Annotated in this window: 61 protein-coding genes and 1 pseudogene (1 of these 62 only partly in view); 46 read left to right on the top strand and 16 right to left on the bottom strand. The window is 39.2% G+C overall.

Going from position 1 to position 57671, the window contains the following annotated elements:
• The first annotated feature begins 79 nt into the window (after positions 1-79).
• Complete coding sequence (locus BPOF4_RS21665) at positions 80-205, top strand: GapA-binding peptide SR1P (RefSeq protein WP_012959555.1); 126 nt, start codon at positions 80-82, stop codon at positions 203-205.
• A gap of 44 nt (positions 206-249) precedes the next feature.
• Here the strand turns inward: BPOF4_RS21665 and BPOF4_RS12520 are convergent, their stop codons facing one another.
• Positions 250-1722, bottom strand: a complete 1473-nt coding sequence (locus BPOF4_RS12520) for an aminotransferase class I/II-fold pyridoxal phosphate-dependent enzyme (RefSeq protein WP_012959554.1) — start codon at positions 1720-1722, stop codon at positions 250-252.
• Positions 1723-1973: 251 nt separating this feature from the next.
• On the opposite strand from BPOF4_RS12520, the gene BPOF4_RS12515 reads away from it, so the two are divergent.
• Complete coding sequence (locus tag BPOF4_RS12515) at positions 1974-2924, top strand: NAD(P)H-dependent flavin oxidoreductase (RefSeq protein WP_012959553.1); 951 nt, start codon at positions 1974-1976, stop codon at positions 2922-2924.
• A 29-nt stretch (positions 2925-2953) separates the two neighbouring features.
• The gene (locus BPOF4_RS12510) at positions 2954-3226 is read left to right on the top strand and encodes a UPF0223 family protein (protein WP_012959552.1); all 273 of its coding nucleotides are present in this window, start codon (positions 2954-2956) and stop codon (positions 3224-3226) included.
• 44 nt (positions 3227-3270) lie between these two features.
• Here BPOF4_RS12510 and BPOF4_RS12505 read toward each other — a convergent pair whose 3' ends face one another.
• Positions 3271-3912: a DUF1054 domain-containing protein gene (locus tag BPOF4_RS12505; protein WP_012959551.1), complete on the bottom strand. Its 642-nt coding sequence runs from the start codon at positions 3910-3912 to the stop codon at positions 3271-3273.
• Positions 3913-4155: 243 nt separating this feature from the next.
• Between BPOF4_RS12505 and BPOF4_RS12500 the strand changes: the two genes are divergently transcribed.
• Positions 4156-4353: a hypothetical protein gene (locus BPOF4_RS12500; protein ID WP_012959550.1), complete on the top strand. Its 198-nt coding sequence runs from the start codon at positions 4156-4158 to the stop codon at positions 4351-4353.
• A 161-nt stretch (positions 4354-4514) separates the two neighbouring features.
• Positions 4515-5315 carry an inositol monophosphatase family protein gene (locus BPOF4_RS12495; RefSeq protein WP_012959549.1) on the top strand — a complete coding sequence of 267 codons (801 nt, stop codon included), beginning with the start codon at positions 4515-4517 and terminating at the stop codon, positions 5313-5315.
• A gap of 38 nt (positions 5316-5353) precedes the next feature.
• On the opposite strand, the gene BPOF4_RS12490 is transcribed toward BPOF4_RS12495, so the two are convergent.
• Complete coding sequence (locus BPOF4_RS12490; RefSeq protein ID WP_012959548.1) at positions 5354-5536, bottom strand: DUF5325 family protein; 183 nt, start codon at positions 5534-5536, stop codon at positions 5354-5356.
• Positions 5537-5732: 196 nt separating this feature from the next.
• On the opposite strand from BPOF4_RS12490, the gene typA reads away from it, so the two are divergent.
• Both typA and BPOF4_RS12480 read left to right on the top strand, forming a co-directional pair.
• Complete coding sequence (typA, locus tag BPOF4_RS12485; protein ID WP_012959547.1) at positions 5733-7568, top strand: translational GTPase TypA; 1836 nt, start codon at positions 5733-5735, stop codon at positions 7566-7568.
• 29 nt (positions 7569-7597) lie between these two features.
• Complete coding sequence (locus BPOF4_RS12480) at positions 7598-7927, top strand: YlaH-like family protein (protein ID WP_012959546.1); 330 nt, start codon at positions 7598-7600, stop codon at positions 7925-7927.
• 34 nt (positions 7928-7961) lie between these two features.
• On the opposite strand, the gene BPOF4_RS12475 is transcribed toward BPOF4_RS12480, so the two are convergent.
• Entirely contained in the window at positions 7962-8165 is a 204-nt protein-coding gene (locus BPOF4_RS12475) for a YlaI family protein (RefSeq protein ID WP_012959545.1), read from the bottom strand.
• 197 nt (positions 8166-8362) lie between these two features.
• Between BPOF4_RS12475 and BPOF4_RS12470 the strand changes: the two genes are divergently transcribed.
• A complete protein-coding gene (locus BPOF4_RS12470; RefSeq protein WP_012959544.1) occupies positions 8363-8827 on the top strand; it encodes a pyridoxamine 5'-phosphate oxidase family protein in 465 nt (154 codons plus the stop codon).
• Between the two features lie 238 nt (positions 8828-9065).
• Positions 9066-10394, top strand: a complete 1329-nt coding sequence (locus tag BPOF4_RS12465; protein WP_012959543.1) for a PhoH family protein — start codon at positions 9066-9068, stop codon at positions 10392-10394.
• A 246-nt stretch (positions 10395-10640) separates the two neighbouring features.
• Here BPOF4_RS12465 and BPOF4_RS12460 read toward each other — a convergent pair whose 3' ends face one another.
• Positions 10641-11150 carry a hypothetical protein gene (locus BPOF4_RS12460; RefSeq protein WP_012959542.1) on the bottom strand — a complete coding sequence of 170 codons (510 nt, stop codon included), beginning with the start codon at positions 11148-11150 and terminating at the stop codon, positions 10641-10643.
• Between the two features lie 139 nt (positions 11151-11289).
• Here BPOF4_RS12460 and glsA point away from each other — a divergent pair, with 139 nt between their 5' ends.
• From glsA to BPOF4_RS12435, 4 genes are all read left to right on the top strand, one after another.
• Positions 11290-12213, top strand: a complete 924-nt coding sequence (gene glsA / locus BPOF4_RS12455; RefSeq protein WP_012959541.1) for a glutaminase A — start codon at positions 11290-11292, stop codon at positions 12211-12213.
• A gap of 127 nt (positions 12214-12340) precedes the next feature.
• Positions 12341-12610: an Fpa/YlaN family protein gene (locus tag BPOF4_RS12450; protein WP_411810022.1), complete on the top strand. Its 270-nt coding sequence runs from the start codon at positions 12341-12343 to the stop codon at positions 12608-12610.
• 215 nt (positions 12611-12825) lie between these two features.
• Positions 12826-16272, top strand: coding sequence for a pyruvate carboxylase (gene pyc, locus BPOF4_RS12440; RefSeq protein ID WP_012959538.1), 3447 nt, complete (start codon positions 12826-12828; stop codon positions 16270-16272).
• Positions 16273-16395: 123 nt separating this feature from the next.
• Positions 16396-17838, top strand: coding sequence for a cryptochrome/photolyase family protein (locus BPOF4_RS12435; RefSeq protein ID WP_041822481.1), 1443 nt, complete (start codon positions 16396-16398; stop codon positions 17836-17838).
• A gap of 105 nt (positions 17839-17943) precedes the next feature.
• On the opposite strand, the gene BPOF4_RS12430 is transcribed toward BPOF4_RS12435, so the two are convergent.
• The gene (locus BPOF4_RS12430; RefSeq protein ID WP_012959536.1) at positions 17944-18837 is read right to left on the bottom strand and encodes a COX15/CtaA family protein; all 894 of its coding nucleotides are present in this window, start codon (positions 18835-18837) and stop codon (positions 17944-17946) included.
• A 305-nt stretch (positions 18838-19142) separates the two neighbouring features.
• Here BPOF4_RS12430 and cyoE point away from each other — a divergent pair, with 305 nt between their 5' ends.
• The 6 genes from cyoE to BPOF4_RS12400 all read left to right on the top strand — a co-directional run bounded on the left by cyoE (position 19143) and on the right by BPOF4_RS12400 (position 24835).
• Positions 19143-20081, top strand: coding sequence for a heme o synthase (gene cyoE, locus BPOF4_RS12425; protein ID WP_012959535.1), 939 nt, complete (start codon positions 19143-19145; stop codon positions 20079-20081).
• A 115-nt stretch (positions 20082-20196) separates the two neighbouring features.
• Complete coding sequence (gene coxB / locus BPOF4_RS12420) at positions 20197-21225, top strand: cytochrome c oxidase subunit II (RefSeq protein WP_012959534.1); 1029 nt, start codon at positions 20197-20199, stop codon at positions 21223-21225.
• Between the two features lie 35 nt (positions 21226-21260).
• Entirely contained in the window at positions 21261-23138 is a 1878-nt protein-coding gene (ctaD, locus tag BPOF4_RS12415; protein ID WP_012959533.1) for a cytochrome c oxidase subunit I, read from the top strand.
• A gap of 3 nt (positions 23139-23141) precedes the next feature.
• Positions 23142-23762, top strand: a complete 621-nt coding sequence (locus tag BPOF4_RS12410; protein WP_012959532.1) for a cytochrome (ubi)quinol oxidase subunit III — start codon at positions 23142-23144, stop codon at positions 23760-23762.
• A 4-nt stretch (positions 23763-23766) separates the two neighbouring features.
• Positions 23767-24111, top strand: coding sequence for a cytochrome C oxidase subunit IV family protein (locus tag BPOF4_RS12405; protein WP_012959531.1), 345 nt, complete (start codon positions 23767-23769; stop codon positions 24109-24111).
• 166 nt (positions 24112-24277) lie between these two features.
• The gene (locus tag BPOF4_RS12400) at positions 24278-24835 is read left to right on the top strand and encodes a DUF420 domain-containing protein (protein ID WP_012959530.1); all 558 of its coding nucleotides are present in this window, start codon (positions 24278-24280) and stop codon (positions 24833-24835) included.
• Positions 24836-24900: 65 nt separating this feature from the next.
• Here BPOF4_RS12400 and ytvI read toward each other — a convergent pair whose 3' ends face one another.
• Positions 24901-25959, bottom strand: coding sequence for a sporulation integral membrane protein YtvI (gene ytvI, locus BPOF4_RS12395; protein WP_012959529.1), 1059 nt, complete (start codon positions 25957-25959; stop codon positions 24901-24903).
• Positions 25960-26198: 239 nt separating this feature from the next.
• Here ytvI and BPOF4_RS12390 point away from each other — a divergent pair, with 239 nt between their 5' ends.
• Positions 26199-26660, top strand: coding sequence for a TcaA NTF2-like domain-containing protein (locus BPOF4_RS12390; RefSeq protein ID WP_012959528.1), 462 nt, complete (start codon positions 26199-26201; stop codon positions 26658-26660).
• Positions 26661-26736: 76 nt separating this feature from the next.
• Here the strand turns inward: BPOF4_RS12390 and BPOF4_RS12385 are convergent.
• Together BPOF4_RS12385 and BPOF4_RS12375 are read right to left on the bottom strand one after the other, a co-directional pair.
• Positions 26737-27898: pseudogene (locus BPOF4_RS12385) on the bottom strand (IS3 family transposase).
• Between the two features lie 103 nt (positions 27899-28001).
• Complete coding sequence (locus tag BPOF4_RS12375; RefSeq protein WP_012959526.1) at positions 28002-28352, bottom strand: YugN family protein; 351 nt, start codon at positions 28350-28352, stop codon at positions 28002-28004.
• A 254-nt stretch (positions 28353-28606) separates the two neighbouring features.
• Here BPOF4_RS12375 and BPOF4_RS12370 point away from each other — a divergent pair, with 254 nt between their 5' ends.
• Positions 28607-29719: a CAP domain-containing protein gene (locus BPOF4_RS12370; RefSeq protein WP_012959525.1), complete on the top strand. Its 1113-nt coding sequence runs from the start codon at positions 28607-28609 to the stop codon at positions 29717-29719.
• Between the two features lie 43 nt (positions 29720-29762).
• Here BPOF4_RS12370 and BPOF4_RS12365 read toward each other — a convergent pair whose 3' ends face one another.
• Positions 29763-30272 carry a PaaI family thioesterase gene (locus tag BPOF4_RS12365; RefSeq protein ID WP_041822480.1) on the bottom strand — a complete coding sequence of 170 codons (510 nt, stop codon included), beginning with the start codon at positions 30270-30272 and terminating at the stop codon, positions 29763-29765.
• A 181-nt stretch (positions 30273-30453) separates the two neighbouring features.
• Here BPOF4_RS12365 and BPOF4_RS12360 point away from each other — a divergent pair, with 181 nt between their 5' ends.
• The 3 genes from BPOF4_RS12360 (at position 30454) to BPOF4_RS12350 (ending at position 31731) form a co-directional block, all read left to right on the top strand.
• Positions 30454-30918, top strand: coding sequence for a YlbD family protein (locus BPOF4_RS12360; RefSeq protein ID WP_012959523.1), 465 nt, complete (start codon positions 30454-30456; stop codon positions 30916-30918).
• Between the two features lie 18 nt (positions 30919-30936).
• Complete coding sequence (locus BPOF4_RS12355) at positions 30937-31203, top strand: YlbE-like family protein (RefSeq protein ID WP_012959522.1); 267 nt, start codon at positions 30937-30939, stop codon at positions 31201-31203.
• Positions 31204-31299: 96 nt separating this feature from the next.
• Positions 31300-31731 carry a hypothetical protein gene (locus BPOF4_RS12350; protein ID WP_012959521.1) on the top strand — a complete coding sequence of 144 codons (432 nt, stop codon included), beginning with the start codon at positions 31300-31302 and terminating at the stop codon, positions 31729-31731.
• Here BPOF4_RS12350 and BPOF4_RS12345 read toward each other — a convergent pair.
• The gene (locus tag BPOF4_RS12345) at positions 31721-32494 is read right to left on the bottom strand and encodes an ATP-grasp domain-containing protein (protein ID WP_012959520.1); all 774 of its coding nucleotides are present in this window, start codon (positions 32492-32494) and stop codon (positions 31721-31723) included. The two genes, BPOF4_RS12350 and BPOF4_RS12345, sit on opposite strands and share 11 nt — an antisense overlap.
• Before the next feature lie 95 nt (positions 32495-32589).
• Here BPOF4_RS12345 and uvsE point away from each other — a divergent pair, with 95 nt between their 5' ends.
• Together uvsE and BPOF4_RS12335 are read left to right on the top strand one after the other, a co-directional pair.
• On the top strand, positions 32590-33558 hold the full coding sequence (gene uvsE / locus BPOF4_RS12340; protein WP_041822903.1) for a UV DNA damage repair endonuclease UvsE: 969 nt from the start codon (positions 32590-32592) through the stop codon (positions 33556-33558).
• Between the two features lie 66 nt (positions 33559-33624).
• Positions 33625-34065 (top strand): YlbF/YmcA family competence regulator, encoded by a 441-nt coding sequence (locus tag BPOF4_RS12335; RefSeq protein ID WP_012959518.1) that lies wholly within the window; start codon positions 33625-33627, stop codon positions 34063-34065.
• Between the two features lie 27 nt (positions 34066-34092).
• On the opposite strand, the gene BPOF4_RS12330 is transcribed toward BPOF4_RS12335, so the two are convergent.
• Positions 34093-34413 carry a hypothetical protein gene (locus tag BPOF4_RS12330; RefSeq protein ID WP_012959516.1) on the bottom strand — a complete coding sequence of 107 codons (321 nt, stop codon included), beginning with the start codon at positions 34411-34413 and terminating at the stop codon, positions 34093-34095.
• 160 nt (positions 34414-34573) lie between these two features.
• Here BPOF4_RS12330 and BPOF4_RS12325 point away from each other — a divergent pair, with 160 nt between their 5' ends.
• Positions 34574-34846 (top strand): YlbG family protein, encoded by a 273-nt coding sequence (locus BPOF4_RS12325; RefSeq protein WP_012959515.1) that lies wholly within the window; start codon positions 34574-34576, stop codon positions 34844-34846.
• A 173-nt stretch (positions 34847-35019) separates the two neighbouring features.
• Positions 35020-36252: an MFS transporter gene (locus tag BPOF4_RS12320; protein WP_012959514.1), complete on the top strand. Its 1233-nt coding sequence runs from the start codon at positions 35020-35022 to the stop codon at positions 36250-36252.
• A 46-nt stretch (positions 36253-36298) separates the two neighbouring features.
• Here the strand turns inward: BPOF4_RS12320 and BPOF4_RS12315 are convergent, their stop codons facing one another.
• Positions 36299-36688, bottom strand: coding sequence for a DUF7147 family protein (locus BPOF4_RS12315; protein ID WP_012959513.1), 390 nt, complete (start codon positions 36686-36688; stop codon positions 36299-36301).
• 439 nt (positions 36689-37127) lie between these two features.
• Between BPOF4_RS12315 and rsmD the strand changes: the two genes are divergently transcribed.
• Positions 37128-37685 (top strand): 16S rRNA (guanine(966)-N(2))-methyltransferase RsmD, encoded by a 558-nt coding sequence (gene rsmD, locus BPOF4_RS12310; RefSeq protein WP_012959512.1) that lies wholly within the window; start codon positions 37128-37130, stop codon positions 37683-37685.
• A 53-nt stretch (positions 37686-37738) separates the two neighbouring features.
• On the top strand, positions 37739-38224 hold the full coding sequence (coaD, locus tag BPOF4_RS12305; protein WP_012959511.1) for a pantetheine-phosphate adenylyltransferase: 486 nt from the start codon (positions 37739-37741) through the stop codon (positions 38222-38224).
• Positions 38225-38266: 42 nt separating this feature from the next.
• On the opposite strand, the gene ylbJ is transcribed toward coaD, so the two are convergent.
• Positions 38267-39481 carry a sporulation integral membrane protein YlbJ gene (gene ylbJ, locus BPOF4_RS12300; protein ID WP_012959510.1) on the bottom strand — a complete coding sequence of 405 codons (1215 nt, stop codon included), beginning with the start codon at positions 39479-39481 and terminating at the stop codon, positions 38267-38269.
• A 166-nt stretch (positions 39482-39647) separates the two neighbouring features.
• On the opposite strand from ylbJ, the gene BPOF4_RS12295 reads away from it, so the two are divergent.
• Together BPOF4_RS12295 and BPOF4_RS12290 are read left to right on the top strand one after the other, a co-directional pair.
• Complete coding sequence (locus BPOF4_RS12295) at positions 39648-40460, top strand: patatin-like phospholipase family protein (protein ID WP_012959509.1); 813 nt, start codon at positions 39648-39650, stop codon at positions 40458-40460.
• Positions 40438-41478 (top strand): SepM family pheromone-processing serine protease, encoded by a 1041-nt coding sequence (locus tag BPOF4_RS12290; RefSeq protein ID WP_012959508.1) that lies wholly within the window; start codon positions 40438-40440, stop codon positions 41476-41478. The genes BPOF4_RS12295 and BPOF4_RS12290 overlap by 23 nt, the downstream gene beginning before the upstream one ends.
• Positions 41479-41519: 41 nt before the next feature.
• On the opposite strand, the gene BPOF4_RS12285 is transcribed toward BPOF4_RS12290, so the two are convergent.
• A complete protein-coding gene (locus BPOF4_RS12285) occupies positions 41520-42737 on the bottom strand; it encodes a nucleotidyltransferase (RefSeq protein ID WP_012959507.1) in 1218 nt (405 codons plus the stop codon).
• A 240-nt stretch (positions 42738-42977) separates the two neighbouring features.
• Between BPOF4_RS12285 and BPOF4_RS12280 the strand changes: the two genes are divergently transcribed.
• The 4 genes from BPOF4_RS12280 to BPOF4_RS22795 all read left to right on the top strand — a co-directional run bounded on the left by BPOF4_RS12280 (position 42978) and on the right by BPOF4_RS22795 (position 45472).
• Positions 42978-43496, top strand: coding sequence for a YceD family protein (locus BPOF4_RS12280; protein ID WP_012959506.1), 519 nt, complete (start codon positions 42978-42980; stop codon positions 43494-43496).
• 104 nt (positions 43497-43600) lie between these two features.
• Positions 43601-43774, top strand: a complete 174-nt coding sequence (gene rpmF, locus BPOF4_RS12275) for a 50S ribosomal protein L32 (RefSeq protein WP_012959505.1) — start codon at positions 43601-43603, stop codon at positions 43772-43774.
• Positions 43775-43888: 114 nt separating this feature from the next.
• Positions 43889-44647 carry an enoyl-CoA hydratase/isomerase family protein gene (locus tag BPOF4_RS12270; RefSeq protein WP_012959504.1) on the top strand — a complete coding sequence of 253 codons (759 nt, stop codon included), beginning with the start codon at positions 43889-43891 and terminating at the stop codon, positions 44645-44647.
• A 243-nt stretch (positions 44648-44890) separates the two neighbouring features.
• Positions 44891-45472, top strand: a complete 582-nt coding sequence (locus tag BPOF4_RS22795) for an RsfA family transcriptional regulator (protein WP_012959503.1) — start codon at positions 44891-44893, stop codon at positions 45470-45472.
• 106 nt (positions 45473-45578) lie between these two features.
• Here the strand turns inward: BPOF4_RS22795 and BPOF4_RS12260 are convergent, their stop codons facing one another.
• Positions 45579-46097: an N-acetyltransferase gene (locus BPOF4_RS12260; protein WP_012959502.1), complete on the bottom strand. Its 519-nt coding sequence runs from the start codon at positions 46095-46097 to the stop codon at positions 45579-45581.
• Between the two features lie 245 nt (positions 46098-46342).
• Between BPOF4_RS12260 and BPOF4_RS12255 the strand changes: the two genes are divergently transcribed.
• The 10 genes from BPOF4_RS12255 to BPOF4_RS12210 all read left to right on the top strand — a co-directional run.
• Positions 46343-47257 (top strand): 2-dehydropantoate 2-reductase, encoded by a 915-nt coding sequence (locus tag BPOF4_RS12255; RefSeq protein WP_148229525.1) that lies wholly within the window; start codon positions 46343-46345, stop codon positions 47255-47257.
• Positions 47258-47274: 17 nt separating this feature from the next.
• Positions 47275-47661, top strand: coding sequence for a DUF3397 domain-containing protein (locus tag BPOF4_RS12250; protein ID WP_012959499.1), 387 nt, complete (start codon positions 47275-47277; stop codon positions 47659-47661).
• Between the two features lie 104 nt (positions 47662-47765).
• Positions 47766-49385 (top strand): bacillithiol biosynthesis cysteine-adding enzyme BshC, encoded by a 1620-nt coding sequence (gene bshC / locus BPOF4_RS12245; RefSeq protein WP_012959498.1) that lies wholly within the window; start codon positions 47766-47768, stop codon positions 49383-49385.
• Positions 49386-49538: 153 nt separating this feature from the next.
• Positions 49539-49970 carry a division/cell wall cluster transcriptional repressor MraZ gene (gene mraZ, locus BPOF4_RS12240; RefSeq protein ID WP_012959497.1) on the top strand — a complete coding sequence of 144 codons (432 nt, stop codon included), beginning with the start codon at positions 49539-49541 and terminating at the stop codon, positions 49968-49970.
• A 78-nt stretch (positions 49971-50048) separates the two neighbouring features.
• Positions 50049-50984 (top strand): 16S rRNA (cytosine(1402)-N(4))-methyltransferase RsmH, encoded by a 936-nt coding sequence (rsmH, locus tag BPOF4_RS12235; RefSeq protein ID WP_012959496.1) that lies wholly within the window; start codon positions 50049-50051, stop codon positions 50982-50984.
• 12 nt (positions 50985-50996) lie between these two features.
• Positions 50997-51350, top strand: coding sequence for a cell division protein FtsL (ftsL, locus tag BPOF4_RS12230; RefSeq protein WP_012959495.1), 354 nt, complete (start codon positions 50997-50999; stop codon positions 51348-51350).
• Positions 51351-51421: 71 nt separating this feature from the next.
• The gene (locus tag BPOF4_RS12225; protein ID WP_337999202.1) at positions 51422-53635 is read left to right on the top strand and encodes a penicillin-binding protein; all 2214 of its coding nucleotides are present in this window, start codon (positions 51422-51424) and stop codon (positions 53633-53635) included.
• A gap of 158 nt (positions 53636-53793) precedes the next feature.
• On the top strand, positions 53794-55713 hold the full coding sequence (locus BPOF4_RS12220) for a stage V sporulation protein D (protein ID WP_012959493.1): 1920 nt from the start codon (positions 53794-53796) through the stop codon (positions 55711-55713).
• Positions 55714-55874: 161 nt separating this feature from the next.
• Positions 55875-57335, top strand: a complete 1461-nt coding sequence (locus tag BPOF4_RS12215; protein ID WP_041822902.1) for a UDP-N-acetylmuramoyl-L-alanyl-D-glutamate--2,6-diaminopimelate ligase — start codon at positions 55875-55877, stop codon at positions 57333-57335.
• Positions 57336-57337: 2 nt separating this feature from the next.
• Positions 57338-57671, top strand: the 5' portion of a protein-coding gene (locus BPOF4_RS12210; protein WP_012959491.1) for a UDP-N-acetylmuramoyl-tripeptide--D-alanyl-D-alanine ligase. It continues 1034 nt past the right edge of the window; 334 of the gene's 1368 nt are visible here — the first part of the coding sequence; the start codon lies at positions 57338-57340; the stop codon falls past the right edge of the window.

Genomic DNA, 57671 nt, shown 5'->3' with positions numbered 1-57671 from the left:
GACGAATTTAATGTGACATATTATTATAGATTTATAGAAAATAAACCGCTTACAAAAAACGCATAAAGGGGATGCTCTCATGGGTACAATCATTTGCCAAAACTGCAACAAGACGATCGAACATTTTGAAGGTGAAAAGGTTACAAAACTTTATGCTCAAGGACATAACTGTATTGATTGCAAATCAGCTAAGAAGCAAAAATAATTATAAAAGAAGCATGCCCCTCATAACGGGGGCATGCTTCTTTGTTATTTGATCGCCTGATGTTCTTTAATGACTCTTAATGTATTAAATGTAGCATCTTCAGGCCCTTGTACTGGTAAGCCTGCTTGTAAATTTTCTTTTATATAAGCTAAGTTTTCTTGTGAGATGATTTCACCAGGAATAAGAATAGGTATGCCTGGCGGATAGACCATAATGAATTCGGCAATGATTCGGCCTGCAGATTCATCAAATCGAATCACTTCCGTTTCTGCATAAAACGCATCACGCGGTGATAAGGCTAATGTCGGGATGTTTGGTACATACACAGCTTTTGGTTCTAGGCTCTCTGAACGTTGATGAGCTTTTGCTAATTCACTGAGAGCTTGTACAAGGATCTCCATTTTTTCTTCGGTATCCCCCAAAGATACGATGCACAATATATTGTAAAGGTCAGAAAGTTCAACTTCGATTTTATAATGCTCTCTTAACCAATTCTCAACCTCATACCCATTCATACTTAATTCTTTAATAGATATGATTAATTTGGTAGGGTCCATATCGTAAGTTGCCTTTGTGCCAAGAATTTCACTGCCGACACATATAATTCCCGGAATTTCATTTAAGCGAGCTCTTGTTTGTTGAGCTAGTTTTATCGTATGGTCGATTAAAGCTTCACCATCTGTCGCTAACCGTTTTCTAGCCACATCTAAAGATGATAATAGCAGATAAGAGGTAGACGTGGTTGTCAGCATACTAATAATGGACTGCACTCTCTTAGGTGAAACTAACCCTTCTTTAACATTAAGGACTGAACTTTGAGTCATCGATCCCCCGAGTTTGTGAACACTTGTAGCTGCCATATCAGCACCAGCCTGCATCGCTGATAGCGGAAGTTTATTATGAAAATGAATATGGACACCGTGTGCTTCGTCTACTAGAACAGGAATGCAATAAGAATGGGCAACTTCAACAATTGCCTCCAAATTAGCTGAGATTCCAAAGTATGTTGGGTTAATAACGAGCAGCCCTTTTGCATCGGGATGTGATTCTAAAGCTCTCTCCACAGAATCTAATGTAATTCCGTGAGAGATCCCGAGGTCCGGGTCAATCTCGGGATGAATAAATATAGGTGTTGCACCAGAGAAGATAATCGCTGACATAATAGACTTATGAACATTCCTCGGTACAATAATTTTATCTCCTGGTCCGCAAACGGACATGATCATCGTCATGATAGCCCCGCTTGTCCCTTGTACAGAAAAAAAGGTATAATCTGCGCCGAATGCCTCTGCTGCAAGTTCCTGTGCTTCCTTAATGATTCCATGTGGATGATGGAGGTCATCTAATGGGGCAATATTTATTAAATCAATTGATAATGCATTCTCTCCAATAAAATGTCTGAATTCAGGATCCATGCCTGTTCCTTTTTTATGTCCCGGGATATGAAATTGGATCGGGTTTTGTTCTGCATGCTCTTTTACCCCTGTAAATAAAGGAGTTATATCTTGTCGTGACAACACGTTCACCTCATTTATAGTCATCGAATAATAATCTTTACTAAAGTTGATTTCAATTGTGTTCTTTCATATTTTATAAAACAAATTAGAGTATACCAAATCATAGAGCACTCTGCATAGATTCAAATTTAGTACTTATATGCGACTCATAAAAAGCTGTGTTAAACTATAAGTAATGAAGTCTAATTATTCATTCTATTTTGATTACGCTTACAATTTAAAATGTGCAATTACACTTGGAGGGATGGACGATGTGGGAAACGAGAGTGACGAAACTATTAGGTATTGAATATCCAATTATTCAAGGGGGGCTTGCTTATTTAGCATATTCTGACTTGGCTGCTGCCGTATCAGAAGCAGGGGGGCTTGGACAAATTACAGCTATGTCGCTAGAGTCTCCTGAAGCTTTAAGAGATGAAATTCATGCAGTTAGGAAAAAAACATCTAAACCATTTGGAGTAAACTTTGCGATCGGCCAGCATGGACGCCCATTTGAACATATGCTTCAAGTTGCGATTGATGAAAAGGTGCCTGTTGTATCAATGACAGGTGGAAACCCCACACCGATTTTTGACATGTTAAAAGGGACATCCATAAAAACCCTCGTTTTAGTAGCTGCAAGAAGGCAAGCAGAAAAAGCCGAAGAGTTAGGTGCTGATGCGGTAATGGTAGTTGGTCAAGAAGGAGGAGGACATCTTGGGCGCAGCGATACGGGAACGATGGTGTTGATCCCTCAAGTCGTAGACTCAGTAAAGATACCCGTCATTGCTTCTGGAGGAATTGGGGATGGTCGTGGTATGATGGCTGCATTGGCTCTTGGTGCAGAGGGAATAGAAATGGGGACCAGATTTATTGCAACGAAGGAATGTATTCATGCTAGTTCAGAATATAAAGAACGTCTTGTTGAAGCATCTGAAGAAGATACTGTAGTGATTAAGCGCTCACTCGGCGCACCTGCTCGTGCAATTAAAAATAGCTGGACGGATAAAATATTAGAAGTAGAGGAGAAAACTCCTACATATGAAGCGCTAAAGCAGTATATTAGCGGGGAAGCTAACAAAGCCTATATTTATGATGGGAAAGAATCAGGATTTGGCTGGGCTGGGCAAGTGATGGGACGAATTCATGATATTCCAACTGTACAAGAGTTGATGGACCGTATGATTTCAGAAGGTCTAGACATAAGAAAACGCTGGCACTAAACTAGTGTCAGCAGGCAGGAGAGGTTTTTATGGATATGAATATGCCGATCTCACTCGATTGGTCTACAGAAGAAGTGATTGATGTGGTGGAATTTTTCCAAGCAATTGAAAAAGCTTATCAAAAAGGCATAGGCAGGGAAGAACTGTTAGCTAAATACCGCCGCTTTAAGGAAATTGTCCCTTCAAAAAGTGAAGAAAAACAAGTATTTAGAGAGTTTGAACAACAAGCTGATGTATCTTGCTATCACACAGTAAAAAAAGCGAGAGAACAAGACGAAAATACCGTCGTGAAGATGAAGTAGCTAAAAAGGCTGGCCTGTTTAAGGTCAGCCTTTTGCTTATCATTTTAGGAAGGAACGGATGCTTTCTGTGCTTCTTGGTAAAGGGGGAGCAGCTGTTGATACGTTTCTTCAATGCGTTTTAACAATGCATCCCCATCTTTTAATATTGGATCTTGACGGTCAATATGAATCCCGCATAATAATTCGGCTTTTTTTACATCGCGAAGGCGTGTGAGCATTGATGTGAATTCGTCAGCATCGACATCACTTTGCGAGATCGCTTCAGGTTTCATATGATCAATAGACCAGACAAAATCTTTAGGGACCTTTTTAAGCCATTCGCCAGGGTTATCTAAGAGTCTCTCTGCAAACTCCCCTTTAGCAGGTGCTTCATAAATCATTGCAAACCAGACAAATAAATGAGTACCGAATAAACCAACCTGAAAATGAGGTAATTTTTTATACCCTCGTTTATTCGCAGCAAATGCCACCCACGTATCATTTGGAGGGTTTACTTTTCGTCTAGCATGCTTAGCTACATGTGTAAAAAATTCATCGCCAGTCATTGAAGATAGGGTAGGAGCAAGCTCTATTCCTAAAGCTTCAAATTTTGGGCGGATTCTTGTTTTTAATGCTTCCATTCTTGCATCTAATCCCTCGATGTCAAATACATCAAAATCCTCTTGTGTAAATTCGATTTCAGCCATCGTTTAACCTCCAGAAGTCTTTATTTCCTTATATTATCATAACAGCTTACTTTTAATCATAAACTATGCTCCACACACTTTAACTTGATGCCAAAAATTTCACAGAAAATTAAAACATTGGTTGCATTTTATCTTGTCTTAACATATGCTATACTATAAATAACTAAATTTACTGAAAATTTAGTAAAATCTCTCATGAACTTATCCTATCTGCTAAACTCTACGTTAAAGGGGTGTTGGGCAATGAAACAAGTGATCCAAGAGGTTAAGCGAATCGATGTAGGTAAGCGAATTCCAGCTTTGAAGCTTGAAATTGATTACGAACTAATGACACTTCATGATGCGATGATTCAAGAAGATATTGATCAAATGAATGAAGCCAAACGTATTCTTGAGCTACTAAGAGAAGAACTTGTACAATTAAAAGGACATACCCATTAAACAGTACTTAACCAAATAAAAGAATTTGAAGCGAGGGTTCTCCCTCGCTTCTTTATGATTTATTGGCGATTGTGACAACTATAAGGTATTAAAGGCTGGATGATTTTCATTCTAGGAAAGTTATGTCATAATAGCTGTAAGATAGAAAAGGGGGCAGCATTATGTCAATGAATTGGTCAGAACTTGAAAAAGTTGCTACAAGTTGGGTATATGAAGCAGGTCAAAAAATCAAAAAGACATTAGCTGGCCCAATAGATATTGAAACTAAGTCGAACCCAGATGACCTTGTAACTGAAGTAGACCGCTCAATTGAGGAGTTCTTCTATGAGAAAATTCAAACGACATATCCAGAGCACTACTTTCTCGGTGAGGAAGGGATTGCAAGTGAGGAACCTTCATTAGAGGGAACCGTATGGATTATTGATCCTATAGACGGAACAATGAACTTTATTCATCAAAAGCAGAATTTTGCTATATCTGTCGCGGTCTATCATAACAAAGTAGGCATGATAGGGATTATTTACGATGTGATGAGAGATGAGTTATTCCATGCAGTGAGAGGAGACGGAGCTTATCTTAACAATGTTGAACTCCCTCCTGTAAAAGAAAGACCTCTGCACGAATCAGTGATTGGATTAAATGCTAGATGGCTCGTGGAGGAAAAAAATCAATATCGCAATCCGTTGAAAGCCTTGGTTAGAGATGTAAGAAGCATACGATCTTATGGGTCTGCTGCTCTTGAGATGGCTTATGTAGCATCTGATCGATTAGACGGGTATTTGAGTGTCCAGTTATCGCCATGGGACTATGCTGCTGGTATTGTGATCCTGAATGAAGTGGGATGTGTGGCTTCTAATTTTCAAGGCGATCCATTATCTTTAACTGAACCTGGAACTTTATTTGCATCAAAACCGATCTTACATAAAGAAATTATTTCCGTATATATAGGAGAAGAATATTAAAAAAGCTTGAGTAAGTATTTTTCTTACTCAAGCTTTTTTTATTCACTAGCTTCGGTAACTTTCTTTCGCAATGAAATCCCTAAAAATAATGCAATGACTATACCGATAAGAGCTAAGAGAGCAATAACAATACTGCGTTCAGCTACAGCTACTCCAATACTCATAATGCAAATAACTGTAATAACAGCTAATAATAAAAAAAGTACATTCTCCTTCTTCATATAAATCCCCCTAAGATTCAATCACTATCTATAAGTGTATCGTGAAATGCTTTAAAGAAAAAGCCTGACAATGTGACAAATAAGTTAAAGATAAGCACAAAGCACAGAATTAAGCTGGCTTTTACACATAATTATGGACTTGTCTTCAATATGTGCTATACTTAGACAGTTAATCAACAAATAAGGAGAGAATTTAATGACACATCGTGATGATATACGTAATATTGCAATTATTGCCCACGTTGACCATGGTAAAACAACATTGGTTGATGAGCTTTTAAAGCAGTCTGGGACATTTCGTGAAAATGAACAAGTAGAAGAAAGAGCAATGGATTCAAATGCTATAGAAAAAGAACGTGGTATTACAATCCTTGCTAAAAATACTGCAATTAACTTTGAAGATAAACGTATCAATATTATGGACACACCTGGTCACGCGGATTTCGGCGGCGAGGTTGAACGTATTATGAAAATGGTTGATGGTGTACTTCTTGTCGTTGACGCATATGAAGGCTGTATGCCTCAAACTCGTTTCGTACTTAAGAAAGCACTTGAACAGAAATTAACACCAATTGTTGTTGTTAATAAAATTGACCGTGACTTTGCTCGTCCGGCTGAAGTGGTTGATGAGGTTGTTGACTTATTCATTGACCTTGGTGCAGATGAAGACCAACTTGATTTCCCTGTTGTTTATGCATCAGCTATTAATGGTACTGCCAGCATGAATGCGGAAAAGCAAGATGAAAATATGGCTTCATTATTTGAAACGATTGTTAATGAAATTCCAGCTCCAATCGATAACAGCGATGAGCCGCTTCAGTTCCAGGTAACTATGCTTGATTATAATGATTACTTAGGTCGTGTCGGTATTGGACGAGTATTCCGCGGAACAATTAAAGTAGGTCAGCAAGTATCTTTAATGAAGCTTGATGGCTCAGTAAAACAATTCCGTGTAACGAAATTATTTGGTTTCCTAGGCTTAAAACGTACAGAAATTGAAGAAGCAAAAGCTGGGGATTTAATTGCTGTTTCAGGGATGGAAGAAATTAATGTTGGTGAAACGGTTTGTCCTGTAGAACACCAAGAGGCACTTCCAATCCTTCGTATCGATGAACCGACTCTACAAATGACATTCCTAGTTAATAACAGTCCTTTTGCTGGACGTGAAGGAAAATTTGTGACAAGCAGAAAAATCCAAGAACGTCTTCGTGCTGAACTTGAAACGGATGTTAGTTTAAGAGTTGAAGATACAGATTCACCAGATGTGTGGATTGTATCAGGCCGTGGAGAACTTCATTTATCAATTTTAATTGAAAATATGCGTCGTGAAGGATATGAGCTTCAAGTTTCAAAGCCTGAAGTAATTATTCGTGAAGTTGATGGTGTGAAATGTGAACCGGTTGAGCGTGTGCAGATTGATGTTCCGGAAGAATATACTGGATCTGTCATGGAATCATTGGGTGAGCGTAAAGGCGAGATGGTTAACATGACAAATACTGGAACAGGTCAAGTTCGACTTGAGTTTATGGTACCTGCACGTGGATTGATTGGATACACAACTGAATTCCTATCGCAAACGCGCGGTTATGGTATCATTAACCACTCATTCGACAGTTATCAGCCAATGGCTCAAGGACAAGTAGGCGGGCGCCGCCAAGGAGTTCTTGTTTCAATGGAAACAGGTAAAGCAAGTCAATATGGTATTATGCAAGTAGAAGACCGTGGTACAATTTTTGTTGAGCCAGGTACTGAAATTTATGAAGGTATGATTGTTGGAGAGCATACACGTGATAATGACTTGGTTGTTAACATCACAAAGATGAAACAACAGACAAATGTACGTTCAGCTACTAAAGATACGACAGTAACGATGAAAAAGCCTCGTATTTTGACTCTTGAAGAAGCTCTAGAGTACTTGAACGAGGACGAGTACTGTGAATTAACACCAGAATCAATCCGCTTACGTAAGAAGATTTTAGTGAAAACAGAGCGTGAGCGTGCAGAGAAGCGTAAGAAGCTTGCTGCTAAGTAATAAAAAGGCATGAAAGGTTGGGGAGATAGGTGGACAACCAACAATTACAAGAGGCAGATCTTGAAGGCTATTCGTGGCTGATGCAGGCAACTGCTGAGAATCCATGGTATGGGCTGTTAGCATATATAGCGATTGTGATTTTGGCTATCTTGGTTTTTAACCTTGGATTTGCAAGAGAACTGCCAATCCTAAAAAAGGTCGTTGTATATATTATGCTTATTATCGGCTGCTTTGTATTGTGGCTGATGGAATTTGCATTCGGCGCACCGATTATTGTCGTTCTTATTATTTCTGCACTAATCCTTGCAATTTATCGTTACCGTTTGTACAGACACCGGGAAGAGAAAAAGGAAGGATAAAATAATAAGGATAAAATAAAAGAAAGCGAGTGGTTTATAGCCACTCGCTTTCTTTTTCAGTTTTATAGGTTAAAGTGAAATTCCCGCTTGCTTGTCTTTCTAGTGTCCGCTCCCTGATCCGCTCGTCACATTCATTACACATATACGTATGAATCGGACGATTGCGTAAGCGTTTTGCTAATGGGAGCTGGTCATCTATTTTGTCAATTTTATCACAGAGTACACATTTTACTCTCATGACCTTATCACTCCAATCGGTTAACCCTTGGGTCCTATCAACACAATTCATCAACTTTTTAAGTCTGATCGCTGTCTATAAGAAATGGGATTCTATCTTTATTGTAAAGGGATCTTCAAAAAAAAGAAACAAGTTTTAAAAAATGATTAATATAGGTATAGTATACTTATAAGTAATTAATTATAGGGGGGATCAATATGGCTAATCAAGTAGAACATGAGTTGACAAATGAACTGCTGCCTCATTTACAGAAAGAGCGGTATGTTACTCTAGCTACAGTAGACTTTGAGAAAAAATCTCCGAATGTAAATGCGATATCCTGGGTGTATGCGCCTACAAATAAAAAGCTCCGTTTTGCGATTGATAACCGATCACGCATTATTACAAATATTAAAGAGGAGCCTGGTGTGGTCTTGACGATCATTGCCAATGGTTCGACCTATTCAGTTTCAGGAAAAGCAATGATTAAAAGTGAAAAAATGGATTCTGTTCCATTAAAGCTGTCATTAATTGAAGTGGACGTGGAAGAAGTACGTGATGTTATGTTTTATGGTGCAAAAATTGTACAAAATCCTGAATATGATAAAACTTATGATGCTGAGGCGGCAGCGAAGTTAGACCGTCAAGTGATGGAAGCATTAAAAACATATAATAATGAATAAGGGAAGGCGGCCTGCGCAGTATTTGTGCAGGCCGCCTTTAGCTTTCACTTGTTCTTCATTTCATATGATCTTATTTCATATAATCATTCCAAGCTATTTATAGATTCCTCGTCTATCTTATAGGGCTTAGACATATAGTGTTAATGAGAAAGAGTAAATGAATTAGAGACATTATTACAGGAACTCGCATAAATTAATAGCAAGCAGCGTAACGATACTTGAGTCAGGAGGCGGAATGTTGAATAAAATCTACGTTTTAGATACAAACGTACTACTACAGGACCCTCACTCCATTTTCTCATTTGCAGAGAATGAAGTGGTTATTCCAGCCGTTGTATTAGAAGAAGTGGATTCGAAAAAGAGGTATATGGATGAGGTAGGCAGAAATGCCCGCCATTTCTCAAAACTTATAGATAAATTACGGACAAAGGGTAAGCTGCATGAGGGTGTACCATTAGAAGGCGGGGGAAAACTCCGAGTGGAATTAAATCATCGCTCCTTTCAACGATTAAAAGATTCATTTGCAGAAATGTCAAATGATAATCGGATTATTGCTGTTGCCTTGAACTTAATGCTAGAGGAACAAGAGCGTGTTGAAGGGAAACATGTAATCTTAGTGAGCAAGGATGCCCTAGTTAGAGTAAAAGCAGATGCACTTGGCCTTCCGGCAGAAGATTTTTTAAGTGATCGTGTTGTAGAATTTGATTCAGTCTATCCTGGTTATGTAGAAATTTATGTTGATGCAGACGTGATGAAACGCTTTTATTCCCAAGGAGAGCTTGCCATCTCAGAATTGACCAAGCATCCTTTTTACCCCCATCAGTTTATCATTATGAAAGATGCGCTTGGCAGTTCGAGCTCTGCACTAGGTAAAGTAGAGCCTGATGGGAAGAAAGTGAAGCCTTTTGTAAGTGACCCTGATCAAGTGTGGGGAATTAAGCCAAGAAATGTTCAGCAAAGAATGGCATTTGAATTATTGCTTAGAGATGATATCAGTCTCATTACTATGATTGGAAAAGCAGGAACAGGTAAGACGTTATTGTCTCTTGCTGCAGGATTAATGCAAACAGAAGATATGGGTAAGTTTAAAAAGCTAGTCGTAGCGAGACCTGTTGTCCCGTTAGGAAAAGATTTAGGTTATCTTCCAGGAGAAAAAGAAGAAAAATTAAGACCTTGGATGCAGCCTATTTATGATAATCTTGAATTTTTGTTCAATACAAAGAAGCCAGGAGAGATTGATCAGATCTTAGCTGGTATGGGGTCAATTCAAGTAGAAGCACTTACCTATATTAGAGGAAGAAGTATACCAGACCAATTTATCATTATTGATGAAGCTCAAAATTTAACAAAACACGAAGTGAAAACGATCTTAACCAGGGTAGGGGAAAGAAGTAAAATTGTTTTGATGGGTGACCCTCAGCAGATCGATCATCCGTACCTTGATGAATATAATAATGGCCTGACCTATGTAGTGGAGAAATTCAAGGATCAAACTGTAAGCGGTCATGTGAAGCTCGTTAAAGGGGAACGATCAGGCTTAGCCCAATTAGCAGCAGATTTATTATAAAATTGATGCTGTTTTAAAAAATTTCTATAACTAGAATGGGGAAAGTGTGATAACTTAGCGGATGAAATATACGTAGGCTCCGGTGGAAGCAAAAGCAAAGGTGAGACCCCGCAGTGCAGTAGCACGAGGAGGCTCACCAGCTTCCCGTGGAAAACGTAGTATATTTTAGGAGAAGTGCAACGCGAAATCCAATAGATAGCAGGCATTGCATGTTGCTAATGGTATTGTCTCACCCCGCGCTGTACCTTATTTTAATACAAGCTTTCTTACATGAGTAATTGGCTCTTCTCTGTTACGGCCGTCTCCGTAATAAAGGTGAATAGGGCCAGTTTCTATAAGCGGCTTCCCTTCTTTTGAGAACCCAGCGACCATTTCCATCGCTTCTGATAATGGAATGGTTTGAATCGTTCCGCCTTCTTGTTCAACTAAAACCTCACGAACGTCTTGATTCGGTTTCACATTTTGTAAGAAGGGAGCTAGCGGCATGCCAAAAGAGCCTGTTGTTAATTCTTCTTTGTTGTATTGAATTTTGTTGTCATTTGAGTTTGGGTTTGGGGGAGCAGAGCCCTCGATAATCTCTTTATCCCACTGAGCCGAGATGGCTTTGGTATAAGCTTCATCCTTATCTTCCACTATTCTTTCCTCTGTAAAGTATGTAGTTAAATCTACTTTTCGCTCATCAAAGATCCAAACACTTGGGTCGATGGTTAAGGGATGGTCTACATTCCCTTCAATAAAAATAACAAATTCCTCCATTGCTGCAATTCCTCCAATCTAGTTAATCTTTCATTCGTACTCTAATTTCATCTTCATCTTCCTATCAAGTATAAAGCGTTACCATGTATTTGTCACATCTGGGTATAATAAAAGAAATAACCTTTTTGGAGTGAGTGCGATGGTCTGTCAGTACGGTGAACAGTTAGAGAAGTTAGTAAAAGAAGCAGAACCATATGCTGCAGAGGGCAAAGTGGCAGATTATATACCTGCGCTAGCTAAAGCAGATCAAGGTATTTTAGCCGTCTCAATTTTCGATGGCAAAGAAACATGTTTTTCAGCAGGTCACTCAACCGAGATGTTCACATTACAAAGTATTTCGAAAGTGCTTACTTTAGCCCTTGCCTTAATGGACCATGGGGAGGAAGTCGTTTTTGATAAAGTAGGGATGGAACCTACGGGAGATCCTTACAATTCAATAGCAAAATTAGAGTCGCTTGTCGCCAAACCGCTTAATCCAATGATCAATGCAGGAGCCTTGGCCGTCAGTCACCTCATAAAAGGTGAATCAACAGAAGAGAGGCTTGAGAGGCTTCTTCAATTGATTAGAAAAATGAGCGCACGTCCTAGTGTGACCTATAATCGTGAAGTTGCACAATCTGAATTTAACACAGCTGATCTTAATCGCTCCCTTGCTTTTTTTATGAAGCAACATCGAATTATTGATGAAAACGTTGACCAATTATTAGACTTTTATACTAAGCAGTGTGCCATTGAAGTCGATTGTGATGATTTGGCGAGAATCGGATTTGTGTTAGCTAATGGCGGTAAAAATGAAGAAGGTGAAGAGATTATTCCGTTTGAAATTGCAAGACTTGTGAAAACATTTATGGTCACTTGCGGCATGTATAATTCATCAGGAGAGTTTGCTATCAGAGTAGGAATTCCGGCAAAAAGCGGTGTGTCTGGCGGAATTGTTGGTGCTGTACCTAATAGCATTGGTATAGGTATTTATGGCCCGGCATTAGATGAGAAGGGGAATAGTGTGGCTGGAATGAAGCTGCTTGAGGCATTGTCTAGTTATTATCACTTGAGTATTTTCTAATGAGTTTGAAAATCATTTGCAACTAAATCGTTAATTAGTCTTAAAATCATTGCATTTTTAGTATATAAAAGATACTATTAAATCATTGATATAAATAAGTAAGGAGGGGGATCTCGTGTCTCAAGAGATGGTCAATAAGCATAATGAACGAGCGTATGCCCTTCTAAAATCCGATGCTGAGAAGATCCAACAGCTTATCGAAGTGCAAATGGAAAATTTAACGATGCCACAGTGTCCTCTTTATGAAGAGGTTTTAGATACACAGATGTTTGGTTTGTCTAGAGAAATTGACTTTGCCATTCGCCTTGAGCTTGTTAGGGAAGAAGAAGGTAAACAGCTGTTAAATGAATTAGAACGTAAGTTAGCAGCCCTTCACGAAGCATCATTACGCAAATAAAAAAAGTCAAGCTCCATTTAGGATGCTTGACTTTTTTATGTTCAATCCCAATTATCGCTGGATTGAAAAGTGTTTTGTAAACGCTTTTAATTACCCGATGAATCGAAATTGTCAAAAATTTATTTGCCAAATCGATCACATTTTCTCTATACTAGAATACAAGCATGATGAGAAAGATATAACAGGATTATTTAGGAGAGTGGAGGAGAAAGTATATGAATGGTTTAAACAACATTAAAAAGGTCTTAGTAGCTAACCGAGGAGAAATTGCAATTCGTATATTCCGTGCTTGTACTGAATTACATATTCGTACGGTCGCAATCTACTCAAAAGAAGATGCGGGTGCTTACCACAGATATAAAGCGGATGAAGCCTATTTGGTTGGAGAAGGTAAAAAGCCAATCGATGCCTATTTAGATATCGAAAACATCATCGAAGTGGCTAAGTTACATGATGTAGATGCAATTCACCCTGGATACGGATTTCTATCAGAGAACATTGACTTTGCTACTCGCTGTAAAGAAGAAGGTATAATCTTTATCGGTCCTGAACTTGAACATCTCATTATGTTCGGAGATAAGGTACAGGCTAGAACCCAGGCTGTAAAAGCAAATCTACCTGTCATTCCTGGAAGTGACGGGCCTGTATTAAGCCTTGAGGAAGTCGAGAAATTTGGAGAAGAACACGGCTACCCGTTTATTATTAAAGCGTCTTTAGGCGGCGGCGGACGCGGGATGAGAATTGTCCGTTCAAAGTCTGAAATGAAGGAATCGTACGAGCGTGCAAAATCAGAAGCTAAATCTGCTTTTGGTAACGACGAGGTTTATGTAGAAAAATTTATTGAAAACCCTAAACATATTGAAGTACAGATCTTAGCAGATAAACATGGTTCTACGGTGCATCTATATGATCGCGATTGTTCCGTACAAAGACGTCATCAAAAAGTAGTTGAAATTGCACCGAGTGTTTCATTAGATATAGAACTGCGCGAACGAATTTGTGCTGCGGCTGTACAATTGATGGAAAATGTGAACTATTTAAATGCAGGTACGGTTGAGTTTCTTGTAACTGATACGGGAGAGTTCTATTTTATTGAAGTGAACCCTAGAGTACAGGTTGAGCATACCATTACCGAAATGGTCACAGGTATTGACATTGTCCAATCACAGCTTTTGATTGCTGACGGCGAGCAGCTGCACAGTGCAAAGGTTGGAATACCAGCTCAAGAAGAAATCGTGTGTAATGGTTTTGCTATACAGTCTCGAGTAACAACTGAAGATCCAAGTAACGGATTTATGCCTGATACTGGCCGTATTAATGCCTATCGTACGGGTGGAGGTTTCGGTGTTCGACTTGATGCTGGAAATGGATTCCAAGGAGCGGTTATCACTCCTTACTATGATTCCTTATTAGTGAAAGTATCGACTTGGGCTTTAACATTTGAAAGCGCCGCAGCGAAAATGCTTCGTAACCTAAAAGAATTCCGAATCCGCGGTATTAAAACGAATATTGCGTTTTTAGAGAATGTGGTTCAACACCCTCGTTTTCTAAACGGTGAATATAATACATCATTCATTGATACGACACCAGAATTATTCGTTTTCCCTAAGCGAAAAGATCGTGGTACCAAAATGCTTTCGTTTATTGGAGAAACGATTGTAAATGGTTATCCAGGACTTGAAAAAGCCAAAAAACCAATTTTAGATAAGCCGCAAGTGCCAAAACTGAAATTGACAGAGCCTATCCCGGACGGAACAAAGCAAATCTTAGATAAGGAAGGACCTGAAGCCTTAGCGAAATGGGTTAAAGAACAAAAAGACGTTCTTCTTACTGATACCACTTTCCGTGATGCTCATCAGTCATTACTTGCAACCCGAGTGAGAACACATGACCTTAAGCAAATCGCAGAGCCAACAGCTCGTATGCTTCCAAACTTATTCTCAATGGAGATGTGGGGCGGAGCTACATTTGATGTTGCGATGCGCTTCTTGCATGAGGACCCTTGGGAGCGTTTAATTACGCTGCGTAAGCAAGCGCCAAATGTCCTCTTTCAAATGTTGCTTCGTGCATCAAACGCGGTAGGATACAAGAATTACCCGGATAACGTTATTGAAGAATTCGTAGCAAAATCAAGCAATGCCGGCATTGATGTATTCCGTATCTTTGACAGCTTAAACTGGGTGCCAGGTATGACTTTAGCCATTGATTCTGTGCGAAATAACAACAAAATTGCTGAAGCTGCCATGTGTTATACAGGAGATATTCTTGATTCGTCAAGACCAAAATATGATCTTGCCTACTACAAAAATCTAGCTAAAGAGTTAGAGCAAGCAGGTGCGCATATTTTAGGAATTAAAGATATGGCAGGATTATTAAAGCCTGAAGCAGCATATCAATTGATCTCTACCCTTAAAGAAACGGTCGATATCCCTATTCACCTGCATACTCATGATACAAGCGGCAACGGACTATTTATGTATGCCAAAGCGATTGAGGCAGGCGTAGATATCGTCGATGTAGCTGTAAGTTCTATGGCAGGCCTTACATCTCAGCCAAGTGCAAACAGCTTGTACTATGCACTAAGTCACTCAGAGCGCAAGCCGAATGTAGACATTAAAGCATTAGAGCAGTTAGGCGAGTTCTGGGATGGGACTAGAAAATATTATGCTGGTTTTGAAAGCGGCATGAACGCTCCTCATACGGAAGTATATGAGCATGAAATGCCAGGGGGACAATACAGCAACCTTCAGCAGCAAGCAAAAGCAGTAGGATTAGCTGCTCGCTGGAATGAAGTAAAGAAAATGTATCGTACGGTCAATGATATGTTTGGAGATGTTGTGAAAGTAACACCTTCTTCTAAAGTAGTAGGGGATATGGCATTATACATGGTTCAAAATAACTTGACTGAAGAAGACATCTACAATAAAGGAGAGTCACTTGACTTCCCAGATTCTGTGGTTGAATTATTTGAAGGTCAGTTAGGCCAGCCGTATCAAGGTTTCCCTGAGAAGCTCCAAAAGATTATCTTAAAAGGCCGTAAGCCGATTGAAGGCCGCCCTAGTGAAAATATGGAGCCTGTCGATTTCCAAGAAATTAAAGAAAAATTATTTAAGCAGCTTGATCGTCAAGTGACCAGCCATGATATGCTTTCTTATGCGCTTTATCCAAAAGTGTTTACTGAGTTTGAGGCATTTAGAAATCAATTTGGTGACGTCTCTGTTCTAGATACACTGACGTTCTTCTATGGCATGAGGCTTGGAGAAGAAATCGAAGTGGAAATTGAGAAAGGAAAAACATTAATTGTGAAATTGGTTTCCCTTTCAAAACCGCAGGACGATGGTACACGGATCGTTTATTTCGAATTAAATGGCCAGCCGCGTGAAGTGGTTATTAAGGATATGAATGTGGCAAGTACGACTGTAGCTAGACCGAAAGTTGATAAAGACAACCCTAATCAAATTGGGGCGTCTATGCCAGGTACCGTAGTTAAAACATTAGTACAAAAAGGCGACAAAGTACAAAAAGGCGACCATCTCATGATCACAGAAGCAATGAAGATGGAGACGACGGTTCAAGCCGCATTTGATGGAGAAGTAAAAGAAGTATTTGTAAGTGATGGAGATCCGATCTTAACTGGTGATTTGCTTATAGAATTAGTTTAAGTTCCAAGCACAGCCTGTCATTGACAGGTTGTGTTTTTTCTTGTGATGTGAAGGGTAGTATACTATAATTGTATATACTTTGTTTATGCTATGTGCAATTTATTGTATAACTGGGGGGTGGAAATGTTGGGGAATAGCGATTCACTTAAGGCAGTTTGGTTTAGAAGAGACTTTAGACTTCATGACCATACGGCATTAAAGCATGCAATAGAGGCGATTGAAAAACATGGTGGCAAGTGGCTGGCCTTTTTCTATTTAGATCCTAAAACAGCATCAGTTGAACCGGTTCATCATGATTATTTTTTTCAAACCGTCATGCAGTTTAAACAAATGCTTAAAACTAATGGAGGAGATCTCTACATTATTACGGGTACAATTGAAGGCGCACTTTCTAAATTGCTCCAAGCTTTTCCTGAAATAGATGCCGTGTATGCAAACGATGATCGTGTAGGGGATGGAAGGCTAAGAGATGAAGCGGCAGAACATTTCCTTGCTAAACAATCGATACCCTTCTATACATTTGAGGATGCTTATTTAACAGAGCCTGATCAAGTATTAAAAAAAGACGGCACTCCTTACAAAGTATTTACCCCATATTATAAGGCTTGGGCAAAAGAAAGGAAGCGTACCCCGGCTGTTATTAAGAGAGATGTGTTGTTAGGTTCAGTTCATAAAGGTACTGCACCCGACCGGGAGGCGGAAACTTTATTTAACAACCTAATAAAGAAATGCAGCTATGATTGGTCTGCCATAGGCGAGGAGCATGCAATAAAGAGACTTCAAATGTTTACGAAAAAAAGGCTCTCAGGCTATAAGGCGAATCGTGATTTTCCAAGTATAACCGGGACCAGCCGGCTTTCACCATATATAAAAACTGGTGCCGTGTCTAGTAGAAGTATTTATTATCATATTTTAAATGCTGAAGCAGATTCCTATAGTGCCGAAACATTTTTAAAAGAGTTAGCATGGAGAGATTTTTATCGTATGGTTCATTTTTACGAGCCAGATTGTAAAGACCGTGAAATAATGGAGGGGTACCGAGAGTTGAACTGGAGTCATGATCAAGACGATTTAACTTCATGGAAACGTGGAGAGACTGGCTTTCCGATTGTAGATGCAGGAATGAGGCAATTGTTGAATGAAGGCTGGATGCATAATCGGCTCAGAATGATCACTGCCTCGTTTCTTACCAAAGATTTGTTAATTGATTGGCGGTTGGGGGAGCGGTATTTTGAACGCATGCTGATTGATTACGATCCTTCTTCTAATATCGGAGGCTGGCAATGGGCCGCCTCAGTAGGGACGGATGCTGTACCTTATTTTAGAATCTTTAATCCTGTTACTCAATCAAAACGATTTGATGAGAATGGTACCTATATACGCACCTATATCCCGGAGCTTAATCATGTGCCTGATCATTATATACATGAGCCGTGGAAAATGAGTGAAGAAGAACAAGTCAAGTATAAATGCAGGCTAGATGAGGATTATCCTCTGCCTATCGTTGACCACAGTAAGCAAAGGAAGAAAGCTTTATCGTTTTTTAAAGGTGACGATGAGGAATGAGGGATGAGGGTGTATGAAATAGATAAATATGGGGATAAATAAAAAATGACAGCAATAGACTGCTGTCATTTTTTTGTGGTTAATTATTGTAATTAAATACTGTAATTAATGTGAAGGCCTTGTAATAATCATAGTCATGTAAGACAAGGCCGAGAAAAGTATTGAGATAATTAATGCATGAATAAGACCAACAGATAAAGCATTTTGAGTAAATACAATCGAAATACCGCTAATAAATTGGCCGACAACTAATAAGAAAGATAACACAGCTGTCCAAGTCAGCACTCTGTAATGTCGATAACGAGATAAAGTCCAAATCATAAGAATGAGTAAAAAGAGTAAGAGAATCGTTCCCACGACTCTATGGAAGTAATGTGCCCCGACCGGACCGTACAGTCCAGGGAAAATCTGGCCGTTACATAATGGAAAACCGGCGCAGGCTAATGTAGCTTCTGAATGCTTTACATATGCTCCTGAATAGATTACTGCATAACAATAAGTAATAACAAAGAATACATAATACTTAAAGCCTCTGCTTACTTTAGGAGCCATTGTATGCTCTCTGCCGTCTTCAAATGCTAGAATGGTTAGCAATACGACTGCAGCAAGAGACATAGCAGAAATACCAAAGTGGAGGGCAAGAATCGCCTTTGATTGACCAAATACGACGGCGCCTGCTCCTAGCAGACCTTGAAAAATAATAAGTATGACAGCAGCGAATGATAATGCTTTCGCTTCTCTCATATGCTTTAGTTGCTTCCAAGCCCAAATAGCAAGAATAATAATCATTGCACCTACTAACCCTGATACAATTCGATGACTATATTCAATAATCGTCTCTATGGCAGGGTTTGTCGGAATCACTTCGCCAAAACAAAGCGGCCAAGTGGCCCCGCAACCTTCACCTGAACCAGTTTTAGTAACAAGTGCACCTTGTAAGAGGACGATTAACACCCCAATTGAGGTGATGACACTATAAATCTTCAATCGTTTGTGCACTAATTTCACCTTTCCTTCTATAAAATTATCTAAATATATGCTAGAGTAAGCAAAGAGAAAAACATTTGTCTCCTTTTGATCTTAAAAATAAAGCAAATAAAAGTCAATTTCCTCACCGTGAATATTTTATGTCGAATCCTAAATGTGAAGAAAATGTGAAACTCATGATTTTGCTGAAACAATTGAGATTTTGAGATATAATGTGTTTGTGACAGATATTAGGTGTGTGTGAAAACGGCGCCTAATTTATTTTTTGTAGAAATGTCTGTATGAATGGTTCATTCTACAAAGGGGGTGAAGAATTGATGAATAAGTCTAATACAGCCATCGATCCGACAAATGTAATCGAAGCTGGTCCTGATTCATCAGTTGCTGACGTTCAGCAAAAATCATGGAAAGACTATCTTGTGCTTGCAAAGCAAGGGATCGTTACTTCTAATCTAATTACAACCTTTGCCGGGATTTACTTGGCAATTGTTTATACCGGTACAGTGTTTACGATGCATCTTGATACAATGATTTTTGCGCTCTTAGGAGCAGCATTAGTCATGGCAGGCGGTTGTACATTAAACAACTATATTGATCGTGACATAGATCATCTTATGGAACGAACAAAAGAAAGGCCTACTGTAACTGGACGCTTTTCTGCTAAACATGTGCTGCTGGTTGGACTTGCACAGGCTGCTTTAGGGATAATCTTTTTAGCGCTTACAACACCGACTGCAGCTGTTATCGGGTTAATTGGTTTGTTTATTTATGTAGTGTTATACACTATGTGGACTAAGAGAACTACTACATTAAATACAATTGTAGGAAGCTTTTCAGGAGCAGTTCCTCCATTAATTGGTTGGGCAGCGATCGATGGCGGTTTACACTTGTATGCTTGGTTGCTATTTTTTATCATGTTTCTTTGGCAGCCTCCACACTTCCTTGCATTAGCAATGAAGCGTGTAGAAGAATACAGAGCAGCTGGAATTCCAATGCTGCCGGTAGTTGCAGGTTTTGAAATGACTAAACGTCAGATGGTCGTTTATGTAGCCGCACTTCTGCCAGTTTCTTTAATGCTCTACCCTTTTGGACTTGTCTACACAATCGTCGCAGCTGTTTTAGGAGTAGGTTGGCTTGCTCTTGGAATTGCTGGTTTTAAGATGAAAGATGATATTAAGTGGGCAAGATTAATGTTTGTTTATTCGTTAAATTATTTAACGATTCTATTTGTTCTTATGGTCATTGTTCATTTCTAATTTATTAGAGACATCTAACTAAGTTAGAGAACCTAACTCATTAGAAATGAATTTTTGATGATAAATATTTTTATGTAGTTATGACTACTTGACGAAAGTGAGGTTGGATTGTCAGATGAAACTTTGGAAAACAGCATCGCGTTTTCTACCTCTTTCATTTTTAACCCTTTTCTTGACAGGGTGTCTGGGGGAGGAAAACCTAACGGCTCTTGATCCTAAGGGTCCTCAAGCACAATGGATTTATGATAATATGATTCTTTCAATAATTGTCATGGCCCTTGTGAGTATTGTCGTATTTGCAATCTTTTTCATCATCCTTGCAAAATATCGTCGCAAACCTGGTGACGACGAGATTCCTAAACAAGTTCACGGGAATACGGCACTCGAAATTACGTGGACAGTGATTCCGATTATCCTGCTTGTAATCTTAGCGGTACCTACAATTACCGGTACGTTTATGTTTGCGGATAAGGATCCAGACCCTGAAGTAGGGGATAACACTGTCTACATCAAAGTAACAGGTCATCAGTTCTGGTGGCAGTTTGATTACGAAAACGAAGGGTTTACTGCTGGGCAAGATGTTTACATTCCAGTAGGAGAGAAAGTAATCTTTGAGCTTCACGCGCAAGATGTTCTTCACTCATTCTGGGTACCTGCTCTAGGCGGTAAAATTGATACCGTTCCTGGTATCACCAACCACATGTGGTTAGAAGCAGATGAGCCCGGCGTTTTTAAAGGTAAATGTGCTGAGCTTTGTGGTCCTTCACATGCCTTAATGGACTTTAAACTGATCGCTCTTGAGCGTGATGAATACGATGCTTGGGTAGAAGGTATGTCAGCTGAGGTAGAAGAGCCTACCGAAACTCTTGCTAACCAAGGTCGTCAAGTATTTGAAGAAAACTCATGTATTGGATGTCACGCGGTAGGTGGAACGGGAACTGCAGCAGGTCCGGCTTTCACTAACTTTGGAGAGCGTGAAGTAATTGCTGGTTATCTTGAGAATAACGATGAGAACCTAGAGGCATGGATTCGTGATCCTCAATCTCTAAAACAAGGTAATGTTATGCCAGCATACCCTGATATGAGCGAGGAAGATATGGAAGCACTAATTGCATACCTTCGTTCATTAAAAGTAATGGAATAAGACTAGCGAACTTGATTTAGAAGGAGGTTAACCCATTGGCTACACAGAAACAAGAAAAAAGTGTTATCTGGGATTGGTTAACAACAGTTGACCATAAAAAGATTGCGATTATGTATTTAATTGCAGGAACACTTTTCTTTGTAAAAGCTGGTGTAATGGCGCTATTCATGCGTATTCAGCTTATGTATCCAGAAATGAACTTCTTAAGTGGTCAAACATTTAATGAATTCATTACGATGCATGGTACGATTATGCTATTCTTAGCAGCTACACCATTATTGTTTGCATTTATGAACTATGTTATTCCACTACAAATCGGTGCTCGTGACGTTGCATTTCCATTTGTCAACGCTCTCGGGTTCTGGATCTTCTTTTTCGGTGGATTACTTCTTAGCTTAAGCTGGTTCTTTGGCGGCGGTCCTGATGCTGGTTGGACAGCTTATGTGCCGCTATCTAGCCGTGATTACGGCGGACTTGGAATTGATTTCTATGTACTAGGTTTACAGGTTTCTGGTATTGGTACGCTTATTTCAGCGATTAACTTCCTTGTTACAATCGTTAATATGCGTGCACCAGGTATGACAATGATGCGTCTGCCATTATTCGTATGGACGTCATTCATTTCGTCTACATTAATTTTATTCGCGTTTACACCACTTGCTGCTGGTCTTGCACTACTAATGTTAGATCGTTTATTTGAAGCTCAATACTTCATTCCGAGCATGGGTGGTAACGTAGTATTATGGCAGCATATTTTCTGGATTTTCGGTCACCCTGAGGTATATATCTTAGTATTGCCGGCATTCGGGATTATTTCTGAAGTTATTCCAGCTTTCTCAAGAAAGCGTCTATTTGGTTATACAGCGATGGTATTCGCTACAATGATCATTGCATTCTTAGGATTCATGGTTTGGGCTCACCACATGTTTACAGTAGGTATGGGTCCTGTTGCTAACTCTATTTTCGCGGTAGCAACAATGACGATTGCGGTACCAACCGGTATCAAGATCTTTAACTGGCTATTTACAATGTGGGGCGGTAAGATCACATTTAACACAGCGATGTTATTTGCATCTTCTTTCGTACCGACATTCGTACTTGGTGGGGTAACAGGGGTAATGCTTGCTATGGCACCTGTTGATTACCTATATCATGATACGTACTTTGTAGTAGCTCACTTCCACTACATTATCGTTGGTGGTATCGTTCTTTCATTATTCGCGGGTCTATTCTATTGGTACCCGAAAATGTTTGGTCATATGTTAAATGAAACACTAGGTAAACTATTCTTCTGGGTATTCTACATTGGTTTCCATTTAACATTCTTTGTACAACATTTATTAGGTCTAATGGGTATGCCTCGTCGTGTTTACACATATCTTGGCGACCAAGGTCTTGATGCATTTAACTTCATCAGTACAATCGGTACATTCTTCATGTCTGCTGGTGTTATCTTACTTGTTATCAACGTTATCTACTCTGCATTCAAGGGTGAGCGTGTAACGGTAGCAGATCCATGGGATGCTCGTACTCTTGAGTGGGCAACACCAACTCCGGTTCCTGAGTACAACTTTGCGCAAACGCCGCAAGTACGTTCTCTTGATCCTTTGTTCTATGAAAAAATTCATGGTGACGGCACAATGAAGCCGGCTGAACCTGTAACAGACATTCACATGCCTAACGGTTCAATCCTGCCTTTCATTATGTCCATCGGCTTGTTCTTTGCAGGCTTTGGTTTAATCATGTTAAACATGGATAATCCTATTATTAATCCATGGATCGTAGCAATTGGCGGTCTTGCTCTTACATTCGGTTGTATGTTTGTTCGTTCGATCAAAGAAGATCATGGTTACCATATTCCGGCTGAACAAGTGAAAGCTGATTTAGCGGAATTAAAGAAAGGAGGGAACTAGGAAATGGCAGGTGCAGTTGATACGTCAAAAGGTCTTCCTTCTCATCCGGAGAGGGCTACACTTGAAGGGAAAAATAAATTCCTTGGTTTCTGGTTCTTCCTTGGTGGTGAAACCATCCTTTTTGCAACATTCTTTGGTACATTCTTAGGTCTTCGCGGTGGTACAGCTGATGGTCCTACTTCAGCTGACCTCGTTGCTCTAGATCTTGTCTTTATTATGACAATGCTGCTGTTAACAAGTAGTTTAACAAGTGTGTTAGCAATGTTTGCGATGAAGAAAAATAATTTCAAAGCCATGATGATTTGGATGTGGATTACAGTTGTATTAGGTCTTGCATTCTTAGGCTTTGAAATTTATGAGTTCCATCATTATGTGGTTGATTATCAATTTGGATTCTCAACTAGTGCATTTGCATCGGCATTCTATTCCTTAGTTGGACTGCATGGTGCCCACGTTGCCTTTGGTTTAAGCTGGATTATTGTCCTCTTAATCCGTTACAGAAAGAGTGGAATTACGTTGACAAATGCTCCTAAGTTCTATGTGGCTGGTCTATACTGGCACTTTATCGACGTTGTGTGGGTATTCATCTTCACAGTTGTCTATCTTATGGGAGTAGGAGGTTGATCACATGGCAGATAATTTAAGTCAATCATTTGATAAAAGTGCAATGACTGAGGAAGAAAGACGTCACATTAAAAAAGAAATTCGTAAGCAAATTGTCGTATTTGCTCTTATGATTTTCTTAACATTGATGTCATTTATGGCTGTCGCAACGGATGTGATTCCACGTTCATTTGCTATTCCATTTATTTTCATCCTTGCCGTGATTCAATTTGCTCTTCAACTATTCTTCTTTATGCATATGAAGGATAAAGACCATGGCTGGGCAAATGCGTTCATGATTTCTGGTATTTTCATTACCGTTCCAACAATTGCTGCTTTAATGCTGCTGCTTGGAGTCAATAAAATCTAAGGTTATACTTCAAAGCTCTCATTCATAATGAATGAGAGCTTTTTTGTTCATGAGATTGTGACAATCAAATTTAAGTAAAGATAATCTTTCTATTGTATAATATATGTGTACTACTCATATGTACGAGTCAAAAGAATTGATACAGCAGTGAAAGGAGTTGTGATTTGTGAGTAATCACCAATACGCAGCAGACAACCCTTCGTTTAAGAAACGAAATTATAAACCTTTTATTATTATTGTAACGATCGTCATCAACGGTTTAGTTGTATTATTATCAGGGATGCCAGGCTATGAGAACTTTAATGCTTTTGATGTAAAGGTTCTGCCGCTTATGAATGCTATTTTTAATAGCTTCACATTCTTATTCTTACTAGCAGCATTGATTGCTATTTTAAAGAAGAATGTAGTGGTTCATCGACGTTTTATTTATGCAGCCTTTATTACAACTACTTTATTTCTCGTTACGTATGTCGCGCATCATTTCTTATCTGCATCGACACCGTACGGAGGATCAGGCATCATGGCTGGGATCTATTACTTCATCTTAATAACTCATATCGTACTAGCAGCAATTATTGTCCCATTAGCTCTAACTTCAGTAGCTAGAGCATGGAATATGGAAAATGAGCGTCACCGTAAAATTGCACGCTGGACGATGCCGATCTGGCTTTATGTAAGTTTAACTGGTGTGTTAGTGTATGTAATGATATCACCTTATTATTAAAGCGAAAAAAAGCATCATGCAGAGCATGATGCTTTTTCTTGTAGGGTGCAATTGAATCAAACCGATTATAATTTAAAGTTCAATTTAATAATTCCTGCTTCTTTAGCTGATGTAAAGGCGATAACAAGGAGGGGGCCAATAATAAAGCCGATTACTCCAAATAACATTAACCCAAGGTACATCGCAATAAGTGTAGCAAGTGGAGATAAACCGATATGTTTCCCCATTACTTTTGGTTCTACTGTTCTCCGAATAATCAATAAGACAGCAGCCAGGATAAGCAGCTTAGAACCTGTACTCACATCACCGACAATTAATTGAAAAATGGCCCATGGTGCTAAAATGACGATTGATCCTATAATAGGGACAAAGTCAATCAGCCAAATTATAAATGCCATTAATAAAGCTACTTCAGGAGCAATGAAGAGCAGGCCGATCAACGTTACAATAAAGATAATAATACTAACTAAAAATTGTGCTTTGAAAAACCCCCAGATGACGTAAGAAAGACGTGATGTCATAAAGTTTACTTTCTCTTTTGTTCTCTCAGAGAGGTAACTATACAGCTTTTCTCTCAGTCTAGGCAGTTCAAGCATAAATAAAAATAACGCAATGAGATAAACAAGAAATGTAACAAGATAACCTGGTATGCTTGATATTAATGAGGTAATATCTTGAATAAGATTACGATCACTAATATTTGAACGCAGGTCACTCAATGTATTGGTCACTGTAATATTAATCTCTTGCACCAATTCAGGAGGGAGATTCTCATATTTTTCTTCTAAATTCCGTTGGAAGTTTAACCAAGCTCTGTTTATATCGCTAATATATTGCGGACTATTTTCAACAATTTGTGTACCTTGTGTGATCGCTTTCGTTGCAATATAGTAACCACTTAGGCCGATAAACACAACAAAAACGGTAAATACAAGCATAACCGCAACATTTCGCTTTATCTTGGTCTTCCTTTGTAGTGCATTAACAGCAGGTGTTAGGATTAGAGCTGTTAATAATGCGGCAACTAATGGAAGTGACACTGGTAAAATAAAGTATGCAGCGACTAAAAATAAAAGAATAGAAATAATAATCCAAATCGTACGTCTCGTGAAGAAAGCTGCCAATTCGAAACCCCTCTCTACTACATAAAAGCTTATCTTCATTATAGTATGAAGTTGAAAACTTGAACAAGTATATGCGTTTATTTTATTTACTTTGTTCACAAATCCGCTCTAGGATGAAAAAGAATTCATTTTTTGGTGTGATATAATGGGTTGTGTGCTTACTAGTTGTGTGCTTACTAGTTGTGTGCTTACTATAAGTAAAGCAATTTGTAAAGATGGTGAAAAAGGTGAGGTATGTAATGAATAAGTACTGGATACGGACAAGTATGGTCTTTTTAATTCTAAGTATATTAGCAGCATGTGGTTCGGATGATACGAATTTAACACTAGTAACAGATGAACGTGAAGATCTTGTTCGTGAGTTTGTGACAGAATATAAAGAAACCATGGTAGAGGCTTATAACACGGGTAATTTCAACGAATTAGAACCTTTTCTGATTACTAATAACAGCTTTTATCATTCTTTAAGACGTTATGTCTCTGATTCACATAGTGAGGGAAACACGAAGGAATTGTTAGACTTTCAAGTTCATCAGGTGTTTGAAGACCCTGAGGGTGATTTATATGTAGATGCAACAGAACGAGTTGAAGTGATAGAGCATGGTCAAGCGATTGAAGTTGAACGTGACGTACGGTTTGAGTTGACTAAGGGTGGAGCTGACTCTTTTCGTATCGTAACGATCAGACATGTAAAATCATAGGATCGTAACCAATAGATAAGAAAAAGCCAAGCAGGTAGACTGACCTAGTCATATGAGACAGTAATAAAACACCTTCCTAGGCTGCCATATCACCAAACTTTATTGGTGTGTGGTAGCCTAATTTTTCTTGGATACGTTCATCGTTATAATACCTCATAAATTGATCTACACGATCCCTTACTTCTTCTAAAGACAAGGAATTGAATTTAACATACTGAAATTCTTCTGATTTCAGGTTCGAATGGAAAGACTCAATGACTGCGTTGTCCCAACAGTTTCCCCGGCGTGACATACTACTGACCAAATTCTTTTCTTTAATCCGATTTTGATAAGCATAAGAAGAATAAACACTTCCTTGATCTGAATGGATGATGACTCCTTTGGGGTTTCCTCGCGTTTCTAGTGCTTCATCCAAGGTATCAATCACCAAAGGGATTTGTTGATGAGTATAAAGCTTATAAGCAACGATTTGATTATTAAACAAGTCCATGATCGTTGATAAATATAAAGTGTCTGGACCATACTGGATGTAGGTAATATCCGTTACCCACTTTTGGTTAGGTTTGCTTGCGTTAAATTCTCGCTGTAATAAGTTTGGCGCAACAATGACAGATTCCCCTAGAGATTTCCACCTTCTTTTTTGCTTTACTCTACATTGAAGGTGGTATTTCTGCATGATCCGTTAACAGTATTACGGTTTAATTTGATATGATAGTCACGTTTTAATAGCTCCTTGATTTTACGATGACCATATCGATACTTTGTTTTTTCGCAAAGGTAGATAATCGTTTCCTCTTCCTTAGACAACTCGACTGGTTGCGCAGATGCCCAGCGATAATAGGTGGATCTGGGAACATTTAAAGCTGATAAAATAGCTGATACTGTATATTTTTTTCGTAAAGTCTGGACTAGTTGGAGGACGATTTCTTTTTCAGCTCCTTTTCGATCTCCAAATACTTTTTTAAGATTTCATTTTCCTGCTTTAAATGATTCATTTGACGTTCTTTTTTCTCTTCATTACTTGAACTGTCAGGTCCATGACCATATGAATATTGCTTCCCAATTGGTTGATCGAATCGATGAACCTGATTTTCACGATACCATTTCATCCACGTTTTGATCTGAGACACATTTTTAATCCCATATTTCTCCATGATCTCCTGGTTCGTAAACTGACCACTCATCTTATCTTTCACGACTGCCCACTTAACTTCATTTGAATATACGTTTTTGCCCATGCAAAAACACCTCCGAATTAGTACTTTGTTTAAGTGTACCATTTCGAAGGTGTTTTATAGTGTCTCATTAATTTAGGTTAGTCTAAGGTTGCTTGGCTTTTTCTTATTTTGCTTCTAGGTTTGTGTTAAGTAGTTCTAGTTTTTTTGCACATTTGTCAATGATTGATTTAGGGAACGTTTCACCATCGTATTCAACACCATGCGGATAATAGTGCTTACCTAAAATAGGCGTCATTAATTTGACGATTGCATCGTCGTGAGGAATGTCACCTTTAATAGCATAAGCAGGAACACGTAGGTAGTATGTATCTCCTTGATTAACAATTTTGTAATCAAATGTAACGCGCTCATAATCCCATTGACCTGCATGTACTAAACCAATTGATTCTGCAGCATGTCTTAATGTTTCAAATTTCACTTCTTTATCTGCTAAGTTAATTTGCTCAAATTTCACCAGGAACCCTCCTTATTTCGTCTGCTTCATTACTATACCCTCCTAATAATAGTATGAAAAGGCGTTTGTTGCAACGGATAATGGTGAATGTTTTATGTATATCGAGCGAAGTTCTAACAGATTGATGATATAATGGCGTTAAAATTCGACAGAATCGTTTAAAGGATTGACAGCAGATTACATAACTAGCTGAAGGAAATGTGCAAAAGGAATAAGAATAGATATAGATGAGGGAAAAGCAGGAGGAGAAGCCTATGAAGCAAAAGGTGTTTATTGGGATCATGTTAGCTCTTTTTCTAAGTGTGGCTGTATTTGAATACCAATTTGAAGCAGAAATTAAAGAATGGTTTCAAGCCGACGATCAATCTGTGTTTATGCAAGATGACAAGGAAGAAGAAATAGCTGCTGCTGATGAAATAGTCGTAGAAACTGCACCAGTGGAAAATGAAAACGAGTCTGAAACAACTTCAACTACAGGAACCTTTGAGTCAGATGAGCCGCTGCTTGGGGCTGGGGTAGAAGAGGTTAAGGAATTGTTTGGCGAACCTTCAAGAATAGATCCTTCAGCTTTTGGCTATGATTGGTGGGTTTATGAAGAAGAAGATTATTATCATCTAATTGGGATAGAACAAGAGCAGGTAGTTACTACATTTACTAGCTGGTCAGAACTTAATTCAGAAGAAACAATGTTTGGAGAGAGCTATCAGACCTTAGACGAACGTTATACGTTTACTCAACAAGTTGAATTACGAGCGGGAGGTAACCATTACCAATTCGAATTGACCCCAGAAGACCGTAATATGCGGCCGATCGTAGAAGTGGATGATGGATGGATGCAGCTATATTTCGATATTCATACAAATGAATTATCAAGTATCCGTTATCTGACAGATGAGGTATTGTTAAAACAAAGACCTTATTCTGTTTCGTATCGAGGAGCCCTTCCTGAGGAAGAGAATGTAACGGAAGCTGAATGGGAGGAGATTGAAGCAGGACAAGCTAGGCATATTTTTAGCTTCACCAATGTGTTGAGAGAACGTCACGGTTTAGAACCGTTTACCTGGAACGGTGAAGTCTCAGACGTAGCCTATCTTCATAGCAGGGACATGCAAGAAGAACAATATTTTTCACACACCTCCCCTATATATGGCGAGTTATCTGATCGATTTGATCGTGGTGAGTTAAATTACAGACTCGCAGGGGAAAATATTGCTGCACAATATGTAGATGGACTCGCGGCTACAGAAGGCTGGTTAAATAGTGAAGGGCATAGAGTAAATGTGTTACACAAAGAATTTGAAGAACTAGGAGTTGGTGTGTACAAAGATTTTTACACGCAAAACTTTATGACTGGGTGGGGATTCTAAAAAGCAAACAAGCAGGTCGGGTATAGTACCCTGACCTGCTTGTTTATTTTACCTGCGGGCGATTAATAACAGCGAATGTTCCAGTTGCCATTGCAACTAATTTCTCTCGATTATCGTATACTTTCGCTTCCGTAACACATAAGCTGTTACCCTTGTGCGCCAAATGAGCTACGCATTTAAGGTTGCTGCCAACACCTGGTTTTATGTAATGAACATTCATTTCAGCGGTCACCGCTGCTTTATCTTCAGGTAAAATACGGTTAATCATCGATCCCATAGCTGTATCAAGCAGTGTAGCTGTTATTCCCCCGTGCACCATTTGTAGTGGATTATTAATCAGAGGCTGAATCGGTAAAACCACTTCATAATCACCATTATCTAAAAAGCGTGTTTGTATCTGAGTTAGAGCTGATAAATAAGTTGCGTACTTCTGTTCTTTTTTATCATTGAGGCCTTTTAACATAGAAGAAAGGACATGTAATTCTTCATCATTCGCTGTGCTAATTAATTCTTGAAACGTATCATTTAATTCTTGCTTTAATGTTGTCATCATTTAGAGCCTCCACTTGTTTTAACTGCCTATTGATATTGTAGCAAAAAGAAAAAGCTTCCTGCAATCATATTAAGCTGCACATTGGACTGGGCAGATGTATAGGATAGAAGAGAAGGGTATGTTTTTACTCGATTAAAATAGGCAGGAAAACCAAGTAGCAGAATGAAGGAGGAGGATGAAGATGGCACAACATGAGGGCATGCATCCTTCTGTTGAACAGTTTAAGCATTTTGTAAAAGAACATCCTAAAATAAGTATGGAAATCCGTTCGAATCAAAAAAGTTTACAGCAATTTTATGAGGAATGGTCAGTTTTAGGTGCTGATCACGAACAATGGATTCCGTACAAAACCATGAATCAACAAGCTGAAACATTTCAACAAGCGAGTCAACAGATGAATCAACAAACAACCGCCCAACCAAATTCTGATTCGACACAACAATCGGAACAGCAAAATGCAACAGATACTCTTGGCCAATTAATGAATATGATGAGACGCTTTAATGTGCAAGATCTACAGAATCATCTAGCACAATTTAGCTCAGTCCTCTCCAATGTACAAAATGTGATGCAGACATTCCAACAGCCTACAAATTCTCAATCAAGACCTACCCAAGATCAGCCTTTTTCATTTAGACGAGATTAAAAAAAGGGGGAAAGTCAATTGAGAGCAGAAATCCAGCAGCTGTTAAATGAAAGACCTGAATTACGGCAATTCATCCGGCAGAATCCGATATGGTACAGGAAGTTAGGAAGAGATCCGAGTTTAATTCCAGCGCTTGAAAAAGAGGCAAACTTCTTTTACGGCAAAACGATACCGCAACGTGTAGAAAAAATGCAAAATCACTTAGGTCTAGCAATGATGATGATTGAAATGTTGAAAATGGGCCAGCAAACAGTGGCACAAGCAGCACAAGGACCGCTTCAATAAGTGGTCTTTGTGTTTTTTGTTTATATATCGGTGTACATAAAGTAAGCCTTGATGACACATGCTTATGATAGATGATTTGTGAATGGAGAGCTGTGTATGAAGCTTTTGGCTAGAGTCGTTATAATGATTTATTTTTTCTTAGTGATCTATCCAGCTAATGGTGTGGCAGGGCAGATTGATCTAGAATCAATTTCTATTAAACCGCTCTATCGTTCCCTACCTATCGAAGTTATTTCAGGTACAAGTGAGCCGCATATTTCATTGTCCTATTCATTGAGAGAAAATGATGTCTTCATTGATTGTGTGATTAGAGGGGTGGTCGTAACGGAAGAAAAAGAAGGAGCCCTCCATCAAGACGCTGAAGGGCATTACCGGCTTTATATAAATGATGAGCATGCTGCTACGTTATTTACTAACAGCTTTGTCATAGAAGGATTGCCTCGGGGTGAGCATACGATTCGAGTGGTGTTAGTGAAAAATGATCGTACCCCTTATGGTAGTGAAGACTCAGTGACGATTACATTGTAGAGTGTTTCGTTTGAAGATACTTGTAAATCTTTTGTTCAATCGAAATACCAAGCTGTTGAAAACCTTGATTTCCAAATAGTGTATTGAATTCTAGAAAGTAAAATTGATCATTTGCAAATACTAAATCAAACCCAGCGTGATCGATCCCTAGTGCACTTGCGGTCTCTGTAACCAATTCAATGGCCTCTTGTGGAATATTATCAAAGGAGATTTTTCCGCCTTTGGCTACATTGTTATGAAAACTGTTTGATTCATTTATGCGCCAATAGCTCGCAATGACTTCATCACCGACAAAACAAACTCGCAGATCTCTGTCTATTTCTAAGTATTCTTGAATGTACATTGTAGGGTTGTTTTCAGCGTATTCTCTTAGTTCTTCTTCATTATGAATCAGAAATACTCCATTTCCCATTGAATTTCTTATTTCTTTTGCAACAAACGGGAAAGGGAAGTTTTGAAGGATTTTCTGGATGCTGTCCTCACTATGTCCTAGTATTTGTGTATAAGGAACATGCCCGGGACACACACTCCAAAGAGCACGAGTTACTTCTACTTTATTAAAGCCTAGTTGAATAGATTGAATACTTGGGAAAATAGGCTTTTTCATGCCGTATACAAGAGCATTTACCTGCCAGTTTTCAGGGAATAAGCACACATCAGCTTGATCAATTTTTTCTCTTTCAGAAAACAGATGTTCAGGCTTCACATACTGTATTCCTGGAATGCCTATCGTGCGAAATGGGTTAAACGTGACAAATTTCATTCTAAATTCACCTTTTCTTTTAAGGACGTAATTTCCAGACGAAAGAATTATAGTCGGAAGGGAGGGGGTTGTCAATGACACATCCAGGTTCCCCCATGAAGATACGCTTTGGTTACGTGGCAATGAGCAAACAATTATCTAATGCATCACCTTCTCAAACCATGACTGTTAAACAGTTCATGGAAATTGATGACAAAGAAGCTGCAATAAAGAAGCTTGAACGCATAGCTAAAAGTAATATTGAAAATTGTATTCGGTTATTGAAACATAACAAAGCAGAGGGAATTCATTTTTTTAGGTTAAGCTCACGCTTAGTTCCTCTTGTAAATCATCCGCTGACAGCAGATTGGAAATATGAACGTGTTTTAGCACCCTATTTAAAAGAATTGGGGGAGTACATTAATAAGTTTGAAATTAGGACAGGTTTTCATCCAGATCATTTTGTCGTCTTAAACTCTCCATCGAAAGAAATATTACAGCAATCGGTAAAAACCCTGTTATATCATTATAAATTATTAAAAGGAATGAATATTGATCCAACTCATCGTTGTGTCCTTCATATTGGGGGAAAAAAGCAAGGGATTGAAGGTGGATTAGAACAATTTATTACAAATATACAAGATGTTCCTCATGCTCTAGTTAATATGTTGATACTTGAAAATGATGATAAAAACTACACGGTTGAAGATGCTCTTTATTTAGGAGAAAAAGTAGGGATTCCTGTGGTATTTGATTTACACCATTTTGATGTCTATCAAAGAGAAACGGACCTGCACGCATTATGGAATAGGGTCGTTGCTACTTGGGAAAACAGTCCTCATCCGATTAAGATGCATGTCTCCAGTCCAAAAGATGGTCCGCTTGATAGGTCTCATGCTGATTATATTGATGCAAGCCGCCTAGAACGGTTTTTAAGAGAGATAAGCGGAACGACGAGTCAAATTGATATTATGATTGAAGCAAAAGAAAAGGATGTTGCATTAATTAAATTAATGGAGGATCTGCAAGCTTTTCGCTCTGTTCGGAAGGTAGCAAATGCCCAAATAGAGTACTATTCCACATAAGGAAAGTAGTGTGCAGGATGTGTTTACATGCAAGACATGGTATAATGGTTGTTAGGAGGTGTCGTTATGCTTCTTACGATGTCAACCATTGAATTGATGGATCAATCAGAAGAACTAGCCAAATCAATCGGACAATCCGATGTATTTATTCAATATATACATGCCAAAAAGGCACTTGAGAACGACCAGCCGGCTCAAAAGCTTATCGTTGAGTTTACAGAAATGAAAGAGCGGCATGAAGAGGTACAGCGCTTCGGACGTTATCATCCTGACTATGATACGGTTTCAACTGAAATACGACAGTTGAAACGAAAGGTAGATGTAACGGAGTCAGTAAAGGAATTTAAAGCAGCAGAGCGTGAACTAGAGATGTTGCTAAATGAAGTAAGTGAGCTGATTGCTCATTCTATTTCAAAAACAATAAAAGTTCCTACAGGAAACCCGTATTTTGATCAAATGTCTTGTAGTGGTGGATGTGGGTCTGGCGGAGGATGCAGTTGTGGATAGGAAACAGGCGCAATAAGCGCCTGTTTTTTATGTGGAATCACGAAATCTGATACAATCTCTGCAACCCCTCCCGCAGCAAACAAGTTTCTCATTTGGTACGTAAAATCTCATTCTGTAAATAAAGGTTTGGTCTTGTTCTCTCACAAAAATAATATCGGCCTGTAATCGTTTACCTTTCATTACGGCCGCTGCATTATAGAACAATAGTCTTTCTACATCCTCTTTTGTGATATAAGAGTGAATATATAGAAACGGAAAGCCGCTAAAAATTTTCTTGCTAATACTCTCAATCGCAGGTTCTGTAGAAGTCATAATCATAAACTTCTCCCAAATGACGTCTAAATTCATACACTTCATCCTTTAAAGTAGGGTGCTCGCTATGTTCATTATATAATAAGTGTATCGTAATTTTTGAATATCATCCATATTTTCAGCCGGCAGATGAAGTTGCTCTCGGTGTTAATGCATGCTAGACTAAAGTAAGTTGATGAAAAAGGAGAACGAAATTATGGGGAACCGTCAAGGGATAGCTGTATGGCTGACTTCTCTTAAGTTTGCAAGGCAGCTTAGGCGTTTTGGAAACGTACAATATGTTTCTAAGAAGATGAAGTATGTTATTTTCTATTGTGACCAGGATAAAGTAGAGGAAATTACAAAAAAGCTGCAATCCTTTCATTACGTGCGTGATGTTCAACCTTCGATGAGACCTTTCATCAAGACTGAATTTCAAAATGCTAAGCCGGATAAGGCTAAAGAATATGATTATAAAATGGGTATTTAACCAGGTGATAACCTGGTTTTTTTATGTAAATTAGAAATTTAGAGATTCGAAGAGGTTCCGGAAGTTAAACTGCTGTTACAGTTTCTTTTACGCGTTAAAGGGCTGTTTTTACTTGTTGAATACTTCGTGAATCGAAATATATAATGGGTTTAATAGAAGAGGAAGTGATCGTTGTGGACGGTTGGAAACGAAATTTACGTATTTTAGTTGTCTGTCAATTTATTGTAATGAGTGCTATGACTATGATTATCCCTTTTCTTCCCCTGTATTTAAAAGAACTTGGTGTGACGAACCCACAGACGTTAAGTCTGTGGGCTGGTATTATTTTTGGGGCTAACTTTTTAACGGCCTTTTTATTTTCACCATTTTGGGGAAGAATGGCTGATCGACATGGACGAAAAATGATGATTTTACGGTCGGGTTTTGGTATGGCTTTAGTTATTAGTTTAACTGGATTTGCTACAGGTCCGGTTTCTCTTTTGATTTTAAGACTATTAAACGGGGTGATCTCTGGTTTTATCCCAGCCTCGATTGGTCTTGTATCCACTAATACTCCAAAGGAAAAAGTGGGCTATGCTTTAGGTGTGCTGCAATCAGGAACTGTAGCAGGAGCTATATGCGGCCCTTTAATTGGAGGTGTAATGGCACAGGCCTTCAGTTATCAAATGGTTTTCTTTTTAACTGGATTATGTATTTTGGTTGCTGCTTTAGGCGTGTTGTTCTTCGTACGTGAGTCATTTACCCCAGTTTCTAAGGAACAGAAAACTAGCACGAAAGAGGACTTTATAGCTGTAACGAAGCAAAAACCTGTATTATCTCTTTATTTAGTTATCTTTTTAATTCAATTAGCGATTATGGGTGTGAACCCGCTGCTTTCTCTGTTTGTAACAGAATTAACACCTGCAGAAAATGTGGCATTCTTTGCAGGGCTAGCTATATCTGTAATGGGATTTGCTAATATGATGACCGCTCCGTTTCTTGGTAAGCTGAGTGATAAAAAAGGGGCTCATCATGTTTTGATTTACTCTATGCTTGGCGTTGCCATGTTTTCGATCCCTCAAGCTTTTGTTGCAGACATATGGCAGTTAATTGCCTTGAGGTTTATGGTAGGTCTTTGTCTAGGAGGCCTTCTGCCAGCAGCTAATACACTAATACGTCTTCATGCCCCGAATGGGATGGAGAGCAGGACGTATGGATTTTCAAACAGTGCTATGTATCTTGGCACAATGATTGGGCCAATCATCGGCGGCTGGATCATAGCAAATGTTGGAGTACGAGGTTTGTTTTTAGTGTGTGCTGCAATTCTTCTTGTAAATGTAGCCATAGTAAAGCTTAAAGTTCTGCCGCCAGCAGAACGGTTATTTATGAGGGAATTTCATCAAAAAAAGAAAGCTGCTTCTCATTAGAGAGCAGCTTTCTTGCTTTTGATTTGAATAGTGCCGCGACGACTGCCTATTGAAGAGGAGGAATATAGCGGTTCATACGTAAAATACCGATAAGATATTGATAGTATAATTCGTCTTCTTTAAATTGCTTAGAATCTTTAACTGATAAACTATGGATAGTAAGGTCAAGCTCCTCTGCCATCTCTGAGAATAAATCATACCTTTGATTAGGAGTTACATCAGGGTTTGTCACGCCTTCTCTGCAAATATAGATCGGCATAAGTTTCCCCGGCGCAGCAGGCTCTAACACCACAGCTAAAGATGTTTTTTCATTGTTGCCTATTGTTGTATCTAAACGTATTAAACGGTGGATACGTTCTCTATTCAAACGAGCTAGTTCAAGCAGTTCATAAATATCAGAGTACCCCTCGCCAAGTTCTATGAATCGTTGAATCAATTCCAGTCTCTCCTTTTTCAGCAAAGCATTTAATAAATAAATTGCACGCTATATATTACAAAATATATATTACAAAATATGTATTACAAAATATGTATTACGAAAACAGAAAAACAGCACACAAAAAATGTAGCATGTCTTCATTGGAATGTCGAGACAAAAAAAACCTCGTAAGATGAACTTACGAGGTGCCATGTAACATACCTATGTATGTACTAGGCTATGGGAGAGGAGAAACCGGAGGAAGAACTTATGGGGAAACGTAAGTCTTCTCCGCGGTTGTCGCAACATTGAATCAATGCCGCTATCTGTCATTATAAACAAAACATTTGGGCAATATACATGATGTATTAAAAAAGTTAGATGATCTGATAGTGCTTGTTTAAGGGGATTTATGGTAGGATGATGAAGAATGGTTAAAGAAAGTTAGGTGGATAGTATGAGAGTGATTTCTGGTGAAAAAAAAGGCTTGTCAATAAAAGCTGTACCTGGCGTGTCAACTAGACCAACTACGGACAAAGTAAAGGAATCCATTTTTAATATGATCGGTCCTTACTTTAACGGGGGACTTGCCTTAGATTTGTATGCAGGAAGCGGAGGTCTTGGGATCGAGTCTCTTAGCCGCGGGGTAGAAAAAGTAATCTTTGTCGATCAGGATAGGAAAGCTGTCCAAACAATAAAAGAAAATCTTAAGCAGTGCGGGTTAAGTGAGCAGGGTGAGGTATATCGCAATGATTCAGACCGTGCACTTAAAGCATTAATTAAGCGTGAGCTGGCATTCTCGCTTATCTTTTTAGACCCTCCCTACGCAAAACAAAAGCTTTCCTCTGACATCAGTATCATCAGCGATCATGGTCTCTTAGAGAAAGAGGGTATGATTGTATGTGAACATGATGCCAAAGTAGAAATGCCTGATAAGATTAATGAATTAACGCTGATTCGGGCCGAAACATATGGAGATACGACCATCACAATTTTTGAGTATGATAAGGATTAATTAATTCTTATGTAAAGCAACCGCTAATCAAAAAAAGTCTAGGGGGTAAGGAAATGGCTAGTATAGCAGTTTGTCCAGGGAGCTTTGACCCAGTTACTTATGGGCATCTAGATATTATTACTCGAGGTGCTAAGGTTTTTGATCAAGTTATTGTTGCAGTTCTACATAATCGAAATAAGCAGCCGATGTTTTCAGCTGAGGAAAGAGTACAGCTGTTAAAAGAAGTAACATCTCATTTAGACAATGTGGTAATTGATTCATTTAATGGACTCCTCATTAATTATATGCAAGAGAAAAAAGCAAACACGATTATCCGGGGGTTAAGAGCCGTTTCTGATTTTGAATATGAAATGCAGGCTGCCTCTATTAATAAAAAACTCGGCCCTGAAATCGAAACCTTTTTTATGATGACGAACAACCACTATTCATATTTAAGTTCGAGTATTGTAAAAGAAGTAGCTAAATATGAAGCAGATGTTTCAGATATTGTGCCTGATATTGTAGCAGAGGCGTTAAAGAAAAAGTTTAAAGAATCATAAGCAAAAAGAAAGCAGACCCGAGTAATTCTCTGATCTGCTTTTTTATATGTGCTTTATGGCCCGATTAGCTTTTAACAGGATATAGATAATAAGAGTGATAAGAGTAAATATGGAACCATATTCAACGACGAGCTGCCAGATCGGGTGAATCCTTTCTGATTGATCGATGAGAAAAACAGGAATGACTCCCCACTCCTGGGTACTTTGCTGATTTACATAAAGGGGCTCCCATAAAACTAAAGCAAAACAAGCTGCAAAAAAACCATGAATGATTCGTGCTAAGAAAAATGGCTTAAATCGAATATCTGTATCCGCTAAAATACTGGCAACCTGAGCTTGGATGGAAAACCCGCTAAAAGCAAGGAAGAAGCTGGTGACAATGATTTGATGCAGGAGCATGGTGTCAGTACTCTCACTAGTCTTCTTAGCTCCAAGTGTTATTTCAAACAATCCCGAAATAAAAGGGATGCTTAAATCACTTGGTAACTTGAAAAATGTCAGTATAATAGAGATTAAGGCGGCAAGAATGGATGTTATTCCAATTAATAACAGCAATTGATTTAAAACGGAAAATAAAATGATAAAACCGCCGATCATTAACAAGGTCTTGACAGAGGACTGCACGGCATCTCCTAATAGTTTTCCAATAGGACGGCCATCTTTTAAGCGTTCTTGATGCAAAAGGCGAAGAGCCTCTTTTATCGAAAGACTGCTGCTTTTAGCGTTGCTGTCTTCTTCTTGGTCACGACCATGAAAGCGAAATAGCAGCCCGACACAGATATTACCTAGATAGTGAGCAAGTGCAAGCACAATACCTAATGCAGGGTTATGAAAGAAACCTACAGCAATGGCGCCGAATATAAAAAGCGGGTTAGAAGAGTTCGTAAATGAGACGAGGCGTTCTGCTTCTATTTGAGTCACTTTTCCTTCTTGTCTAAGGCGGGCAGTCAGTTTAGCACCTGCAGGATTTCCTGATGCTAGCCCCATCGCCCATACAAACCCTCCAACCCCTGGCACGCGAAAGAGGGGTCTCATTAATGGCTCTAAGAGTGCCCCGATAAATGAAACAACACCAAACCCTATTAATAATTCAGAGACAATAAAAAAAGGCAGCAAGGATGGAAATACGACATCCCACCACATCGTCATTCCACGAATCGATGCTTCAAACGATTCTTTTGGAAAAACCATAAGTGAGCCTGCAAGAAATATAGCTACAGCTGCAAGCAGAATTGTTTTCATTTTAGAAGAATACATCGAAGGGGCAGCCTCCTTTTAATTAAAACGCTGGTCTTAAATGTTGTATATCGGATTAAGGCATTTTTGAATTCTTGTCCATAATTAAATATACGTATAGAGGCTTGGTTTAGACCATATGATTGAAAATGAACAGGGGAAGCCGTAAGATAGGAGAGGGTATAGTATGGAGAAGTCGTGTCCTAAAATCGGTCTCGCACTCGGTTCAGGAGGAGCAAGAGGATTTGCGCATATTGGTGTGTTAAAAGCATTCGAAAAAGAGAGGATACCCATTCATTATCTAGCTGGGAGCAGCATGGGGTCGCTTGTCGCAAGCTTGTATGGTATTGGACAAACAACGGCTTCAATGGAGCGTTTTGCATCCATGTTTAGAAGGAAATATTATATTGACTTTACTGTGCCGAAATTAGGGTTTGTAAATGGTAACCGCGTAAAAGAGCTGATCCGTTTATTAGCCAAATCTAAACACCTTGAACATACGGATATTCCGGTTGCTGTAATCGCTACTGATTTGAAAAAGGGAGAACGTGTTGTCATGACAACAGGTCCGATAGCCGAGGCTGTCAGGGCAAGTATTGGGATACCGGGGATTTTTGTACCAGAGCAGCGCAATGGTCAAGTGCTCGTTGACGGAGGGGTGATTGATCGTGTCCCTGTATCAGTGGTAAAAGAAATGGGAGCAGATATTACAATAGCAGTTGATGTGTCCTATTTTAGACAGGAATTAGAGTTTAATTCTGTTTATGATGTCATTATGCAAAGCATGGATATTATGGCACGAGAGATGATGAAACCAAAGGAGCTTGATTGCTCAGTTATGATTAGGCCTATTGTTACCCATACAAGCTCACTAGATTTTTCTAATGTCGAGAAGTTAATTGAGCGGGGGGAAGAAGCCGCCTATGAACAAATGCCCAAGATCAAGCAGATAATAAACGACTGGAAGGGGCACGGGAATGAAGCAGACAAAACAGAGTAACTGGATAAAGTGGCGCTGGCCGATATTAATCATTTTATTATTAGGGTTGTATTTTACGCCCCTGCCGTATTACTATTCTCAGCCTGGTGATGCCTTAGTATTAGATGATGTCATCTCAGTAGATGGAGCAAGTGAAGAAGCCGGGGGATCTTTTATGCTTACGACAATAAGGATGGGAAAGGCAAACCCTATTTTTTATGCGTGGGCTCAGTTCAGTCCATATCGAATTCTTCATCCAGAGAGTCAGCTTCGATTTGAAGATGAAACAGATGAAGAGTATCAACATAGGCAGCTGATGATGATGACTGATTCACAAGAGGTAGCAAAAATTGTAGCTTATGAACAAGCAAATAAAGAAGTAAGCTATGAATACTTTGGGGTGCTGGTCACTGTATTAATTGAAGGAATGCCTGCAATTGAGGTATTAGAGCAAGGAGATCGTATCCAACAAGTAAACGGAGAAAGTATTCGGACGGCTGATGAACTGATTGATCGTTTAACTGGATATGAAAAAGGCGACAATGTAACTCTTACGATTGAAAGAGAAGGAGAGTTAATGGAGGTAACGGTTGGTTTTTCACACTTCCCTGAAGAGATGAACGCACCAAGTGATCGAGTGGGGATCGGGATACAAGCCCCCGTTACGGATCGAGAAGTTACTTTTAATCCTGATGTACATATTGATACAAGCCAAATAGGAGGGCCATCTGCAGGGTTAATGTTTTCTCTAGAAATTTATGATCAATTAACAGATGGCAATCTGACAAAAGGATATTTAGTGGCTGGTACTGGAACTATTAGAGAAGACGGGACGGTCGGACGAATCGGCGGAGCTGCCCAAAAAGTAGTAGCGGCGGATAGAGCAGGTGCCGATTATTTTCTGGCACCGTTTGAAGACGGAGCAGATGATTCAAATTACAATGAAGCGGTATTAGCTGCAGAAGATATTGGGACCGACATGGAGATTATTCCAATTAATCGTTTTGAAGAAGCCATTGAATTCCTAGAATCTTTATAACAAGAAGAGGACTGCTGACGCTTGCCAGCAGTCCTTTTTATTTACTTAATCATAATAGGCGACATAGTGTAGTCTCTTTTTAAAGCTGCTATATTCCCTTTCATAGCTAATGGAGAGGCATATATTTTCCCGATACGATCATCTTGCGCGGCCATCGTTCCGCGAGCTTTGGCAAAGCGGCTTAGAAGAGGGCATTCTAAGTCTTTTTTTATGAGGTTTACATATTGTTTCCCTTTAGGATTCATACCTAGCAGTCGAATATAGGGAAGCGGTTCGGTCGTTATCGCTTTCATTTCTTGTTTTGTCGTATTCGTTAGAATGTGGGTTAACAGCCTCTGAAGTCTTGTCCAAGTATAACGTTTCGTTTTTAAGGCTTCCATCCATTCATTAAAATTTGATGCGTTACTGATTGTATCTTTCAGTCTGTACTCCAAGCCTTCTTCACATTCATATATTTCACGAAGCTGTTCGATACTGCTTCGTTCGATTTCAAACTGGAGTAAAGGAAAATATAAATCCCAGGAATGGAACGTTCCGTATTGATGTTGATAGCGCTCTAATATATTCATGCTTACATGCGGAACGACGTGTTTGATGCCAGTCAAATCACCTTTTTCTGACATCACCTTCTTCCGAATACTCGTTGCACTGGCGATAGGATGATCGGTCACTTTAGGGTCATGGTAGTTGGCGCTAGTCCTTTTAGTTGTCTGTGTCTCTATATTGAAGTCAGAATCAATGATAGCTTTTGTGTAATGATAACCTAGAATGTTATTAGGCTCACTCAGTGACAGAATAGAATCATGTTGATCTAGACTGTTAAACGCTTCCATACAGGCTCTTGGGTAGCTGACTCCGGCTTGGAGTTGATTTCGTACTAATTCATCCCAAGCATCTTTATGTGTATGCATAAAGTAGACGAGACGAATGAAAGGCTCGATTTCTCCAACTTCACTCCCGAAATTAATACAGTCTACTTTTAAATGGTTAAGAATACGCACAGCTCCTTCTGCAAAGGTCTGCGCTTTTTGAGTAGAGTATGCATACGGTAGTTCCACAATTACATCTACACCTGAATGAAGCGCCATTTCAGCACGCTCCCATTTAGAGATAATAGCAGGCTCCCCTCTTTGCAAAAAGGACCCGCTCATAACAGCCACTACTACATCGGCTTGACTCATCCGGCGAGCTTCTTGTAGGTGATAGGCATGTCCATTATGCAACGGATTATATTCGACAACGACCCCAACAGACTTCATTCAAATCCCTCATTTCAATGTCTTACTCAGCTTTCTTTACTAAGCTATCACAACATGGTACAATATGTCTTATTGCGAAGATTAAACGAAAAAATATTCGTTTAATCTTTTTATGTGTTTTCTTTGACTACATTATCGGTTTGTTGCCTATATTATAGACAAAACTGTGTAAAGAAAAAAGGTTGACAAACAAATAGCGTAAGTCTATAATTACTTTTGTTGCCCAAGAGGTGATTGATCATGAAATGGACATTGCAACAGCTGCAAATTGCTAAGCATAAACCTTTTATTTTTGATGAAACGATCGATTTATCAGATTTAAAAGAACAAAATGCTGAAATTCGCAACATATCTCCTATTCGAGTTCAGGGGGAGTTGACTTATTCAGGTCAGCTTTTAACGTTTAGCCTTCATATTACTGGAGAATTAACGCTTCCTTGTTCACGAACATTAGTGGATGTTTTATTCCCAATAGATCTTAAGGTGATTGAGCAGTTCCGACCTGAGAACGCGTATCACATTTCAAAAGAAGATCATGAAGAAGCGAACGTCATTACAGGAGACCTGGTAGATTTAACACCAGCGATTAAAGAGTATATTCTTCTTGAAATTCCGCTTCAAGTGTATGCTGAAAATCAAGAGGATCCACAAGCTCCCCCTTCAGGAAAAGGATGGGGAATTGTGACTGAAGAAGATCAAGAAAAGAAAGTAGATCCGAGACTTGCGGATCTAGCGAAATTTTTTGATGACAAGAAGTAAGAAAATCGAAGCACCGACATTTGCTCGGCCCTTCATTTCATACAAGCTAGCTTTCGTTTAATATGAACTAGTAATCATTTAAATCCTGTAAGGAGGTGGGAATGATGGCAGTACCTTTTAGAAGAACTTCTAAAACTCGCAAAAATAAGCGTCGTACTCACTACAAATTAGCAGTACCTGGCATGACTAAATGCCCTGAGTGTGGAGAATTAAAACTTGCTCACCGCGTATGTAAAGAGTGTGGCTCATACAAAGGCCAAGACGTAATCAGCAAGTAATATTGACGTGATAACAACGTATAAGCAAGGAGCTTTTAGCTCCTTGCTTATTTTTTTATGAAAAGGAATTTATGAGAATTTGTCGAATCAATGTTTTAGAAGGGGGAATCAACAGTGAAGAAAGTAAATATTGTACAAGAGAATGAGGTTACATGGATTATATTGAATAGAGAAGAACTTAGAAACGCAATAGATGAAGAAGTGATGGATGAGCTCTTGCAAGGACTCAAAATAGCTCGAGATGACGATAGTAAAGTAGTCATCTTTACCGGAGAAGGCAATACGGCCTTTTGTTCAGGCGGGGATCTCTCTGTATTCCATAAGCTGAAGACAGAGGAAGAGGCCTTAGGGATGTTAAGTAAAATGCGAAACGTCTTAGAAGAAATTTTCTTCTTTCCAAAGCTTACTGTGTGTGCGTTAAACGGTGTGGCAGTCGGGGGAGGCTGTGAATTAGCATCTTCTTGTGATATTAGGATAGCTGCTCCTCATGTTAAAGTTGGTTTTATTCAAGGGAAGCTTGGCATTACGACAGGATGGGGTGGTGCGTCTATGCTATATGAGAGACTTTCTCAGCCAGCAGCGATGGAAATGTTAATGACGGCGAAAATATATAAGGCAGATGAAGCGAGAGCGCTTGGTTACCTGCAAGGTATTATTTTAGGAGAACCTTTTAGAAGCGGAGTGCTTGAGTGGCTCACTCCATATATTGAGTTAGAAAAAGGAGTCCTAGAAGCATATAAATCTAGATTTACAGGTAAGCTGGATCGAAAAGCATTTTCAAGCAGAATGCGGGCAGAAACCGCAGAATGTGCGAGACTATGGGAAACAGATGCTCATCATCAAGCAGTAGATGCTTTTTTAAATCGTACATAATAGGTTTGTTATAGAATAATTAAGCACTTGGCGAATAGAGTTCATGTAAGTAGGACATAATCTCTTACTAGAACAAAGTCTATCTCCTCTAGTAACTGCATACTATCAATTAAGGATTGCGCACTATGGTTAGCGTACGATCATTTACGTACCGTGGTTTGCACATATTGGTTCGTCTATTAATGAATCAACGCATTAATGAATCAACATTAATGAACCAATGAAAGTAAAGGAGGGTATTTGATGACAACTATTCGTCAAGATGCTTGGAGTACAGATGAAGATTTAATATTAGCAGAGGTTGTCCTACGACATATTAGGGAGGGCAGCACTCAATTAGCGGCCTTTGAAGAGGTAGGAGAGCGCCTTTCTAGAACGAGTGCCGCTTGCGGGTTTCGCTGGAACTCTGCTATTAGAAAAAAATATGAATCTGCTATTAGTTTAGCTAAGAAGCAGCGCTCTAAGGCAAAGGTTGCTGCAGAGCCTTTTGAGGCCAGTGTTGAAGAAGAGATACGTACTGATGCTATAAGAGATTCTATTCAAGCAGCTGAGCCGCACAGCCTTGAAGAGAAAGATCTTACTATGGAAAAAGTCATTACATTCCTTGAGGCTTACCATCAAAATGACAAGAGTATCGAGAATGTACAGATGATTAAACGGTTAGAAAGTGAAAATGCTGAGCTGATTAAAAAAGTGGAGAGACTTGAAAAAGAAAAGAGAATTATTGCTGAGGATTACAAGGCTTTGATTGGGATCATGGACCGAGCTAGACAGCTCTCATTTTATGATCAGGAGCCCAGAAATGTGGCCAGGTCTACAAAATAAAAGAAGCGATCCAAGGGGATCGCTTCTTTTGATTAGTGTGATGTGGTCGAATCATTATCAATTAATTTGCCTGCAATTAAAACGCTTGCAATTAAAACGCTTGCAATTAAATAGATGAAGAAGATTCGATGGTTGGCATCTCAGGAGCAGCACTAACTTGTTCTTGCACACCTAAAGGATACCATACAAACGGGCTTTCTCCACGGTCACGGCTTGGTTGGTAAGTTGATGATTCAAAGCCCATGCGCTCCCAGAAATCGCTTGATCCTTGACGAGCATTTGTTTTAATAGGAAGTTTAAAGCTTTTAGCAAAGTCAACAAGAGCCGAACCATACCCTTTTCCTCTATATGGCTCTAGTACTTCTAGCTTCCATAATTCAAGGTAGTCTTGTTGAGGCTCAAAATAACGGTCAAACTTACCTTCAATACGATAAAGGCTCATTCGTGCTACGAGCTTCTTGCCAAAATAGATTCCATAAAAAGGTGACTCGCTGTCATTTTCAATAATATTGGCTTCAAGATCATCTTTCATCGAAAGCTCTGCTGCTCCAAATTCACGGAAGTTTTTAAATTCCTCAAGTGTTTTATAATTAACAAGTAAGCGTTGAACTTCAAAGTGTGTCATATCATTTCCTCCTTATGAAAAGCTTCATTGTTGTTGATCGGTACCAAAATGTTTTCCTGCAAAATCAAATTTTGATTCCAACCATATAGTTGATGCATGGAACTTCTACTTATATTCTACTACAAAATGTAATGTAAGCGTTATAAAAACTAAAAATTCTGGCCCTTAAATAAAAAGAAATAATATTCAGAAAAATAAAAGTGTGTCTGAATTGTGGATGAATATGGTACAATTTGAAAGGAATTATGAAAAAGGTGAGACAAATGAAGGTGCATTTAGTAGGTGGAGGAGCTATAGGGTTACTTTGCTCCTATTATTTAGCGCGAGCTGGCAAGAATATCAGCTTGCTAACACGTACAGCAGAACAAGCTGAAGCGATAAAAGAAAAAGGCATAACCGTTATACATAAGGAAAAAGAACAATCAGTATCTCTTCATGCAATGCCATTAGATGAGTGGGGCGATCAATCAAGTGATTGTCTTATCCTTGCAGTAAAATCGCATCAAATCACATCTGTTTTAGAGATAATAAGAAACAATCGTATTAACTTCGATCATATCCTTTTTTTATCTAATGGTATGGGACATATACCCGTTATCTATGAATTGCAAACGGATTTCAAAGCAGCTGTTGGAGTAGTAGAGCATGGGGCTGTCCGCAAATCTCTTACAAGCGTGAATCATACTGGTGCCGGCAGAATTAGGTGGTCACCTATTAATTTTTCAAAAAAGGAATTAGACCCATTATGGAAGAATACTAGTTCTATCGGATTTCCGGTGAAAGCAGAAACTGATTGGATAGATATGCTTCAAACAAAGTTAATCATTAACGTTTGTATAAATCCGCTAACCGCTATTTTAAAAGTGAAAAATGGTGTTCTGCTTGAAAATTCATACTATAAAGATCTTGTAAGGCCGCTGTTTAATGAAGCAATGAGGATTTTAAATAGAAATGATTACGACGAGATGTGGTCGTTGTTAGCCCAAGTATGTGAAAAAACAGCTAGTAATCAGTCATCAATGTTAACCGATCTTTTAAAGGGGATTCCAACTGAAATTGACAGTATCACTGGCTATCTCATAAAAGAAGCAAGAAAAAATAATGTTCCCCACCCATACATCACATTTGTCCATCATGCTGTTAAAGGGTTGGAAGTTTAAATGGAAGGAGGAAAACCATGACAACTGCGTTTGCATGGCTGTTAGCAACCGTAATTACGCTGCCATTGTTGGGGTGGTATATTTTTTATATTGTTACGGTGAAAATGACAAAGAACAAATCTAGGGCTATCCGTCTTGCTTCAGATGTCTCTGTGTTATTTTTTGTAGCCGCTGTATATTTTATTATTTTAGAAATCTGGTCGAGGTCTTTCTTTTGGTTATTATTAACCGTATTCTTTTTAGTTGCACTTATCTTTACCATAATTCATTGGAAAGTGGCAGAGGATATCCATGTGAGGAAGTTGTTTAAAGGCATTTGGCGATTTAATTTTTTATTGTTCTTCTTTTTGTACCTCGTTTTAAGTGGATATGGATTAATTACAAGACTCATTTATAGTTTATAATAATGAGTCTTTTTCTTTTTGGAAATTGAAGCTTATAATTTGGTGTGAGTGCTTTACTTTGCTATTATAAAGGATGATTACATAAACGAAGGGATGTCTTTTCAATGGAAGTTAAAGAAATGGACATTGCAGCGAAGTCAGGGTTTTTGTTTGATTACTTAGAAGGTCATCCCAGCATAGGGGATTGCTTTGATTATTCTCAAACAGATAATGAACGATTTAAAAAACGCGTTCGAGACCTTAAGGCTCGTTCTTTTCCAAGAGATGCACTAGTAGAACATTTATATCAGACTCACAATGAACTGCCGTACAATGATGCGGTGAAACAAAATATAGAAAAACTATTAGATCCACAAACAGTAGCTGTAGTTGGCGGTCAGCAGGCAGGGCTTTTGACAGGTCCTCTTTACACGGTATATAAAGCAATGACGATTATTTTACTTGCTAAGGAACAAGAGCGTGAATTAGATGTTCCTGTCGTACCTATTTTTTGGGTGGCCGGGGAAGATCACGACCTAGAGGAAGTCAGGTTTGTTTATACATATAACGGCAGCGCGTGGAAAAAGGCAGGGCTTGATATCGTTGACAACAAGCAGTCATTATCTAATACCGATTTACCTGTAGATAAAGTATCTAAATGGCTCGATGATGTGTTTAAAACACTGCCGGAAACGGACTATACGGAAGGCTTAATTGCTCAAATAAAAGGATATCTTAAAAATAGTCATTCATTTGTAGATTTCTTCTCTATACTAATGAATTGGCTATTTAAAGATGAAGGGTTAATATTGCTTGATTCTGATCACCCTGCCCTAAGAAAAGTTGAGACCGATTATTTTATGGCAATGGTTGATCAAGTGGAAGAGCTTCAAAAAGCTCAGGCAGAAGGGGAAAAGAGATTTAGCGGAAAAGGGTACGGGGATCCGATCTCAACTGACAAGGAAAATGCTCATCTCTTTTATACTGTTAAAAATGAGCGTAAACGATTAGATTATAAAGACGGTTCTTTTTATGTGAGGGGAACAGATATCCAACTCTCTAAAAGTGAACTCGTCGATCTAATAACCAAACATCCAGAGCATTTTAGTAACAACGTAGTAACCAGACCCCTAATGCAAGAGATGCTCTTGCCAGTGCTAACTTTTGTTGCTGGTCCTGGAGAGCTTCGCTATTGGGCGACATTAAAGCCTGTTTTCACTCTTTTTAATTTGAAAATGCCGCCTCTCACTCCTAGAATGCAAATGACCATTGTTCCTAGACATGTGCAAAGGTGGGTGGAGGAATGTGGGTATTCCTATGAAAGCCTCCTAACTGGTAAGGCGATGGATATGAAATCGAAATGGTTAGATGCGATTGAGAGCTACCCAATAGAAGAAGTTGTTACTAAAGCAGAACAATCAATACGCGATGCTCACAAAGATATCCAACTCTTAGCAAATGAAATGGATGACACCCTTCATAAGCTTTCGCAGAAAAATGAAGTAATGATTTTAGATCAACTTGATTTTATAAAACGAAAATTAGAACTTCATCTTGAACAAAAACATAGTAAGGCGCTTTCGAAATTTGACGAAGCTGACTCTTGGCTTTATCCGTTAAAACGACCGCAAGAACGCGTAATTCATCCCATACTTTTACTAAACTTAGCTGGTTATGATGCAATTGGCAGAATAATGAAACAAAAATTGTCATTGAATCCAACGCATAAGCTTGTCTTCTTGTAAAAAACTGTTTGAAGACACCGTCGAAAGAATGAGAACGAAAAATCCTGTCAAGCGGCAGGATTTTTTTTGTTTATACGAAATTTAATTTATAGTGGTACAAAGTGGAGGGTTGTGGTAACTTAAGGGTAGTAAGTGGGGGGAGATGACTGGAAGATGTTCATGGGGGAATATCGCCACAACGTCGATGAAAAAGGAAGAATGATTATACCAGCGAAGTTTCGTGAGTCGCTAGGATCATCCTTTGTAGTAACCCGTGGACTCGATCGGTGTTTATTTGTCTATCCGCTAGATGAATGGAAGCGATTAGAAGAAAAACTAAAAACACTCCCTTTCACAAAAAAAGATGCTAGAGCTTTTACTCGATTTTTCTTTTCAGGTGCCGCTGAATGTGAACTTGATAAGCAGGGAAGAGTAAATATTGCCCAAACATTGCGTGAGTACGCAGAACTTGAAAAAGAATGCGTCATTATTGGGGTGTCAAATCGCGTTGAAGTATGGAGTAAAGCGAAATGGGAAGAGTATTTTGAGGAATCAGATGACTCTTTTGGGGAGATCGCTGAAAACTTAATTGACTTCGATTTATAGAATGAATGAAAAGAATCAAACAAGTTATGGACATCAAGAGGCGGACATCAAGATCGGAAAGAAAGTGAAGGTGATATCATGTTCACCCATGTGACTGTATTAAAAGAAGAATCAGTAAATGGACTGGCGATCAAGCCAGACGGAATTTATGTGGATTGTACATTAGGAGGGGCCGGCCACTCATCGCTCATTTTAGAACAGTTGAATGATGAAGGTCATTTATATGCATTTGACCAAGATGATACTGCACTTTCAAATGCAGAGGAAGTATTAGCTCCTTATAAGGGAAAGTTCACTCTTATTCGCAGCAATTTCCGTTTTTTAAGAGAAGAGCTTGCAAAACATGGTATCTCAAAAGTAGACGGGGTCTTATTTGATTTAGGCGTATCGTCCCCGCAGTTAGATGAAGCAGAGCGAGGCTTTAGCTATCATCAGGATGCCGCATTAGACATGAGAATGGATCAGACAGCACCTTTGACTGCTCATCAAGTGGTGAATGAATGGGAGTTTAATCGTCTTGTTTCCATAATCTCAAGGTACGGTGAAGAAAAATTCGCAAAACAGATAGCCAGAAAGATCGAGGCTAGACGTGAAATTAAAACGATTGAAACAACAGGAGAATTAGTAGAGATCATTAAGGATGCAATACCTGCTCCGGCAAGAAGAACAGGTGGACATCCAGCTAAGAGAACGTTTCAAGCAATAAGAATTGCGGTTAACGACGAGCTCGGTTCGTTTGAGGAAGCGCTAGAAGATGCAATTACAATAACGAATCCAAAAGGAAGAATATGTGTCATTACATTTCATTCCCTAGAAGATCGTTTATGTAAGGAAATTTTTAAAGAGAAAAGTAAAGGGCCGGATCTCCCGCCAGGATTGCCGGTTATACCTGAAGGGTTCGAGCCTGAATTAAAGTTAATTACAAGAAAGCCGATCGTAGCAGGAAACGAAGAGTTAACAGCTAATAACAGAGCGCGTTCTGCAAAATTAAGGATTGCTGAGAAGCAAAAATAAGGAGGTTTTATTATGAGCATGGTTGCCCGTCAAATTCAGCATCAACAGCAAACAGATGTGAAAACTAGAAAGGTTGTAGAGCGCCGCAGAACTAAGATTACCTTAGGAGAAAAGATTATTGCTTCTGCAATGGCGGTCATTGCTTTTGCTTTAATTGGATTAATGCTACATAATTACGCGTCAATTTACAGCTTAAATAAAGATGTTCATCAACTTCAAGGAACGATTGCTGAACAGTCTCAAGTCAATGAGGGGCTTTCACTCCAGGTTGTTGAATTAAGTGCACCTGATCGAATTCTAGACATCGCAACTGGTGAACTAGGGATGTCATTAGATGATAATAAAGTAAAAGTCGTTCAAAACTAGTTCATTATTTGAACTAGTTTTTTTTACAATCGATTTAGTTAAAACTATATTTATACTAATAGGAAGTGAGAATGATGGAGATAAAACGTGCGGCAACAAATGTGCGAGCCGTAGTTGTCTTAGGGGCCTTTATCCTCCTTTTTATCCTTTTGTTGGGCCGGTTCACTTATATTCAAGTGACACAAGAAGTAAAAGGACAAGAACTCGCATCAATGGGTGAGGACCGCTGGTCAAAAGAGCAGGTAATCGAGGGGAAACGCGGGACTATTTATGACAAAAGAGGAAGCGCTCTTGCCGAGGAGCTGAATTCCTACAGTGTCTTTGCGATTTTAAGTACAGATTACCCAAATCATGTATCAGACCCTAAGGAGACAGCAGAAAAACTTGCTCCTTTTATCTCGATGGAAGCTTCTGCACTTGAGCGGCTTTTATCAAGTGAAGGTCGCTTTCAAGTAGAGTTAGGGGCAGGGGCTAGAAATCTCACCCATTCTGAAATGCAGGAAATTAAAGCGCTAGATTTAGATGGTATTATGTTTAACGAAGAGCCTAGACGCTATTATCCTAAACAAACCTATGCTTCACATGTTCTTGGATATACAGAAAGTGATATGTCCACAGCTAGAATGGGACTTGAGAGAAGCTTAGACGATTACTTAAGAGCAGAGGACGGCCTGGTTCAATATCAGAGTGATCGAAAAGGTGTTCCCCTGCCTAACGCAGAACGGCATGTGAAGCCTCCGAAAAATGGGAATGATGTCTATTTAACACTTGATTCCAATATACAAACGGCATTAGAGCAAGTAATGACTCAAGTAGATGAAGAATATGAACCAGAAAAGATGGTTGCTATTGTAGCAGATCCTAAAACTGGTGAAATATTAGCGATGAGTAATCGACCGAGCTTTAATCCAAATCGCTATAATGAAATCTCTAACTATATGAATTATGCGGTCTCTAATCATTATGAACCGGGATCTACCATGAAAGTATTCACACTTGCTGCGGCCATTGAAGAGGGTGTCTATAACGGTGATCAAACATTCATGTCCGGTCAATTAAATGTTGGCCCTAACACAGTTAGTGACCATAACAGAGGACGAGGCTGGGGCGAAATTACATACAATGAAGGGATGCTGCGCTCGTCAAATGTTGCCTTCACAAAGATCGCGCTCGATCTCCTTGGACCTGAGAAATTGTATGAATATCTAGACCGCTTTGGCTTTGATGAGCCTACTGGGATTGACCTGCCGAATGAGGCTACGAGTTTAATTGCTAATCAAAGCAGATACGATGCAGCGGCTACTGCATTTGGACAAGGGACAGCGGTCACGCCTATCCAGCAAATTCAAGCAGCAACTGCTATAGCTAATGGCGGAGAAATGATGAAACCCTATGTGGTTGACCGTATTGTAGATTCAGAAACACAAGAAGTCATAGAACAGAAAAAACCAGAAGTAGTGGGAAATCCTATTTCAAAAGAAACGTCAGAGCAAATGTTAGACATTTTAGGTGAAGTTGTGACATCATCTTCTGGTACTGGCCGACCGTACAATATTGAAGGATTTGATGTTGCAGGGAAAACGGGAACAGCTCAAATTCCTAACCCAAATGCAAGAGGGTACATTAGAGGACACGGAGAGAATATTTTTTCATTTCTTGGAATGGCTCCAAAAGATGATCCGAAACTAATTGTTTACGTTGCTGTAGAACGTCCTAACCTTCAATCCTTTGAGTCTGGCTCAGAGCCGTCTGCTAAAATTTTTAACACGATCATGAAGCAGAGCTTACAGTATTTAAATATTACGCCTACTCTTGAGGAAATTAATGAAGAAGCGGAAGAAGGATATGTTACAAGAGATTATAAGGGTGAAAAAGTAGAGAGTTTAACAAGTGAGTTAGAAGAAGAGGGCTTTGAGGTAGTTGTTTTAGGTAATGGATCAAAAGTGCTTGAACATTCTCCTGAGGGAGGAAATGCTCTTTTAGAAGGCGAGAAAGTATTTTTATTAACTGATAATGACTCTTTCTCCATGCCGGATGTAAGCGGCTGGTCCAATAGAGATCTATTGAAGTTTGCTAATGTAGCTGGTGTCACTCCTACTATTTTTGGAAACGGCTTTGCGGTGACTCAAAATATCGAAGCTGGTACCGACATTTCGCCAGGAGAAAATATTGTGTTTGAGTTAGCTAGTTTAGAGGAAATAAATGAAATGGAAGATAGCTTAGACGAGGAAGACGAGGATGTTGATTCCGATCAAGAGGAAGAAGAACAACAAGCCGGCGAATAAAAAAGGTCATTTGCTTTTTCTGATGGCGAATGAACATATGTACTGCTAGATGAACTCGCACCCATGTTCTAATTACATTCTGCCAAGCATAGGTTAGAACAAGCCTACGTCACATTTATGGCGTACTTGATCTAACAAAAAGGCGGGAGGTAGAAGTGGTGCGAGTTTCTAATGTTACTGTAAGAAAACGGCTTGTTTTAGTGTTGTTTTTAGGACTGGCTGTTTTTACAATTATTGCACTAAGGCTTGGCTATGTTCAATTTGCTTTAGGGGATTGGCTCACCGATCGAGCGGAAGATTCATGGAGCCGGGATGTACCTTTTGAAGCAAAACGTGGAGAAATAAAAGACCGTAATGATATTGTGCTTGCAACGAATATCAGTGCACCCTCTATATTGGTCGTACCTAGACAAGTTAAAGACCCAGCAGATACGGCAGAAAAACTTGCTTCCGTTCTTGAAATGGATGTACAAAAGGCCTATCAGCTAGTAACAAAATCAGAATCCATTGTCAGGCTGAATCCAGAAGGCAGAAAAGTGAACAAAGAAAAGGCCAGTGAAGTGAGGGCTTTAAGACTTCCTGGGGTATATATAGCAGAAGATAGTAAGCGTCACTATCCATTTGGTAGTTATCTCTCTCATGTGCTCGGTTTTGCAGGTATTGATAATCAAGGGCTGACGGGCCTTGAACAATATTATGATGAAGAGTTAAAAGGGGAAAAAGGCCATGTTTCTTTCTTCTCTACCGCAAAAGGGAATCGGATGCCGAATTTAGCGGATGAATACACCGCACCTAATAATGGTTTTGACCTAAGGCTGACCATCGATAGTCAAGTGCAGACGATCATGGAAAATCATCTTGATATTGCTGAGGCTACGTATAATCCTGACGGGGCCATTGCCATTGCAATGAACCCTAATACAGGAGAAATTTTGGGGATGAGCTCCAGGCCGCATTATGATCCTGAGAATTTTAGAGAAGTACCACCAGAGATCTATAATCAAAATAAACCGGTGTGGATGCAGTATGAGCCTGGTTCGACTTTCAAGATTATTACCCTGGCAGCTGCACTAGAGGAAGGCGAAGTGAACCTTGAAAAAGATTCATTTCATGACCCAGGCTTTATTGAAGTCTCCGGCCACAGACTCCGTTGTTGGAAAAAAGGCGGACATGGCTCGCAAACCTTCCTTGAAGTTGTTCAAAACTCTTGTAACCCGGGCTTTGTCGTTCTTGGTGAACGCCTAGGAAAAGATCGATTATTTGATTACATTGAGGATTTTGGTTTTGGCCAAAAGACTGGTATCGATCTTCAAGGAGAGGGAAAGGGGATTTTATTTAACCGGGATAAAGTCGGGCCTCTTGAACTAGCAACTACAGCATTCGGGCAAGGGGTTGCTGTAACACCGCTTCAGCAAGTAACAGCAGTTTCAGCAGCGATTAACGGAGGGTACCTTTATCAGCCATTCTTAGCTAAAGAGTGGGTAGATCCGATGACAAACGAAGTCGTTGACAGTCAGGCACCAATTATGAGAAGGCAGGTTATTTCGCAGGCAACATCGGAGAAAGTGAGATATGCACTCGAGAGTGTCGTAGCTGAGGGGACAGGTAAAGGAGCATTTGTTGATGGCTACAGAGTCGGAGGGAAAACAGGAACTGCTCAAAAAGCTAAGGATGGCCGTTATCTTGAAAATAACCATATTGTTTCGTTTATAGGGTTTGCCCCAGCAGATGATCCGCAAATTGTTGTCTATGTAGCTGTTGATAATCCTAAGGATACGCTGCAATTCGGGGGAATCGTTGCTGCTCCAATTGTAGGGAATATTATAGGGGACAGTCTTCGGGCTATGGGGGTAGAGCCGAGAAAAGATCAGATTGAAAAAGAGTTAGCATGGAATGATGAACCATTAATTGAAGTGCCGGATTTAGTAGGAAGAACCAAAAGAGAGATCCACGAATCCTATTATGAACTAAAAGTCGATGCGACAGGAGAAGGAGAACATGTCCTTGCTCAATCACCATCTCCGGGTGTAAAAGTGACAACGGGATCAACAATCCGTCTTTATATGGGTGACAAATAATCAGGTTACGACTAAAATAGAATTTATGTGCCTTTTTAAAAAGGCCTCTTTTCGAAAAAGTAGGGAAGAGGCTTTTCCATTTAAAAGATTTTCTAATGATTAAAATGACTGTAAAAAAGCAACGATGATAGAAAAAGGTTTGAATGTGAGGGTTAAACATGATGAAATTAAGCGAATTAACGAACGTGTTAAGATCATATGAATGGAAAAATGAAGGGGATCCAGAGATTACTCATATTGAAATGGATTCTAGAGAAGTCGTTTCGGGAACATTGTTTTTCTGTATTAAAGGATATACAGTGGATGGCCACGATTTTGCAAAACAAGCAGTTGAAAAAGGGGCAGTTGCTCTTATTGCTGAGCGTGAAGTCAAAGGTGTCGAGGTGCCAACGATCATTGTGCAAGATACGAAGCGTACAATGGCTCGTCTTGCTAATCTATTTTACGGAGATCCCACATCTAAAATGAATTTAATTGGGGTTACAGGAACAAATGGTAAAACGACCGTCACCCATTTACTTGAACAAATAATGAATGATGCCAATAAAAGAACAGGTCTTATCGGTACCATGTACACTAAAATTGGTGATGTAGAGCTGAAAACCCAAAATACAACACCGGAATCGATCACTTTGCAAAAGAGGTTTAAAGAAATGGTAGATGCTGATGTAGAGACAGCATTAATGGAAGTCTCTTCACATGCTCTTCATCTAGGCCGTGTTCGGGGGTGTGACTTTGATATTGCGGTATTCACAAATCTTACACCTGACCATCTTGATTATCATGAAACGATGGAAGCCTATCTTTTTGCTAAAGGGCTTTTGTTTGCTCAGCTCGGAAATCGTTTCACTGAAGGAAAAGTTGCAGTGTTAAATCGTGACGATGAAGCAGCCGATGAATTACTTAAAATGACGACGGTAGATGTCCTTACATATGGTGTGGAAAATAAGGCAGACATTATGGCAGAGGATATCGAGATTACAGCAAGGGGAACAACATTTACACTTAAAGCAGGAACAGAGTCAATTGAAATAGAGATGAAGCTTATTGGTATGTTTAGTGTGTATAATGCGTTAGCTGCAGCAAGTGCAGCCATTGCATCCGGTATTCCTTTAGAACAAATTAAGAAAAGCTTAGAAGCTGTACACGGAGTAGCAGGCCGTTTTGAACCGGTCGATGCAGGCCAAGATTATACTGTTATTGTTGACTACGCACACACTTCAGACAGCTTAGAGAATGTATTAACAACAGTGAGGGAATTTGCAAAAGGGAAAATATCTGTTGTGGTCGGATGCGGAGGAGACAGAGATCGCACAAAGCGTCCAGTAATGGCGGAAATTGCCACAAAATATGCTGATAATGCGATCTTCACTTCAGATAATCCGAGGTCAGAAGATCCAAAGCAAATTCTTGATGACATGACTCATGGGCTCGAATCTTCAAATTATACAGTTTGCGTAGACCGAAAAGAAGCGATCTATCAAGCAATTAATGATGCAAACAAGGATGATATTTTAGTTATTGCAGGAAAAGGTCATGAAACCTATCAGATTATTGGTGCTAATACAACCCACTTTGATGATAGAGAAGTAGCAAAACAAGCAATTGAGGAGAGGGTGTAAGCATGCTCACATCATCTTTATTAGAAAGCCTGACTATCAGTACTCGTTTAAACGAAACAGAACAGTCGTTTACAGCCGTTTCTACTGATACTAGAACGATTGTAGAAGGAGCCTTGTTCGTTCCTTTGAAAGGGGAACGATTCAATGGACATGATTATGTCGATGCGGCTATAAAATCAGGAGCGCAAGCTGCACTTTGGGAAGAAGGACAACCTGTCCCAGCTGCCCTGCCGGATGACTTTCAGTTGTATGTGGTAAAGGATACATTATTCGCCTTACAAGAAATGGCTAGTGCCTACAGAGTGAAAATTAATCCTAAAGTCATTGGGATTACAG

Origin of the sequence: Alkalihalophilus pseudofirmus OF4 (assembly GCF_000005825.2) — a bacterium.
GTDB lineage: Bacteria > Bacillota > Bacilli > Bacillales > Bacillaceae_D > Alkalihalophilus > Alkalihalophilus pseudofirmus.
This window is presented reverse-complemented; position numbering and strand designations above follow the sequence as displayed.

Excerpts from the sequence above, each read along its gene's own strand:
- coaD (WP_012959511.1), top strand. The coding sequence starts at position 37,739 with ATGGCTAGTATAGCAGTTTGTCCAGGGAGCTTTGACCCAGTTACTTAT.
- BPOF4_RS12515 (WP_012959553.1), top strand. The coding sequence starts at position 1,974 with ATGTGGGAAACGAGAGTGACGAAACTATTAGGTATTGAATATCCAATT.
- BPOF4_RS12475 (WP_012959545.1), bottom strand. The coding sequence starts at position 8,165 with ATGAGAGTAAAATGTGTACTCTGTGATAAAATTGACAAAATAGATGAC.
- pyc (WP_012959538.1), top strand. The coding sequence starts at position 12,826 with ATGAATGGTTTAAACAACATTAAAAAGGTCTTAGTAGCTAACCGAGGA.
- BPOF4_RS12370 (WP_012959525.1), top strand. The coding sequence starts at position 28,607 with ATGAAGCAAAAGGTGTTTATTGGGATCATGTTAGCTCTTTTTCTAAGT.
- BPOF4_RS12250 (WP_012959499.1), top strand. The coding sequence starts at position 47,275 with ATGACAACTGCGTTTGCATGGCTGTTAGCAACCGTAATTACGCTGCCA.
- BPOF4_RS12295 (WP_012959509.1), top strand. The coding sequence starts at position 39,648 with ATGGAGAAGTCGTGTCCTAAAATCGGTCTCGCACTCGGTTCAGGAGGA.
- glsA (WP_012959541.1), top strand. The coding sequence starts at position 11,290 with ATGGTCTGTCAGTACGGTGAACAGTTAGAGAAGTTAGTAAAAGAAGCA.
- BPOF4_RS12470 (WP_012959544.1), top strand. The coding sequence starts at position 8,363 with ATGGCTAATCAAGTAGAACATGAGTTGACAAATGAACTGCTGCCTCAT.
- BPOF4_RS12405 (WP_012959531.1), top strand. The coding sequence starts at position 23,767 with ATGGCAGATAATTTAAGTCAATCATTTGATAAAAGTGCAATGACTGAG.
- typA (WP_012959547.1), top strand. The coding sequence starts at position 5,733 with ATGACACATCGTGATGATATACGTAATATTGCAATTATTGCCCACGTT.
- BPOF4_RS12390 (WP_012959528.1), top strand. The coding sequence starts at position 26,199 with ATGAATAAGTACTGGATACGGACAAGTATGGTCTTTTTAATTCTAAGT.
- BPOF4_RS12410 (WP_012959532.1), top strand. The coding sequence starts at position 23,142 with ATGGCAGGTGCAGTTGATACGTCAAAAGGTCTTCCTTCTCATCCGGAG.
- rpmF (WP_012959505.1), top strand. The coding sequence starts at position 43,601 with ATGGCAGTACCTTTTAGAAGAACTTCTAAAACTCGCAAAAATAAGCGT.
- BPOF4_RS12510 (WP_012959552.1), top strand. The coding sequence starts at position 2,954 with ATGGATATGAATATGCCGATCTCACTCGATTGGTCTACAGAAGAAGTG.
- BPOF4_RS12505 (WP_012959551.1), bottom strand. The coding sequence starts at position 3,912 with ATGGCTGAAATCGAATTTACACAAGAGGATTTTGATGTATTTGACATC.
- BPOF4_RS12280 (WP_012959506.1), top strand. The coding sequence starts at position 42,978 with ATGAAATGGACATTGCAACAGCTGCAAATTGCTAAGCATAAACCTTTT.
- BPOF4_RS12435 (WP_041822481.1), top strand. The coding sequence starts at position 16,396 with ATGTTGGGGAATAGCGATTCACTTAAGGCAGTTTGGTTTAGAAGAGAC.
- BPOF4_RS12460 (WP_012959542.1), bottom strand. The coding sequence starts at position 11,150 with ATGGAGGAATTTGTTATTTTTATTGAAGGGAATGTAGACCATCCCTTA.
- BPOF4_RS21665 (WP_012959555.1), top strand. The coding sequence starts at position 80 with ATGGGTACAATCATTTGCCAAAACTGCAACAAGACGATCGAACATTTT.
- BPOF4_RS12225 (WP_337999202.1), top strand. The coding sequence starts at position 51,422 with ATGATGGAGATAAAACGTGCGGCAACAAATGTGCGAGCCGTAGTTGTC.
- BPOF4_RS12350 (WP_012959521.1), top strand. The coding sequence starts at position 31,300 with ATGAAGCTTTTGGCTAGAGTCGTTATAATGATTTATTTTTTCTTAGTG.
- BPOF4_RS12290 (WP_012959508.1), top strand. The coding sequence starts at position 40,438 with ATGAAGCAGACAAAACAGAGTAACTGGATAAAGTGGCGCTGGCCGATA.
- BPOF4_RS12450 (WP_411810022.1), top strand. The coding sequence starts at position 12,341 with ATGGTCAATAAGCATAATGAACGAGCGTATGCCCTTCTAAAATCCGAT.
- BPOF4_RS12285 (WP_012959507.1), bottom strand. The coding sequence starts at position 42,737 with ATGAAGTCTGTTGGGGTCGTTGTCGAATATAATCCGTTGCATAATGGA.
- BPOF4_RS12215 (WP_041822902.1), top strand. The coding sequence starts at position 55,875 with ATGAAATTAAGCGAATTAACGAACGTGTTAAGATCATATGAATGGAAA.
- BPOF4_RS12345 (WP_012959520.1), bottom strand. The coding sequence starts at position 32,494 with ATGAAATTTGTCACGTTTAACCCATTTCGCACGATAGGCATTCCAGGA.
- ylbJ (WP_012959510.1), bottom strand. The coding sequence starts at position 39,481 with ATGTATTCTTCTAAAATGAAAACAATTCTGCTTGCAGCTGTAGCTATA.
- rsmH (WP_012959496.1), top strand. The coding sequence starts at position 50,049 with ATGTTCACCCATGTGACTGTATTAAAAGAAGAATCAGTAAATGGACTG.
- cyoE (WP_012959535.1), top strand. The coding sequence starts at position 19,143 with ATGAATAAGTCTAATACAGCCATCGATCCGACAAATGTAATCGAAGCT.
- rsmD (WP_012959512.1), top strand. The coding sequence starts at position 37,128 with ATGAGAGTGATTTCTGGTGAAAAAAAAGGCTTGTCAATAAAAGCTGTA.
- BPOF4_RS12495 (WP_012959549.1), top strand. The coding sequence starts at position 4,515 with ATGTCAATGAATTGGTCAGAACTTGAAAAAGTTGCTACAAGTTGGGTA.
- BPOF4_RS12325 (WP_012959515.1), top strand. The coding sequence starts at position 34,574 with ATGGGGAACCGTCAAGGGATAGCTGTATGGCTGACTTCTCTTAAGTTT.
- BPOF4_RS12255 (WP_148229525.1), top strand. The coding sequence starts at position 46,343 with ATGAAAAAGGTGAGACAAATGAAGGTGCATTTAGTAGGTGGAGGAGCT.
- BPOF4_RS12260 (WP_012959502.1), bottom strand. The coding sequence starts at position 46,097 with ATGACACACTTTGAAGTTCAACGCTTACTTGTTAATTATAAAACACTT.
- BPOF4_RS12490 (WP_012959548.1), bottom strand. The coding sequence starts at position 5,536 with ATGAAGAAGGAGAATGTACTTTTTTTATTATTAGCTGTTATTACAGTT.
- uvsE (WP_041822903.1), top strand. The coding sequence starts at position 32,590 with ATGAAGATACGCTTTGGTTACGTGGCAATGAGCAAACAATTATCTAAT.
- mraZ (WP_012959497.1), top strand. The coding sequence starts at position 49,539 with ATGTTCATGGGGGAATATCGCCACAACGTCGATGAAAAAGGAAGAATG.
- BPOF4_RS12365 (WP_041822480.1), bottom strand. The coding sequence starts at position 30,272 with ATGATGACAACATTAAAGCAAGAATTAAATGATACGTTTCAAGAATTA.
- bshC (WP_012959498.1), top strand. The coding sequence starts at position 47,766 with ATGGAAGTTAAAGAAATGGACATTGCAGCGAAGTCAGGGTTTTTGTTT.
- BPOF4_RS12330 (WP_012959516.1), bottom strand. The coding sequence starts at position 34,413 with ATGAATTTAGACGTCATTTGGGAGAAGTTTATGATTATGACTTCTACA.
- BPOF4_RS12360 (WP_012959523.1), top strand. The coding sequence starts at position 30,454 with ATGGCACAACATGAGGGCATGCATCCTTCTGTTGAACAGTTTAAGCAT.
- BPOF4_RS12500 (WP_012959550.1), top strand. The coding sequence starts at position 4,156 with ATGAAACAAGTGATCCAAGAGGTTAAGCGAATCGATGTAGGTAAGCGA.
- coxB (WP_012959534.1), top strand. The coding sequence starts at position 20,197 with ATGAAACTTTGGAAAACAGCATCGCGTTTTCTACCTCTTTCATTTTTA.
- BPOF4_RS22795 (WP_012959503.1), top strand. The coding sequence starts at position 44,891 with ATGACAACTATTCGTCAAGATGCTTGGAGTACAGATGAAGATTTAATA.
- BPOF4_RS12335 (WP_012959518.1), top strand. The coding sequence starts at position 33,625 with ATGCTTCTTACGATGTCAACCATTGAATTGATGGATCAATCAGAAGAA.
- ftsL (WP_012959495.1), top strand. The coding sequence starts at position 50,997 with ATGAGCATGGTTGCCCGTCAAATTCAGCATCAACAGCAAACAGATGTG.